This is a genomic window from Ekhidna sp. (assembly GCF_039960695.1).
Lineage (GTDB): Bacteria > Bacteroidota > Bacteroidia > Cytophagales > Cyclobacteriaceae > Ekhidna.
Window position 1 is genome coordinate 1 of sequence record NZ_JBDVKP010000016.1, and the last position, 57,671, is coordinate 57,671.

Below are 57,671 nucleotides of genomic sequence, written 5' to 3' on the forward strand. Positions count from 1 at the left end.
TTTTGAGGGATGAGAACCCAGGTTCGAAACCGAAGTGCAACGTAGGTTCACGAGGGGTTTAGGGCATGGCGGTGCGTATAAGTAATCCCTCAGCGCCCACACTTCAAAACCCTGATTCATTTCTGAGTCAGGGTTTTTTATTTTGAATGCTAAGCAAATTCATTCAAGGACAAGACAGGTAGTTGAAATTGAGGCATCACATTTTGAGTTTTTGGAGAATAGTTTTTAAAAGCATGATCAATTATAATTCCTGTTGAGAAGCGTTTTGAAAAATACAGATCTTGCTAATCTTATCTACTCGATGATTGATCTAATGTCTAATGATTTTAATCTTTTGTACACATAGTATATGCTGATTTATTAATAAGTAATTAGCTTAATTGATTAGGCTGGTTTTACCTATTAAATCAGTGGTTATTCAAAATGATATTTGGATAATATTAGAATAACCAAAAATCAAGACCACCATGAAAATCTTCAAATTTGTTTTTTTCACTTCAATAATGAGCCTCTCTCTGGGCCTGAATGCGCAAATCGCTATGGCTGATAATCAATTAAAGCCTGTACGTGCCGAGCTTAACACTGCGAAGAAGTCTGTCAACAATGACACCCCGCCAAAAGTGATTAAGGAAGGTGAAACCGTATTTGTAGATGAAAATGCCAAAATTTATGTCAATAAGAATCTGCCTATTTATCTGAAGTTCTCAACTACCCCAAATGGAAAAACGCATGACTTGAAGAGTCTAAGTCACCCTGAAGATACAGAGCCATTGTATTTGGATACCGAGGGTCCAAATTATATTAGGACAAAGTGGGCGATAGATCCAGAAACTAAGAAATACGCATATCCACTAAGGGAGATTCAAATGGAACTATATGCCGATAGCAAAGCTCCTATTGTTCGACCAGTATTTAATTCAGGATCAACATTCAAAAAAGACAAAATCATTTATTATGGGCATGATCTCGAAATTGAATTCACTGAATGGGATGAGCAGTCTGGAGTGAAAAACAGTTTTTGGAGTTTAAATAATAATGAATGGCGTACCGGTGAGTTAACCTTCAAAAATGAAGACTCGAATGAGTATACATTCTCTTATTATGCAGTAGATAATGTTAATAATTATACAGAAACTGAGTCAGTATCTTTTGTGTTTGATAAAACTCCACCGAAAACCAAGCTGCTGAAAACTAAAGAAGGTTCATATGTATTTGGTCCAAACACCCCAGTTCAGTTTGAAGTTGTGGAAGAACATTCAGGCCTTAAATCAACCTACTTCAGGTTAACGGATGTAGATTTTGAAATTGTAAGAACTGGGCAGGTAATGCCATCAACACTGGAAGATGGAGAATATGGACTCGTGTTTTATAGCGTGGACAATGTGATGAACGGCGAGGAGTCAGGAGAAGAAAGAATTTACTTAGATAAGATCGCCCCTGAGACATCATTAACAGCAACCTCATCATTCGCAAAAGGCGATAGATTGTATGTGTCGTCAGGTTCAAAAATCAGTTTAGAAGCATCTGATAATAAAGCTGGAGTAAGAGAAATCACTTTCAGCACTCGAGGTATTAATAATGAAGTTTACAGCAAGCCATTTTCTTTAGAAAAGTATCATGGTACATCATCTATAAGTTATTCTGCATCAGATATTGTTAGTAATACTGAAATAAAAAAGTACCAAGAAATATTTGTTGATAGTCTTCGACCTGCCACTCAGATAGAATTTATAGGAGAATATTTTGAGGTAGCCAATCGATTCTATATTAATGAATCTACCGAGCTAAAATTATCTTCGTCTGACCTGAACTCAGGAGTAGCCTATACAGAGTATGCAGCTATTGGGAATGAATTTGAAAAGTATAGCAAGGCATTTAAGCTTACAAAAGAAGGATATAATGGAATAATGTATCGTTCGGTGGATAATGTGGACAATTCAGAATATTCTAAAAGTATAGATCTCTATTTAGATAAGCAGGGCCCAGAAATTGTATTCAATTTTAGTAATCAGCCGATTGGTGAAGAAGATGGGATTAAAGTTTATCCAATAGGTACACGATTATTTCTTGGAGCCACGGATGATCAATCGGGCACCAACAGCATTGCTTATCAGGTGAATAATCAGAAAGCGGTACATTACAGTAGCCCAAAAACAATCGATATAAGTGAGAAGAAGGCTTTTAAAAGCGGGCAGATCTTTGAAGTAAAAATTACAACAACGGATTTGGTTGATAATGTGACGACAGAGTCAATCAAGTTTAAGATTGAAGAATAAAACACTAGCTAACCTAAGTGTACCCTGATTCAGAAATGAGTCAGGGTTTTTTTATTAGTCAATCAAGTTTAAAAAGAATCCCGTTCAGGAAACATGATAGCAGTAATAATAGAAGCATAAATAATTAACCGTCAATAAATAAGCGACTTATATCTTCTCAAGTAAAAAAACCACATAGTACTGACTAATTAAATGACCTAATTCAAAAGCCAATTTTATACTAATACATAGGGGGTTGGATAAAATTCATCTTTGCATCACTAATTCAAAAAAGCAAAATATGGACACATCCACTCGAATTCTTAGTTTTATTTTCTTATTTGTTAGTCTTGCTACGTCAGCTCAATTAGCTTTTGAAGGCAGCTCTGAGTCTGTCAAAAGCGATAAAGTAGTAAAGGATATCACCGCACCGAGAACAGATTTACTTCGAACAGAGGCAGGAGAGTTTATTTACGGGCCAGCTACGCGCATTAAATTCAAAATAATTGAAGAGGAATCTGGAATCGCCACTACCAATTTTAAAATTGCTGATCTGCCTTATATGAAATCAGATGGCCGACAAATGGTACCTCATCAACTTTCGGATGGGGTGTATCGCATGGAATACTATAGTGTTGATAAAGAGGGGAATCAGGAACAGATTAGAGTTGATAAAATTTATATAGATAAAATAGGCCCCAAAGTAAGCGCTGGATTTAATTCTTCTCCGAGTTCTTTTGAAAATGGATTGCCAATTTTTTCAAGCGATATTCAGCTGGTAGTGGAAGCAGTTGATGAACAAGTAAAAGTTCAGAAACTCACATATAAGATCAACAACGGGCCAATTGTAAAAAGCAACAATGCTGAATTTATTGATTTAACAGAAGAGCTCAGAAAAATCAATAGTGAGCTGATCAAAATTGAAATCTATGCTTACGATACATTTTACAATCTTTCTAAGGAAGTTGTAGAATTTAAGATTATGAAATAGTCAAATTTTTCAAGCCCTGATGTTCTCATTGGGGCTATATGTTTTCTTAATACTAGCTAACTCACCAGATATTCCTTAGCCACCTCTTCATCATCGAATGGTCGCATCGCTCCACCTAATAATCGATTGTATCCAGAGAGTAAGACTTTTTTAGCGCCAGTTATACCAACAACTGCTCCTTTCACGGGTACATCTTTAGTTTCTTTACCAAGCTCCCTAATATAAGCAGTAAATTTTCTGGTGGCAGGTGTGTTAGTAATATTGACCAATCTTAAATGATGTCCTGGGCTTGAAATGAGATATTCCCTAAGGGAAGTAGCAGTTTCAAGCATTTCTGCTTCTGATTGTCCCCTATAGTCCACATAGACGATTTCCTTTCCTTTGTGAGTAATCTTTTGAATTTTCGGCATGCTGTAAGGTTATGTGTGAATCACGAAAATAATCAGTTTGTAAAAAAAAATCTGAATGTCTTCATTAAGACTTGAGCTGATCAAAGGATATTTTTTCTCAGCCATGAAATAGTTCATCGCGTATAGCTTCCAAAAACTTTTTTAAAACTATGAGAAAGATTGGTGTTTTACTGTCAGTAGTTGGATTTATTGTGGCATGTTCAGATGGATCAGAAATAACGAAAAATGAAATATACAGTATTGATGGAATTGCTTTAGATGGCTATGACCCAGTAGCCTATTTTATCCAAGGCGAAGCAAAAAAAGGTATTGATGCTGAATCAGTGGAACATCAAGAGTTAGTTTATTATTTCTCCAGCACCAAAAACAGACTTCTCTTTAAAGAAAACCCATCCAAATTCCTTCCGGAGTATGGTGGGTGGTGCGCTTATGCCGTGGCAGAAACATCTTCTAAAATGGAGCCTGATCCAACGCAATGGCAAATACAGAATGGTGAGTTAATTCTTTTTACTTCAAACTGGATGACAAAACTAACAGGTAGTTTAAAAGATGAGTGGAACGCAAGCCCTGAGGATTTTCAATTAAGAGCGGACTCTAATTGGGTCGAAATGAATTAATAGCCACCTTTTATTAATTAATCTTCTCATTGCCGTAAAATTCCGCTTGTTTTAAAATGGTGATTAATGAAGAATCTCTTCATTATGTTTTTTTACGTTGATCAAATTCTTTATCGTAAAAGTGATAATTCATTCTCAGTACATGAATTTAGCGGGATTCTAATACTCCTTCCTTAAGTCAATTCATGCTATAATAAGTTATTTTCGCAAGATGATGTGGAAGATAATCATCCCAATAAAAGTTAGAAAGCATTAAAAAAAGATGAGTAAAAAATATGATGTATGTGCCATTGGCAACGCTTTGGTAGATTATGAAATTGAAGTAAAAAATCAGTTTTTTGCTGACAACGGGGTTGAAAAAGGCCTTATGACGTTGGTTGATGAAGAAAGGCAAGAAGCACTTTTAGCAGAAGTAAAGGGCAATGTGAGAAAAAAGCAAGGGGGAGGATCCGCAGCAAATACCATTTTCGGATTGGCAGAATTTGGAGGTAAAGGTTTTTACACTTGCAAAGTAGCTGCTGACGAGGATGGAGAGTTGTACACGAAGGACCTTGAAACTGTAGGGATAGATACCAATCTCGATTCAAATAATCTATATCATGGGACTACTGGAAAATGTCTGGTAATGGTCACTCCGGATGCAGAACGAACCATGAATACTTTTTTGGGTATCACTACAGACTTTTCTATACACGAACTCAGTGAAGAAGCAATAAAAAATTCTAATTACTTATTTATGGAGGGATTCCTCGTTTCTTCACCAACAGGGCTAGAAGCAATGAAGGAAGCTAAGCGTATTGCAAAAGAAAATGGCGTGAAAGTAAGCCTTACGTTCTCAGACCCATCTATGGTCAAATACTTCAATAGCCAGATGAAAGAGATAGTGGGTGATGGTGTTGATTTACTTTTTTGCAATATTGAAGAGGCAGAATTATTCGCAGGAGTAGAAGGCATGGAAGCAGCAAAAGAGGCGATCAGCAAAGTGGCTAAAGAATTTGTCATTACAAAAGGCAAAGACGGAGCACTTGTATTTGATGGAACAGCTTACCACGAAATTGAGCCGTTCCCTACAAAGGCGATAGATGCTACAGGTGCTGGAGATATGTTTGCAGGTGCTTTCTTGTACGGCATCAATCATGGACAGACACACGCCGAAGCTGGTAGATTAGCGAGTGCTGCAAGTTCAGCTGTCGTGTCTAGATACGGACCAAGATTAAACCAAGACCATATTAATGAGGTTTTGTCAATACTTGAAAAGTAAAATACTTTTTAGTATTATATATTGAATTGTTAAACCCTAATATAAAATGCGAAATACCTTAACCTTAATCTGCATATTCGCACTGCTCGGAGCAAATGCCCAAGAGAAGCGAATTGATTTTGTAGAGTACGATCTGGACAATGGATTGCACGTAATCCTACATCAAGACAACTCTACTCCTATTGTGAATGTTTCTGTTCTCTACCATGTAGGCTCAAAAAATGAACCTGATGGAAGAACGGGTTTTGCTCACTTTTTTGAGCACCTTATGTTTGAAGGGTCTCCAAATATTGAGAGAGGTTCTTTCTTTAAGATTATCCAAAACGCCGGAGGTCAATTAAATGCGAACACTTCTTTTGATAGAACATTCTATTACGAGACACTTCCATCGCACCAATTAGAGCTGGGTCTCTACATGGAGTCTGAAAGAATGCTTCATGCAAAAATTGACTCTACAGGTGTCGCTACTCAAAAAGAAGTAGTGAAAGAAGAGAAGAGAACTCGAATCGATAATCAACCTTATATGTCATTCCAGGCAAAAATTTTCGGAAAAGCATATGAAGGCACACCATATTCATGGACACCAATTGGATCGTTCGAAGATATTGATGCAGCTACTGATCAAGACTTCAAAGACTTTTTTGATACATTCTATGTGCCTAATAACGCTACACTTTCGATAGCTGGCGATATCCAAATCGAGGAAACTAAGAAGTTGATTGATAAATATTTTGCTGAGATCCCAAAGGGAACAAAAAACATTCCAAGACCAGAAATAAAAGCTCCGGATCTGGGAGGTGAAGTAAGAGAGGAAGTATTTGACAATGTGCAGTTACCAGGTGTGTTTCAGGCCTATCGAATGGCAGAGCAAGGTTCTGACGATTACTACGCCATGCAAATGCTAACTACCCTTCTTTCCGGTGGCCAGAGCTCACGATTTCAAAAAGAAATTGTGGACAACCAAGAACTTGCTGCTTTTGTCGGATCATTCCCATTTGCGCTTGAAGATGGAGGACTATTCATATCACTTGGATTGGTGAATGTTGGTAAAACCCCGGAAGAACTTGAAGAAGCAATGATGACAGAGATTGAGCGGGTGAAAACTGAAGATATCAGTGATAGAGAATTCCAGAAGCTGAAAAATCAAATTGAAAACAATTTTGTGAGCTCCAATAGTACCGTAAGAGGTATTGCTGAAAGTTTAGCAGACTACCATGTGTACTATGGAGATGCAAATTTGATCAACAGCGAAATTGATCGTTATATGGCGGTGACAAAAGAAGATATCAAGCGAGTAGCTAAGAAATATTTGACGCCAGACAATAGAGTGACACTTTATTACCTACCAAAATCAGCGCAACAAAAGCCTGAGGATGAAAAACTAGACGATCAATAAACCTAATAAAAGCAAGAAATTATGAAACTTAAGAATATACTAACCCTCATTCTGACCTTCGGAATAGTAGGTGCTTTTGCACAGGTAGATCGGAGTAAATTACCGGAACCTGCTACGCCAAGACCAATAAACATTGGAGATTACGAATCATTCGAACTGAAAAATGGCCTTAAAGTTTTTATCATTGAAAATCATAAGCTTCCAAGAGTGAGTTTTAACCTTTTGGTGGATAGAGAGGCGATCCTTGAAGCTGATAAAGCTGGATATTTGGGTATGGTCGGTCAATTGATGCAACGTGGCACAGAGACAAGAACCAAAGAACAAATAGACGAAGAGGTCGACTTTATAGGCGCTTCATTATTCGCGGGATCTACAAATGTATTTGCATCAGGTCTTTCAAAATACAGTGAAAAGATTCTGGAATTAATGACCGATGTTGCTTTCAATCCTACTTTTCCAGAAGAAGAACTTGAGAAAATTAGAAAGCAAACACTTTCAGGATTAGCACAAGCCAAAGACAACCCAGGAGCGATTGCAGGAAATCTAAATCAAGCATTGGTTTACGGTGCAAATCATCCATATGGAGAGATCCAAACGGAGGAAACCACTAATAACATTTTAATAGATGATCTTAAGAGCTATCACGCAACATACTTCAAACCAAATATTTCTTATCTGGCAATTGTAGGTGACGTAGATGTGAAGAAGATGAAAAAGATGGTGAAAACTTACTTCGGAAGCTGGGAAGCTGGTGAGGTTCCAACACCAACGTATGATACTCCTAAATCACCCGAAAAAACAAAGGTCGGAATCGTAAACAGAGCAAGTTCTGTACAATCAGTGGTGAACATTACGTACCCTGCCATTCTTCCGGTTGGATCAGATGACGAAATCAAGGTGCGAGTTATGAATCAGATATTGGGAGGGTCTTTCTCAGGTAAATTAAATATGAACTTAAGAGAGGACAAAGGTTATACCTATGGAAGCCGATCATCTCTTTCTTCTGACGAACTGGTTTCCAGATTCAATGCGAATGCAGATGTGAGAAACGAAGTTACCGATAGCGCCATCGTTCAGATGATCTACGAATTGAATCAAATGCGAAATGGGGAGATCACGGAAGAAGAACTGGAGTTGGCGAAAAACTCAATTGCAGGAAGTTTCTCACAGTCACTAGAACGACCGCAAACAGTAGCAAATTTTGCATTAAACACAGCTATATATAACCTGTCAGCAGATTATTACAATACATACTTGCAGAAAGTACAGGCCGTTACCATAGATGATGTAAAAGCAATAGCTCAGAAATACCTGAAACCAGACAATGCATACATAAATGTAGTAGGAAAAGCGAGTGAAGTAGCTGAAAGCCTCAAGCAATTTGGAGAGTTGACTTACTACGATACTTACGGCAATGAGGTAGATCCTTCACTTTCAAAATTACCTGAAGGGTTGACGGCAGAAGACGTAATTGAGAAGTATCTGAAAGCCATCGGCGGCAAAGAGAAAATCGAAGCACTTAATTCTGTGCAAATGAAAATGGAAGCATCAATGATGGGTAATACAATAAATATTGAAGCGACCAAAATGGCGCCAAACAAATCCATTCAAGTAGTGAAAATGGGTGGAAATGTAGTTCAGAAGCAGGTGTTTGATGGTGAGAAAGGAGCAAGTTCAGGAATGCGTGGAAGTCAGAAGGTAGAAGGTGATGCTGCCAAAGACATGGCAGTTTCTTCAGCAATTATTGAAGAAGTAGCAATGATGGAAATAGGCATTAGCATCAAACTTTCTGCTGTAGAAAATATAGATGGAAGTGATGCTTATGGAGTTGAAGTTTCCATGCCTTCTGGCAAGAAATCCACTAGATATTATGATTCCGAAAGTGGGCTCCTTGTTAGAACGACTAATGTGGTAGAGGGCCCTACAGGTGCAATGACCCTATCGACTGATTACAATAATTATGAGGAATTCGAAGGTATTAAGTTCCCCACACTTATTATCCAGCCAATGGGATCCCAGAAAATGAATATAAATGTGACTGAGGTTATCGTGAATGGAGATGTGGATGCTAGCAAATTCTTAGTAGAATAAACACTTTCTGAATTGAGGGGCTGTGAATAATTTGCAGCCCCTTTTTTTCAACCACAGATTGAACCCACTCCAGAGCAGTGAGCACTAAAAAAGCAATCTACGTGTGAATAATACAAGCAGTCATCGGTTAGTGTAGCGATATAAACTACTCCATCTATTTCGATTATATATGTTGCAGTTTCTTGAATACGTCCCTTTTCAAAATTCATTTCATATGATTCAAAAGAATCAAATATTTCATTTCCAATATTATGAATTTCAGTCTCAATGTCGGTATTCAAATATTCGCTTGATTGGTTAAAAATTCTTTCTCCAAATAAGGCAAATTTTTGTTCTGGTGTCAATTCCGGCTCAACATCTTCTTGCTGATTACAGCCGATCCCAATAAGGATAATTCCTATAATGAGTAAATAATTCGATATTCTTATCATAATGATATTGTTAGATATTTGTTATCTAATCTATTAATTTTTACTGTTAGTTATACAGCGGCATTATTTTGAATTAACGATCTAATCGTTTTTGTTGTAATTGTTTGTTAGAAGTAAGGATTTATCTATCTTTGCCCTCCGTTTTTAAGAGCGAAAGAGATATATTATGAAAAGGACGTTTCAACCTTCAGTAAGAAAGAAAAAAAACAAGCACGGATTCAGAAAAAGAATGGAGAGTGTGAATGGACAATCTGTGATTGCTAGAAGAAGAGCAAAAGGTCGTAAAAGACTTACTGTTTCTGACGAAATCCATAAGAAGTAAAGCCACGGCCTATGGGCCTTTCTAAATACAGTTTCTCCAAACAAGAGAAACTTACAGGTAAGAAAAAAATTGAGGGACTATTTAAAAACGGTTCCTCTTTTTATTTAGGCGATTTTCAAATACGCCATCAACAGACCGATGAGTTCGGATCTTATCAAATTCTTATATCTGTTCCTAAGCGAAACTTTAAGCGAGCAGTTGACCGAAACCTGCTCAAGAGAAGAATTCGTGAAGCGTACCGATTAAATAAAGAACTATTGCCCAATCAAGCCAACTCCAATAGTCTTTACATAGGTTTCGTTTATCTTTCAAAACAGATTTTAACCTTTCAGGACATTCAGGCTCAACTAATCAAGTGTCTTGAACGTTTGGGTACTATCAAGAACTGATGTAGGGTTTAACCCAGAATGATATGAGTAGAAAAGTAAAAATTATCCTTTCTCTAGCAATAACACTATTTGTATTTACGGCAGCTGTAAAGCCACCAACTGATAGATATTTCGAGATTCTCAAGAACCTGGACATTTTCGCCACGCTATTCAAAGAGGTAAATACACATTATGTAGATGAGATCAACCCAACCACGCTGATGAAGTCAGGGATTGATGAGATGTTAGAGACTCTCGATCCATATACCAATTATATCGCCGCTGATGACATTGAGACCTACCGAATGATGACCACCGGAGAATACTCAGGAATTGGGGCTGTTGTCGAGCGCAAGAACGGTGTAAGTACAGTAATGATGCCATATGAAGGATTTGCGGCGTATGATGCCGGTCTTAGAGCTGGTGATGAAATTCATGCAATTAATGGAATTTCGCTTGCAGGGAAATCCCAAGAGGAAGTAAGATATCTTATGAAAGGTCAGTCCAATTCAGAAATCAAGTTGACAGTAAAACGCTTTGGACAGAGCGAGATGTTTGATGTGAAAGTAAAAAGAGAAAAAATTGCCGTCGACAGTGTGCCTTATGCAGGCATGGTTACCGATAACATAGGCTACGTCAGATTGACAAGCTTTACGCAAAATGTAGGTCGATCCATAGGTATCAAAGTGTTGGATCTTATGGAGCAGGGAGCTGATAAAATCATTTTAGATCTCAGAGGAAATCCGGGGGGACTTCTTCATGAAGCGGTTAATGTTTCAAACGTGTTTATAGAGAAAGGAAGGAAAATTGTCACTCAGAAGGGCAAAGTGCGAGCCAATGACTGGACCTACAACTCACTGAATGATCCAGTAGATGCCGATATTCCAGTTGTTGTTTTGACGGATAATGGAAGTGCTTCGGCATCTGAAATTGTATCGGGAGTGATGCAAGATTACGATCGAGGTGTATTGATTGGTAGAAAAACGTTTGGTAAAGGGTTAGTGCAAATTGAGCGGCCACTTTCCTATGACGCAGTTGTGAAAATTACCACAGCAAAATATTATACTCCCACAGGAAGATGTATTCAAGCGATTGACTATAGCAATAGAAATGAAGATGGAAGCGTAGGTAAAATTCCGGACTCACTTAAGAATGAGTTCTATACATTAAATGGAAGGCAGGTTTTTGATGGCGGCGGAATTGATCCAGACATAGAGGTTGAAAAATTGGAGTTTGCGCCGGTCACAAAGAGCTTGCTTCGAAATGATCACATCTTCTACTACGCCACTGAGTATTTCTATAAAAATGAAGAACTCAATCCAAAATCTCCCAATGAAATCAGACTTAGCGACTCAGAGTATAGTGAATTCGTAAAATGGCTTTCAAACAGAGAATTTGATTATGTGACCAGAGTAGAAAGAGAAACGAAAGATTTAATCAAAATCGCGAAAGAGGAAAAGAAGTATAGCAAACTGAAATCTTATTTTGATGATTTGGAAAAAGCTTCCAGACACAATAAAAATGAGGATTTGATTACTTTCAAAGAGGAAATAAAAATGTTGCTCGAGCAAGAAATTGCAGGGAGATATTTTTACGAAAAAGGAATCATAGAATCTACTTTTGGAAAAGATCCAGATGTGCAGGCAGCAGTATCTATATTGAACGATCCAGTACGTTACCAGACCATCCTTAAACCAAATTAATTGGCCCTAATACTGAGTATAGAGACATCAACCAAGGTGTGTTCGGTAGCAGTACATCGTGATGGTGAGTTGCTAGCCAGCCAGGTACATCAGGTCGAGAGATCACATTCGTCGTTGCTCCCAGGAATTGGCATAGAAGTTTGTAAAGAAGTGAATATAACCTTTACTGATCTTGATGCAGTGGCAGTTTCTTCTGGTCCAGGCTCATACACAGGCTTGCGAATTGGCGTATCCACAGCAAAGGGCATCTGCTATTCATTGAATAAAAAGCTCATCTCCATTCCATCACTGGATGTAATGACAGAATCTGTCCGAGCCAAGTTTTTAGGAGATCATCTTTTATGTCCCATGATGGATGCAAGAAGAATGGAGGTCTATACTCAAATTGAGAATCAGAACGGGGATATAGTATGGGAACTAGCACCTAAAGTTCTGAACGAAAATACTTTTTCTGAATTTGAAAGCCCCCTGTACTTATTCGGTGATGGTATGCCAAAGTTTCGAGAAATTGTCGAGCAGAAAAATTTAATTTTCATCGATGATATTTTTCCTAATGCAAAAAACATGGGAAGAATAGCAGAAGAAAAATTTAACAAAGAAGAAATTGAAGATGTGGCTTACTTTGAGCCCAATTATCTGAAAGAGTGGCGAACTACTACACCGAAAAAACAGTTGACGTAGACGATGGACGAGATAGTAAATAGAGTAGCAAATAGCCCTCTGGTTTCGCTGGATTTAGAAGACTACCTCCACCAAGGTGAGTATATGATCTTCGATTTAAAAGAAACGCTATACGAGGGTTTGATTCTAAAAGAAAAAGATTTCCGCACTTTTCTTAAAGAGAATGATTGGTCTATCTATAAAGATAAAAACGTGGGACTTATCTGTACTTCGGATGCAATAGTGCCAACTTGGGCATACATGCTACTCGTTACTAAAGTCAAAGAATATGCAAATCTTGTGACTTTTGGAGACCAAGAAGCCATTGAAAAATCACTAATAGACGCAGCGATTGAAAAATGTCTTGAAGAAAATGAGTTGAAAGATAAAAAAGTTGTTATCAAAGGATGTGGCAATGTTAAGAGCATTGAATATGCTTATACAACTTTGACTGAGAAATTGTTTTCACTGGTAAGCAGTCTCATGTACGGAGAACCTTGCAGTACAGTGCCGATCTTTAAGCGTAGAAAATAACTTAACTGCGGATAGAAATATTTATGAATATGAAACTGCCGAAGAGATCACCGATCACTAGCGGGGCACATCAAGCAAACCTTGAGCTAGAAAAAGAATTTACTCAATAGAGAATAAATACAAAAAAAAGGCCTGATCTCTCAGGCCTCTCTTTTTGGGTTAGTCAAGGTTTAACTTTTCTTCTTACCAGATCTCTTACTACCGGATCCTGCAATAGAGCTCCGCATGTCAGTATCTGCTTCGATGTTCTGGAATTTGTAGTAATCCATAATTCCGAGATTTCCACTTCGGAAAGCTTCTGCAATTGCCTTAGGTACCTCAGCTTCCGCAAGAATTACTTTAGCTCGGGCTTCTTGAGCTTTTGCAAGCATTTCTTGCTCCTCTGCTACTGCCATCGCTCTTCGTTCCTCCGCTTTAGCTTCGGCAACTTTTAAGTCAGCAGATGCTTGATCTGTTTGTAGTTTAGCACCAATATTAGCTCCTACATCTACATCGGCAATATCAATTGAAAGTATTTCAAAAGCAGTACCTGCATCCAGTCCTCTTTGTAGCACAAGCTTTGAGATTTTATCAGGATTTTCCAGCACTTCTTTGTGTGTAGAGGCGGAACCAACAGATGTTACGATTCCTTCACCTACTCTAGCCAAAATAGTCTCCTCACCAGCACCTCCAACCAGCTGCTTGATGTTCGCTCGAATAGTTACTCTCGCTTTTGCGACTAATTGAATACCATCGGCAGCTACTGCAGCAACTGAAGGTGTATTGATAACTTTTGGATTAACCGAAACCTGAACAGCTTCAAATACATCTCTCCCCGCAAGGTCTATTGCAGTTGCCTGCTTAAATGTTAGGTCTATATTAGCCTTGTCAGCCGAAATGAGTGCGCGAATAACCTGCGGAACATTACCGCCAGCCAGAAAGTGAGCTTCTAATTCCTGTGTCTTTAATTGCCTTTTGGTACCACCTTCATCGTCCTGAGTCATTAGACCAGCTTTGGTTGCTGTGATCAATGAGTTTACCACAATTGATGGTGGTACCTTTCGAATTCTCATGAAGACCAACTCCAAAAGTCCAACACGAACTCCAGAGAAAATCGCCGTAATCCAAAGGTTGACTGGAACAAAATAAAGAAAAATGAAAAAGAGGATTATTCCTCCAACAATAAATAAGACAAGCATTACACTGCCACCCATGATTTTAGTTTTTTACAGGTTGTACAAAAATTTTTGACGACTCTATTCTTATGACTTCAATTTCTGCATTTTCAATGACAAAACCACCATTAGATCGCACTTCTATTTCATGGTCATCAAACAACGCTTTGCCAACTGGTTTCAGCGAAGAAATAGTTACGCCTTTATCACCAACTTTTATATCTAGGTTGAAATCCTCATTGAATTTTCCTTTAATTGAGCCTTTTAGAGAAAATCGCTCCCACGACTTACCCTTAAATGCAAGAATCAATGCCACCACATTAAGAATCAATGCGCCAATTAGGATTAGTGAGCCGGTTGAAACACCATAATATTCATATCCTAAATAGACACCATATATAGTGAAAATGCAGCCTAAAATTCCTACAACAGTTGTTCCAGGGACAAATATGATCTCTGCAATGATGAGAAATGTGCCAAGCAAAATAAGCCCGATAATTGTGATCAAATCCATAAGAATTAATATGCCTTAGCAAAGAGCACTCGCCCTTTTGATGGCTTGCCTGTAAAGATACATTTTCCTTCTTCCATTTTCTGATCTAATGGAATACATCGAATGGTAGCTTTAGTCTCATCTTTTATTTTCTCCTCTGTCTCTTCGGTACCGTCCCAATGTGCATATACAAATCCTTGATCTACTAACTTCTTAAAGTCATCGTACGTATCAGCTTGCCTGGTATTTTCTTCACGGAAGTTTTTCGCTTTGTCATAAATATTAGATTGAATATCTTCTAATAACTGTGTTACATGACTTACCACTCCTTCTATTGGAAGGAAGGCTTTTTCTTTTGTGTCTCTTCTGGCAACTTCTACTGTTCCTTTTTCAAGATCTTTTGGCCCAATAGCAAGTCGAACAGGGACACCTTTGAGCTCGTATTCCGCAAATTTCCATCCGGGCTTGTGAGTGTCTCTGGTATCAAATTTTACAGAAACACCTTTCGACTTTAATTCAGCTACAATTGGTGCCACCACCTTTTCAATTTGTGCTAGTTGCTCATCTTTGAAGAAAATGGGCACAATCACCACCTGAATAGGTGCCAACTTAGGAGGAAGCACTAAGCCATCATCATCTGAATGCGCCATAATAAGTGCTCCCATCAGCCGTGTACTCACGCCCCAAGAGGTTCCCCAGACCAGCTCTTCTTTACCTTCTTTTGTAGCAAACTTCACATCAAATGCTTTTGCAAAATTTTGTCCTAAAAAATGGGAGGTTCCGGCTTGCAGTGCTTTGCCGTCCTGCATCATTGCTTCGATGCAATAGGTGTCTACCGCACCGGCAAAACGCTCACTTTCAGTTTTCACACCTTTAATAACAGGCATGGCCATGAATTCCTCTGCAAACGTCGCATATACGTTCAACATTTGACTTGTTTCGTCAATGGCTTCTTGTTTGGTTGCATGAGCTGTATGACCTTCCTGCCATAGAAACTCAGCGGTACGCAAAAACAATCGAGTGCGCATCTCCCAGCGCATTACATTGGCCCACTGATTGACCAAAATCGGTAGATCGCGATAAGACTGAATCCAATTTTTATATGAATCCCATATCACAGTTTCTGATGTTGGTCTGATGATTAATTCCTCTTCTAATTTTGCCTCCGGATCAACGATCACGCCCTTCCCATCTTCATCATTTTTTAATCGATAATGAGTAACTACGGCGCACTCTTTTGCAAAGCCTTCGATGTGGTCTGCTTCCTTACTTAAAAAGGATTTAGGGATCAATAATGGGAAATATGCATTTTCATGACCAGTGTCCTTGAACATTTGATCCAATGTCTGCTGCATCTTTTCCCAAATGGCAAATCCGTACGGTTTTATAACCATACAGCCTCTAACAGGTGAATTTTCAGCCAAACCAGCTTTTTTCACTAATTCATTATACCACAGTGAATAATCTTCCGAACGAGATGGAATAGCTTTAGCCATAGGTCTTTTCTTCTTTTGGTATGGAGTTTGCTTTTATTGCTATAAAATTTCTAAGGTTCGCAAATATAGCGGAGGTACTGAACAGACTGACCTTAGAGATCGTTTAAATAAAAAAAGGAGGTTCGTCATGAAACATTATTTTAAAATTTTTCTGGTTATGATCTTAGGAACTTCTGCGATAGTAGCTATCGGGCAGGAGAACGATGATCTATACTTCACCAAAAAAGATCGTGTGAAGCAAAAGAAAAAGTTTACAGAAGTGGCGGATCAATACGATCAGCAACCTGAGCAAATTCAAGACAATGAAGAGCTGAGTTTTCTGGGGAGACAGTTTAAAGAAAGCAATGCGGTCTCGGATGAAGGCTTTGTAAGCGAAGAATCACTAGATTATTATCAGCCGGAAAAAACACAGGAAGATTATCAGATAGCTAATGATTATGCTACTGATAGCCAATACCAAAATTCAAATTTTAGCAATGCGCAAGAAACGTTCTATGATGATGGAGTTCCTCAACAAGTGATTGTAAACAACTACTACAACGACAACTGGAATACCTGGAATCGATGGAATCGTCCAAGAATGAGATTTGGATTTGGATGGAATAGTTGGGGAGGAAATTTCTGGTCAGTTTCGTACGGAAACGCGTGGGGCAATCCTTGGTACGATCCATTTTGGGACCCTTGGTATAATGGCTGGGCTTACAATCCTTGGGGTTGGGGTGGAGGATTCTATGGATCATATTGGTGCCCTCCAGCCTACAGAGGTTATTACGGCAGACCAGTTTATGTAGTAGATAATAATAGTCGCAGAGGGAGAGATGTTGTCAGAGGTTCAAGAAACTCAAGAGGTTCGGTATCTACAAGAAGCAACCGTTCATCATCTGGAAGAAGAGCGTCTGTAACAAGCGAATCCAGCGGGCGAGCTGACTATAGCAGGCAGCAAGCAGATTATCTAAATCGCTCAAGAAGCAGTAGATATAGTTCAGGAAATTCGAGAGGATCGAGCTCGATAAGTTCGAGATCATCCAATGCAGAAAATTCTTCAAGGTATAGTTCGGGCGCAAGAACCAATACTAATACCAACTTTAATAGATCTAGCAATAGCACTAATAATAATAGAAGTTATAGTCCACCAGCATCCAGAAGTAGTAGAAGCTCTTCAGCAAGACCGTCAAGACCTTCTAGAAGCTCTGGTTCTACAGGACGATCGTCTAGCAGTTCGTCTAGTCGATCATCAGGTTCGAGATCATCGTCCGGAAGATCAAGCTCAAGCAGAAGAGGTGGTAATTAAGATTTAACTCAATTGATCAATGATAAAAAAGCTAATTGCAATTTCGTTTTTCTTATTTAGCTATTCAGTTGTATCCAATGCACAATATTTTGAAGATGCACACCGCTTTAGCAGAAGTAATTACGGGCTTGGTAGCACTGCCAGAATGCAAGCGATTGGAGGAGCACAGATTGCACTTGGTGGAGACATTAGCTCAGCGATTTCGAATCCTGCAGGTTTAGGGTTTTTCAATAAAGGTGTATTTGTATTTACTCCTTCAATGGATTTTATCAATGCCGACACAGAATTTGGAATCTTAAGAGATGGAGTTGCTGAATTTCAAAACTCAGAGGAAACATTTAGAAACAATTTCAACTTTGCCAATATCGGCACGGTAATCAACTTTACAAAAGGGCGATTTACCGATGACAAATTCAAGGGTGGATCACTAGCCATTACTTTGAACCGAAGCAATACATATCACCTGAGTCGAAAGTATGAAGGTGAAAACGGTTTCAATTCCATCGTGGACAACATTTTAGCAGATGCAGGTACACTGGATGTTAATCAATTGAATGAGCTGGGCTATGCAGCCTTTGATCAATTTTTGATCACCCCTGTCACCGGAGGTTATGATGCCTTTGTTGGCGGTTTTCCGATACAATATGAATCTATTAAGGAGCGTGGCTCTCACTATCAGATGAACATTGCCTGGGGAGGAAATTATGACGACAAGCTCTACTTTGGAGGTGGAATGGGTCTTCAATTCATTAACTACAAGCAGGAACGATCATACGAAGAGTTTGATTTCCTTCAAGGAAACAATGATCTGGATTCTCTGAATGCCATCTTTATCGATGATCAGATTGAGGTTCGTGGCAGAGGAATCAACTTTAATTTTGGCACGATCTTCCGCCCGGTAGAATTTTTAACGATTGGAGCCAGCTATACTTCTCCTTCGTTTATGTCTTTGGATGAAGAAAGCTTTGTTGATCTGGAAGCCGATTGGGATGCGGGAACAACCTTTACAGAAACGGTAGATGGGGAAACAGTCACTTATGACCTTGCCAATATTGATCCATACCAGAGTGATTTGTTTGTCAACAATTATAAGCTTCGAACTCCATCAAAAGTGGGTGTAGGTATAGCGGCCTTTATTGGTAAAAGTGGATTCATTACAGGCGATGTAGAATATATAGACTACGGTAGTGCTAATCTTAATTCAGATGATTTTTCAACTTCGGCAGATAACGATATAATTGATGATTTGTATGAATCTGTGGTCAACATTCGTGTAGGAGGAGAGTATCGATTTGATAACTTCAGATTGAGAGCTGGATACGCATTTTTACCAGATCCGATAAAAGATTACAACTTACAGGATCGGACAGATGTGACTTTCGGATTTGGATATAGAACCTTGGACTACTTCCTGGATTTTGCAGTTGTTTCGAGCAAAACCCAACGCGAGGCCACTCCATATTTCAGCGAATTAAATCAACCATTTAGTAGAACTGACATCAGAAGAACCACAGTTTCAGTGACTTTAGGTCTGAATTTTTAATCAGAAAAGCTTAAGAATTTCTTTGTATTCCCGGATGGTATGATCAGCTTGATCGTACCATTCTTTCCTTTTATGAAGAAGATCTGTCAGTGTATATGATTGCATCAGGGGACGGGAGGTATCCAGTTTCAATCGCTCTTCAATTTTTTTTATAGGTGTGTCAACATAAATCGTTACACCTACTTTCTGCATGATGCTCATATTATGAAAAAAGCAAGGTGTACCTCCACCAGTAGCCATGACGAAAGAATCATGCTCAGCAATTACTTTTTCAAGATGCAGTTTCTCTAATTGACGAAAATGAGCCTCTCCTTTTTCTTTGAAAATTTCAGCAATTGAAAGTTTGTTTATCTTTTCAATATCCTGATCGAGATCAATAAATTGAAGATCCAAATGAACCGCCAGATCAAGTCCCATGGTTGTTTTACCCGCACCAGGTAGTCCAATCAAAAAAAACTTCTGTCTCACTGTCGGTTAAGAATTTCGATGATGTCATCTGTCAATGGAGTATCGTTATAATGCCATTTGGCTATCACTACTCCATCTTTCAAAAGGACAACTCCAGGATTGGACCTCACCATTGTCTTTAGAACAGTGGCATCAGCAAAGTAATACAGGGCACCTAGCTGATTTGCATGACGAAATACTTCAAACTTTTCAGAGCCAGATGAAGTCAGAATCCATGTATCAAATCTCGGATTGTCATAAGTGAGATTTCTTAATCTATCCATTTCATCCACAGAAGTTTTTTCAACCTGATGAATGATAATTACTAGTTTCGTTCCGGATAAAAGTTCATCAGTATAATCACTGTCTCCCTGCCAGACATTGAGGTCAGTGATTTTTGCTGCAGCTTCAGGATTGGTGAGCTTTGCTTCTACATACTCATATCCCTCCTCCGATGGATAGGTTTCAAACTCAAATGTCTCGCCATCCTTTTCCATGATATACACATATTTCAAAGGCTCAGAGTTTTGCATAAGCGACGGCAAGTGATTGCCTACCTTATAAGCTCTAAAATCAATAAAAGGTAAGTGCTGTATCGCATAGATTGCGATGAAGACAAAAAAGAATGTGCTTCCAACGATCTTAATTTCGCTCATCTTCATACTCAGCATTGTCTTATAGCTGTCTCTTTTCCAAAAGACCACTCCAATGAGTACAAGCAAGATGATGTCTTTATAAAACGACTGCCATGGCGTGAGCTTTATGGCATCTCCAAAACATCCACAGTCGGTCACTTTATTGAAGTAAGCCGAATAGAAAGTTAAGAATGTGAAAAACACGATCATAGCTAAGAGAATCCAGGATGTGAGTTTCATGCGGTATCCAATGATCAAGGCAATTCCCAGTACAACTTCCAGTACACTTAGCACAACACTCAGAAAAAGCGCTGCTGGAACAAAAAATTCAAAGAATGGGGCAATGTCAGAGGCAAACACCTGAAAATACTCTTCAAGCTTAATGGCTGTTCCTACTGGATCATTTACCTTGATTATACCTGAAAAGATGAATAAGGTTCCGACTGCATATCGAGCAAATTCTTTTACGATTTTCATAATTCCTTCATTTTGATCAGACAGAATACAGAATAATTGATCATGTCCTGATAGTTAGCATCGATACCTTCTGAGATCAATGTTTTACCTGAATTGTCTTCAATTTGCTTCACTCGCATGAGTTTCATCAGAATAATATCCGTCATAGAACTGACGCGCATTTCTCTCCAAGCCTCTCCATAGTCATGGTTCTTTGCAGAAAGCAGATTCATAGTATCGTCAGCTACCTGATCATATTTTGGTTCCAGTTCTTCAAATGGAATTTCCATCTCTTCGGTTCCATTGAGCTTCATTTGGATGATAGCAATGATGCAGTAGTTGATAATTCCGATAAACTCGTTGCTGATGTCCTCACCCACCTTGTTTTCTCCTTTTTCCTGAATGGAACGAATGCGCTGGGCTTTGATAAATATCTGATCCGTGATTGAAGGCAACCGCAAGATTCTCCAGGCGGTCCCATAATCCTTCGTTTTTTTAGCAAAAATTTCTTTGCACTCAGAAATGATCTCTTTGTATTGCTGCTCAGTTTCCTGTCTCATGTAATTTTACTTGCAAGGTGAGAGTTAATATTCCAATGTTATCTGGCATTTTACAAAACCAAGCAAAACTAATCCATTGAGTAGCAAACATACCATCAATATCAGAGGAGAAATTGTCGATTTATCATCACCAAAGGTGATGGGTATTATAAATGTGACGCCAGACTCGTTTTTTAGCGGAAGCAGAAAAGAGGTGACTGATGATATTCTTGAAACAGCAGAAATGATGCTCAGTGAAGGAGCCACTTTTTTAGATATTGGTGGGTATTCTTCCCGGCCTGGAGCAGAAGATATTTCTATAGAAGATGAAATTGCTCGAGTAGTCAATCCGATTGAAGCGATTAAAAAACAATTTCCGGAGTCTTTCATATCCATAGACACCTTTAGGTCAGAAGTAGCTAAGAGAGCAGTGGATGCGGGAGCAGCAATTGTCAACGATATTTCTGCAGGTCATTTAGATGAAAACATGTTGCCATGTGTTGCCGAAATGGGTGTTCCGTACATCGCCATGCATATGCGAGGAACGCCCCAAACAATGAAGTCAAAGGTTGATTATGAAGATATTTTGCTCGAAATGATGAAATATTTCTCAACTACCCTTGATCATTGCAACCACTTGGGCATTAAGGACGTCCTAATAGACCCGGGGTTTGGATTTGCAAAAACTGCTGAACAGAGTTTTGATCTGCTAAACAGGCTGGATCATTTTCACCATCTCAATCGGCCTCTACTCGTAGGTGTCTCGCGCAAGTCTATGATCTACCGAACACTTAATTTGACCGCTGAGGAAGCTTTGAATGGTACATCGGTGTTAAATACCGTAGCTTTGTTTAAGGGTGCCGCCATTCTTCGTGTACATGATGTAAAGGAGGCTGTGGAAGCTGTAAAACTTATAAGTCAACTGAATTGATTTTAGCATTTCAAATAGGGTTTTTAGATATTAGCTGGAAGGATGCATTAGATATTCTTTTGGTGACTATCCTATTGAGTCAGGTGTACAAACTGATGAAGGGAAGTGTGGCCATAAAAGTCTTTGTTGGCTTCCTTGCTATCTACCTGATTTACCTGGTTGTAAGCGCACTTCAAATGGAACTCTTGAGTACCATTCTTGGCCAGTTTATGGGTGTTGGAGTTTTGGCTGTGATCATCCTTTTTCAGCAGGAAATCAGAAAGTTTTTATTGCTGGTAGGACGTACCAATATTTTTGAAGAAGGGAAATTCTTTAAGAATGTCAGGTTTTGGTCACAAAACGGAAATGCAAAGCGCGCGAATATCACACCGATTGTTGAAGCAGTTAAGTCTTTGGCCGGTTCCAATACCGGAGCTTTGATCGTCCTTTCTGAAGACTCGCCATTAAAATTTTACGCTGAGTCTGGAGATGCAATGGATTCATTGCTTTCAAAGAGATTGCTGTTAGCCATTTTCAACAAATACAGCCCATTGCATGATGGAGCTGTTATAGTTCATAAGGATCGAATAGTCGCAGCAAGATGTATTCTCCCAGTTACAGAAAGAGATGTTCCTGCACAATACGGTTTGAGACACAGAGCTGGATTGGGAATGTCGGAGAATACAGAGACTTTCATTATCGTGGTTTCGGAGGAGACTGGTCAAATTTCAGCAATGCAAGATGGAGTTACTATGCACAACATATCAGCACAGGAACTCAGACGTCAAATCAACAAATACCTCAATGAACCAAAAGAGCTCAAGAAAGAGAAGAAAGAAAAAGAGGTTGAAGTAGAAGTTAAGGAAGAGGTGGCATAAAAAATCCCCACTCCAGAGCGGGGACCTTATTTTCTAGTTGATTATTTCAAAACTCCCAATTCCTTGCCCACCTCAGTAAATGCTTTGATTGCTTTATCAAGATGTTCTTGCTCATGTACCGCAGAAATTTGAACCCGAATTCTTGCCTCTCCCTTTGGCACAACCGGGAAATAAAAACCAATCACATAAATGCCTTTTTCGAGCAACTTAGCTGCCATTTCTTGTGAAAGTTTGGCATCATAAAGCATGATAGGTACGATCGGGTGCTCGCCTGGTTTGATGTCAAATCCGGCTGCAGTCATCTGCTCTCTGAAGTATTTAGTATTCCCCTCTAGCTTGTCTCTTAGCTCTGTAGTTTCACTGAGCATATCTATCACTGCAATAGAAGCGCCGGTGATCGAAGGAGCAAGTGTGTTAGAAAATAAGTAAGGTCTTGAGCGCTGACGTAGAATATCTACAATCTCCTTTTTCGCTGCAGTAAATCCTCCTGATGCTCCGCCAAGTGCTTTTCCTAAAGTTCCTGTAATAATATCCACACGATCCATGCAGTTTCGGTATTCATGCACTCCTCGACCGGTCTTTCCGATAAATCCGGTAGAATGGCACTCGTCGGTCATCACCAAAGCATCATATTTATCTGCCAGGTCACAAATCTTGTCTAGCTGAGCAATAGTGCCATCCATTGAAAATACACCATCAGTCACGATAATTTTGACTTTTGCTTCGGAAGCAGCTTTCAACTGTTCTTCCAAATCAGCCATGTCATTGTTTTTGTATCTGTATCGCTGCGCCTTACAGAGTCTTACGCCATCAATGATCGAAGCGTGATTCAAGGAATCAGAGATAATTGCATCCTCTGACCCGAGCAAAGGTTCAAACACCCCACCATTTGCATCAAAAGCCGCGGCGTACAGAATTGTATCTTCCATGCCGAGAAATTCCGAAATCTTTCGTTCTAGCTCCTTGTGAATATCCTGAGTGCCACAAATGAATCGAACCGATGACATGCCAAAACCATGAGAATCTATCGAATTTTTAGCAGCTTCGATCACTTTGGGATGTGATGAAAGTCCAAGGTAATTGTTGGCACAAAAATTAATCACCTCGGATCCATCCTGAAGCTTAATGTCAGCTGATTGCGGCGAGGCTATGATACGCTCCTGCTTGTAAAGTCCAGCATCCTTAATTTCTGCAATTTCTTTCTCTAGTCTTGGCTTTAGTGATTTGTACATATCAGCTTGTTTTCGGTTTTAACGGTTTTACTTTCGGTCGCATAGCTTTAGGTGCAGCAGCTTTTTTCACCTCCACTTGCTCCTCCAGCTTATGCGCTCTGCGAATCTTATTAATCAAAAAGAGTTTCTGTTGTGTGAAGCTATCTGGGTGAACCTGATCGAATATCTTTTCAAATTCTGCATACTGAGCAGGCTCCGCAGTTTTATATTTCTTCGAATCAATTTTCTTACTTGACAGATATTCATCAAACTTCATCGCGGCAAATTTAATGGAAGCTAGTTTTCCAGCGCAGTGTAAATTTGCAATCCTTAAACCTGAATAAATAACCATTACCCCATGGATAAAATCCTTATAATAGGTGCCTGCGGACAGCTTGGTACTGAGCTTACACTGAAACTGAGAGAATTAAAGGGAACAGAAAATGTAATAGCCTCAGACTTGCTTGATGAGCCAGTTGAGTTATTAAGTGAAGGCCCTTACGAAAAGCTTAATATTCTGAATAAGGAGTCATTTCAAATCATTTTAGAAGAACATAGTATTACTCAGGTTTATCATTTAGCAGCTGTGTTATCAGCAAAAGGGGAACAGAATCCTCATTTTGCGTGGCAACTAAATATGGATAGTCTTCTTACGGTCCTTGAGGCTGGAAAAGATAAACTCGAAAAAATCTACTGGCCGAGTTCTATCGCAGTTTTTGGCCCAGACACGCCGAAAGAAAATACTCCTCAGAACACCGTGATGAGTCCAAATACTGTTTATGGTATTTCAAAATTAGCTGGTGAGAGATGGTGCGAGTATTACCATGAGAAGTATGGGGTAGATGTTAGAAGTTTAAGATATCCTGGATTGATAGGATATAAGGCGCTGCCTGGTGGAGGTACCACAGACTATGCCGTTGATATTTTTCACAAGGCAATAGCTGGAGAGACGTATGAGTGCTTCTTGTCAGAAAATAGCATGCTTCCTATGATGTATATGGATGATGCTGTAAAAGCGACAATTGACCTTATGGAAACTGAATCGGAAAATGTAAAGGTGAGAAGTTCTTATAATCTGGCTGCAATGAGTTTCACTCCCAAGGAAATAGCCGAAGAGATTAAAATGTATTACCCAGATTTTGAAATCACTTACAATTCAGATTTTCGTCAAAAGATAGCTGATAGCTGGCCAGGAAGCATTGATGATAGCCCTGCTAGAAACAATTGGGGATGGCAACATTCGTATGGATTAAAAGAACTAGTGGAGGTCATGATTACAAATTTGAAAGAGACAATTGTTTTTGATTAAGGCAATTTTCCACTTTCTTTCCACCTGAAAAACCAAGCAACCATGGAATCATATGAAAATCTGGCACTCGATTTAGCCGATGGTATTCTTACAATAACCATCAACAGAGAGAGTAAAATGAATGCACTAAATCGAGCCACAATGCTTGAAATTAGAGATGCATTTCAATACGTTCAGGACAATCCTAAAGACATCAGAGGCGTGATTTTGACTGGTGCGGGTGAGAAAGCGTTTGTCGCTGGAGCAGACATCAGTGAGTTTACTGGTTTGAGTGAAATGCACGCCAGAAAATTTGCAGAGGAAGGTCAGGAGATTTTTCAATCCGTTGAAAATTGCCACACACCGGTTATTGCTGTAGTAAATGGATTTGCATTAGGCGGAGGTTGTGAGTTGGCCATGTCCGCACACATGCGAGTTGCGGTAAGCACGGCTAAGTTTGGACAACCTGAAGTAAATCTAGGTTTGATTCCAGGGTATGGAGGTACGCAACGGCTTACCCAGCTGATAGGAAAAGGACGAGCATTTGAATTTCTAATGAGCGCCGATATGATTTCAGCAGATAAAGCAGAGCAATTGGGATTGGCTAATTATGTAGAAGCTGATAAAGCTGCGGCACAAGCAAAAGCTGTAGACCTCTTACAGAAAATTGCCTCCAAAGCACCGATAGCGATTGGTCTTGTAATCGATTCTGTAAATGCATATTATGAAACAGGCGTCAATGGATATCAAACAGAGGCAAATGCTTTTGCGGGATGTTTTGGTACTGAGGATTTCAAAGAAGGAGTTGCTGCATTTTTAGAAAAAAGAAAAGCTGACTTTAAAGGCGAATAATCCTTGTCGATTCTTAGAAAACTCGCCAGCCAGACAGCAGTTTATGGTTTAAGCAGTGTGCTTGGACGAATGTTAAATTACCTGCTGGTTCCACTTTACACCTCTGTATTTCTTCCTTCAGAATATGGCATAGTTACTGAACTCTACGCTTATGTTGCGTTTCTTAACATTCTTTATATATACGGATTAGAAACAGCTTATTTTAGATTCTCCTCCAAGGAAAACGGAGACCAGTATTTCAATCTTGCGCTCACAAGTATATTATTTTCCTCTCTTCTTTTTTCCGGGACAATCTGGCTTTTTTCTGATGTGATTGCTGACCTATTGCAATATCCTGACAAAGCTCACTACATTGAATGGCTTGCAGCTATTCTTGCGATAGATGCAATTGTAGCTATTCCGTTTGCGAGATTAAGACAAGTAGGAAAAGCCAATCATTTTGCCATCTTCAAACTTTCTAACATTGGAGTAAATATTTTACTCAACCTGTTCTTTATTCTGTGGTGTCCAGTGATACTGGATGCTAACCCTGATAGTTTTATTGTAGATATCTATGATCCACAACTTGGAGTTGGATATGTGTTTTTATCAAATCTCATCGCAAACGGGCTATACTTAGTATTTTTTATTCCGGACTGGTTTAAACTGAAACTCAATTTCAATAATGCTGAATGGAGGCGAATGATGAAGTATGCCTGGCCTGTATTAATTATTGGATTTGCTGGTGTCACTAATGAAATGCTAAGTAGGGCAATATTGAAGTACAGACTACCGGAAGGCTTTTATGAGGGGTATTCGAATCTTGAAATTCTTGGAATCTTCGGAGCATGCTACAAGCTCTCTGTCTTTATGACGCTTGCGGTTCAGGCATTCAGATATGCCTTCGAACCATTCTTTTTTACTCAGGCTAAAGAAAAAAATTCACCTCAGCTTTTCAGTAAGGTAATGACTTGGTTTGTACTATTTACGGCATTCAGCTGGCTAATACTATGCTTATTTATGCCTTATTATGCACCTATTTTCTTAAGACAGGAAAGTTACCTCATGGCACTAGATGCTGTACCCTGGTTGCTTGGTGGTGGATTGTTTTTAGGAGTTTTTTACAATCTGTCGCTATGGTACAAATTGACCGATAAAACACTTTACGGAGCTTATATAAGTTTAATTGGAGCCAGTAGCACTTTCATTCTCAACTGGCTACTTATACCGCAAATGGGTTATATGGGGTCAGCCATTGCAACATTTGCATCCTACTTGCTTATGGTTGTGATTTCTTATGTGTGGGGAGCAAAGCATTACCCCATTCCATATCAGCTACATAAGGTCATGAGTTATATAAGTTTTGCAGGTTTGGGCATATTAATCAATGAACTATCGCAACAATCAGTACTGAAGGCCGTTTTGATCGTCTTAATCTTCCTAACTTTGCCGCTTATTTTAGAAAGAAGATCATTCCAAAAATTCAAAGCTAAATAGCTAACTTTCAATACTTTTTCAATGAATTTAATCATTCCGATGGCCGGAAAGGGTAAGCGACTCAGGCCACATACCTTGACTATTCCAAAGCCTTTAATTCCGATTGCGGGTAAACCCATTGTCCAACGGCTGGTTGAAGATATTGCTGATGTGACTCCAGAAAAGATTGAAAAGATCGGATTTGTCATTGGAGATTTTGATGATGAGATTAAAAATGAGCTAAGGGAAATCGCTAAGAAAGTGGGTGCTGAAGCACATTTTTATGTTCAGGCAACGGCGGAAGGGACAGCCCACGCAATAGCTTGCGCCAATGAAATACTGGATGGAAAAGTGACAGTTGCATTCTCCGATACATTATTTAGAGCTGATTTTAAACTGAACCCAGAGGATGATGGAATTATTTGGACCAAACAAATAGAGGACCCAAGCGCTTTTGGTGTTGTTAAGACAAATGAAGAAGGAGTAATCACTGATTTTGTGGAGAAACCAAAGGATTTCGTTTCCGATCAGGCAATTATAGGGATCTATTACTTCAAAAAGGGGGAAGATCTCAGATCTGAAATAGACTATTTGATTTCGAACGATATCCGTGGCGGTGGAGAATTTCAATTGACAATGGCGTTGGAAAACCTGAAAAATAAAGGCACCAATTTCACGATTGGCACAGTAAATGAATGGTTGGATTGTGGAAATAAAGCGATTACTGTTCAGTCAAATTCAAGATATCTCGGATTTTTGAAAGGAGAAAACCTTATTGCAAAAAGTGCAAAAATCGAAAATTGTAAAATTATTGAACCGGTATTTATAGGGGAGGAGACGGAAATTTCGAACTCTACTATTGGACCTAATGTTTCAATTGGAAAAAACTGTAAGATTAGTAACTCTAAGCTCAGTGAATCACTCATCCAAAATAACACGTCACTTGTTGACGTTGATTTAACCAACTCAATGATTGGAAACTTCGTTAATTTGGATGGTCAGCCCAAATCAGTGAGTATAGGTGATTACAGCGAATGGTAAGATTGATGCGAATAGTTTTATTTTCAGTACTTCTCCTAACATCCCTTTTATCTTTATCTCAAAGGAAAAAGAAGGATGTGATTATTCCTTTAACACAAGAGGATTCACTTAAGCTCGAGGGGGTTTTGGTCGAAGCTGAAAAGCAATTGATTCTGGAAAATTATGCCAAAGCTTTAGAGAACTTTAATGTTGCACTCGGTATGAATACCGAAAGTGCAGCTACTAATTTTAAAATTGCTGAAGTTCTGGCAAAAAGCAATGAAGGTCAAAAGGCGTTACCATATGGACTTAAAGCCATAGAGCTCGATCCCAGGAATAAGTACTACCGCCTCGGTCTCGCACGCATCTATCAATCGATAGGATTTTATATGGATGCTGCAAAAACATATGAAGGACTTCTTGAATTCTTTCCTTCCGAAGAAAATGCCCTTTACGAGCTGGCAGAGTTGTATCAGCTTACTGGCCGCAGAGATGAAATGTTTCGAATCTTTAATCAAATCGAAGCTCAACTTGGAGTCAAGGAGGAAATCACACGCGAAAAGCAGCGCATCTATATGAAAGAAGGTAAGCTTGATGATGTCATTGCGGAATATGACAAACTCATAGATGCCTATCCAAACGAATCTTCATACAAAGCTGAACTCATTAATTTCCTGATTCAAAATAAGCGACTCAACCGAGCCGAAGAAGCAATAACAGATTACGAGGCAACAGAATCATTCTCATCCAGAATAACCATGATGAAAAGCGAATTAGCTTGGATGAAAGGAGATCGTGAAAGTTCTATTAAGCTACTGAGTAAAGCATTTGAGACCAATTCCATTGATTTTAATGCCAAGTTTCAAATTATCTCCAACTATTTGGTTATGAGTCCAGATGCGGAGATAAGGGGCAAACTCACCCAAATTGCTATTCAATTGGCTGATCAGTATCAAGATGAATTCAAGGCGCAAGCCTTCGTAGGTGACATGCTCTATCAAGATGGGAAAAGTCAGGATGCTGTAAACTATTACCTCAGAGCAGTAAGATTAAATGCCTCAAACTATTCGGTATGGCAAAATATTTTGAATGTTGAAGCAGATTTAAACCAATATGATAGTGTAGTGATTCATGCGGAAAGAGCACTTGAATATTTCCCCAATCAAGCCCTTCTCTACTATTTTGCCGGTACGGGGCATTTGATCAACAATGACTACAGAAAGGCGGTTCGAATGTTAGATCAGGGTAGAAAATATACAGTTGATCCAAACCTTCTAACAGTGTTTTATGGGCAGCTAGGAGATGCCTACAATGGACTTCAAGAAAATGAAAAATCGTATCAGGCGTATGACAAAGCGCTTGAAAATGGGCCAAATAATGATCACGTCCTGAACAATTACAGCTATTACCTTTCTCTTGAGAACAAGAATTTGGATAAAGCACTTGAGATGTCTACCCGATTGGTAGAGCAGCACCCGAATAATCCTACATATTTAGATACTCATGGTTGGGTTCTTTATACCACCGGAAAATATAAAGAGTCACGAAATTTTCTTGAAAAGGCAGCCACATTGGATGAAGATGGCACAGTGATTGAACACTACGGAGATGTACTCTTCCAGTTGGGAGAGGTTGAGGAAGCTATAAAGCAATGGGAAAGAGCTCGTGACTTAGGAAGTGCTTCCGAATTAATAGGTAAGAAAATTTCAGATAGAAAGCTGTATGAATAAGTTCATAATAGTGTGCCTTGTGGGAATGATTGGCCTTGGATCATGCAATAGGAAGTCAGGCGCCATTTTTGGTAAAAAGAAGGATAAACTTGAAGTTGTAGACCCAGTATTTGACTACATGTCAGCAAAAGCGAAATTCACCTTCGATGATGGAGAAAAGAGTGTCTCTGCCACAGCAAATTTTAGAATCAAAAAAGACAGCCTCATCTGGATTTCTATTACACCAGGTTTAGGAATCGAAGTAGCTCGAGTATTAATAAATACAGAAAACGTCTTTGTATTGGATAAACTGAATAAGCACTATTACGAATATTCATTCCAAGATCTTTCAATTGAGTATGACTTTGATTTCAACTTTCAGATGATTCAATCCGTAATTTTAGGGAACCTGGTAGAGCCTTATCAAAAGCAGCGTGTTGAAAAGATGGACAGTTATTTTACTTACACAGCTTCAAAAGGTGTATATCTTTATCAAAACTATATAGGCGCCTCAACTATGAAGCTGGAAAAGGTTCAAGTTTACGATGAAGACACAAGAAACACGATTTCAGTAAATTACAGTGATTTTATCTTAGTGAACAGTCAGATATTTCCAAATGAGATTTCGGCAGTTATTGACTATGAAGCTAACAATAAACCGAATACAGAGGTTGAAATTTCCTACAGTAAGATGGTCATTGAAGACGGACCTATTAGCTTTCCTTACTCCGTACCCAATAAGTATGAGAAGAAGTAATCTTCACTTCGTAGCATTCTTTTTTATGCTAGCATTCTTAAGTTTTGACACATTTGGTCAAAAAACAAAAAGTCAATTAGAGCAGGAAAAGAAAGAGAACCTTCGAAAAATCGCCGAGGCAGAACGGATCTTAAATGAAACTGCAGATGAGAAAAAAGCTACACTAGGGCAGCTTCAGGCATTAAATCAGCAAATCAACGCACGTGAGTCTTTAATACGATCGATTGGTTCGGAAATCAGAATCCTTGATAATGAAATTACGGATTTGCGTATCGTAGTTTCGTCATTACAAGGTGATCTAAAATTCTTGAAAGAAGAATATGCTGCTCAGATTTACTCATCTTATAAAGCAAATAGAGGCAATAGCCGACTCATGTTCTTGTTCTCAGCGAGAAACTTTAATCAACTCATACAACGCTTAAAATACCTTGAACAATACGCCAAAGCCCGGAGATTACAAGCCGAACAAATTGAAGTGGTGACCAAGGAACTCAATGATCAAAGAAGCAAAGTAGAGGCTAAGCGCGCCGAACAACAGCGATTGTTAAATCAACAGGTACGTGAAAGTAGAAAACTGGCAAACTCTAAAAAGAAACAGTCTATTTTAGTTGCCCAATTGACTAAAAAGGAACGTCAACTCCGGAAGGAGGTAGAAGACAGGAAGGCAGCCAATGCTAGATTAAACACCCTTATTGCTAGCATTATTGAGGATGAAGCAAAGAAAACATCTACTGCATCAACCGCAGAAGCCGCCAGTGCTGCTGAGTTGACACGATTGTTCGAATCAAAAAAAAATAGCCTCACATGGCCGGTTGGATCAGGTTTTATTGCATCAAAGTTTGGAAAGCAACCGCATCCTGTTTTAAAGCGAATTACAGTTGTGAATGATGGTGTTGGAATACAAACAGAGAAAGATTCACAAGTAAAAGCAGTATTTGATGGTGAAGTCACACTAATTGGCACAATCCCTGGCAAGAATAACGTTGTGGTAATTAGGCACGGTTCATACCTCACTGTCTATGCACAGCTCAAAAATATCAATGTTAAGAAAGGTCAAAAAGTAAGGGCAAATGACATTATTGGAGAAGTCTATACAGATCGTGACGGAATATCTGAATTAGAATTTCAGGTATATAAAGGGACCACAAAGCTCAATCCGGAAAATTGGCTGGCAATGAAGTGAAATAAAATGTCACCTTATTGCTCAATGCTCCGTTTCTAAATACTTATCTTTGTAATCTAAAATTTAAAAAGCAATGCATACATCATTATTATTTGCAATGCCAGGGTGGACTGAGATGATCATTATCGCTCTTTTCATTATCATTTTTTTCGGAGCGAAAAAAATACCTGAAATCGCGAGAGGCATGGGGAAAGGCATCAGAGAGTTTAAGGATGCGACCAAGGAAATCAAGAACGAAATAAACGAAGGTTCCAGCGAGGAAAAAAAGGCTTAAAACCTTGAAAAACTTTCAATTACTCTCTGAAATAAGATCAGAGATCGACGCTGGGAAACTCACCGTTTCCACACTTACTCAGCACTACCTGAACAACATCAATGACAAAAACGGAAGGCTCAATGCCTTCCTTTCTGTTTATGGCGATGAAGCATTACAGCACGCCAGGGTTATTGATGATAAAATTCAGAAAAATTCGGCTGGAAAATTAGCCGGGCTGATTGTTGGTATAAAAGATGTTTTTGCATACGCAAATCATAGACTTCAATGCGCAAGTAATATTCTTGAAAATTTTGAATCACAGTTTACGGCAACTTGTGTTCAACGATTGATTGATGAAGATGCTATAATTATTGGCCATCAAAATTGTGATGAATTTGCGATGGGTTCATCCAATGAGAATTCCGCATTTGGCAGTTGCAAAAATCCTATAGATGAAACGCGAGTACCTGGTGGTTCTTCAGGCGGCTCTGCGGCAGCCGTGGCGGCAGATATGTGTCTCGTTTCCATTGGATCAGATACAGGTGGATCGGTCAGGCAACCAGCAGCTTTTTGTGGCGTAATTGGACTAAAGCCAACATATTCCCGGATTTCAAGATTTGGATTGGCCGCTTATGCAAGCTCATTCGACACTGTCGGAATTTTTTCGAAAAGCATTGAAGATGCAGCTCTGATTCTTGAAGTGATGGCTGGTGCTGATGAATGGGACAGTACAGTCTCACAAAAGTCGGTTCCTAAATTTTCATCCTTCCATTCAAATAAGAAGTATAGCGTCGCTTATTTACATGAGACGCTAGAACATTATGGACTCAATGAGGAGATCAAAAAAAAGACGCTTCAAACAATCAGCAATCTTAAAGAAATAGGACATAGAGTAGAAGGCGTTCGAATGTCATTTTTGGAATATGTATTGCCAACCTATTATGTGCTCACTGCTGCGGAAGCAAGCTCCAATTTATCTCGATATGATGGAGTAAGATATGGAAAACGAGCAGATGGTAGTGAGCTTAGCGAAATGTACACTAACAGTAGATCAGAAGGTTTTGGGGAAGAAGTGAGACGAAGAATAATGACCGGAACTTTCGTATTGAGCGCTAGCTATTATGATGCCTATTATACCAAGGCACAAAAAGTGCGAAAACTGATTCAGGAGGAAACTAATACACTGTTAGATCAGTACGATTTCATCATATCTCCAACCACTCCAACTACCGCATTTAAAATCGGAGAATTAAATGATGACCCCATTCAAATGTATCTGGAAGATCTATTCACAGTTCAGGCAAATGTTGCCGGAATACCAGCGATTTCTATACCAATGGGCACAGACAACACAGGCTTACCAATTGGCGTTCAACTAATGTCAAAAAGCTTTAATGAGCTGGAATTACTTGATATTTCAAATCAAATCATTACTTTCAAAGATCAAAATAGATAGAACATGACACGAAAATGGTTCCTGATAGGGATTATATTCATTTCATTAGTGGGGAAAGGTCAGGATTTTCAACTCACAGAAGTGATCCCTGACAACACATACGATGAGATTGCGGACCGGATGGGCTGCATTGAAAATGAGGTTCCTTTGATCTTTAATGAGCGCGTGATGGCATTTATTGACTATTTCGCCATCAAGGATCGAGAATATACACGAGACATTATTCTAAAAAAAGAGCTTTATTTTCCGCTCTTCTCAGAAACACTTGCTCGTCACAATATGCCAGATGAGCTCAAATATCTAGCAATAGTTGAATCGGGATTACGACCAAATGCCATTTCAAGAGCCAATGCTGTTGGGTTGTGGCAGTTCATCTCCTCAACTGGTAAGATGTACGGACTACATAGCAATTGGTATCTTGATGATCGAATGGATCCGGTAGAAGCTACTGACGCGGCTGCTCGACATTTGAAAGATCTCTATCGAATGTTTGACAGCTGGGAGCTGGCACTTGCAGCTTATAACTGTGGTCCAGGGAATGTGAGAAAAGCGATTCGTAGAAGTGGTTATAAAAGAGAGTTTTGGGATATCTATCGCTACTTACCTCGCGAAACAAGATCATACGTGCCACAATTTGTGGCAATCACCTACCTATTCAATCACCTTGAAGAGCATGGATTTGAAGAGCAACCTGAGATTTTCTATCCCGAGATGGATACAATCATGATCTCTCAATATTTTCATGTAGAAACGTTCTGCAATCAACTCGGACTTTGCTTGGATGATATACTGCTTTGGAACCCTCAAATTAAGCGCGGTGCCTTGCCCGAAGGGACTCGAAATTTCGCACTAAACATACCCATAGAGTGGAAAGAAGAAATTGTTGCCAATAGAACTCACCTGTATGACACAGCGTCAAAAGTGGGAAAGGAACATTTGGATTACCTGGCTAGAAACACTCCCGGAAGTACGTATGGAAGAGAAAGGCTCTATTATCGAGTAAGAAGTGGTGATGTGTTAGGTACCATTGCCAGACAATACGGAGTGCGTGTTTCTGATATAAGATCATGGAATAGATTGCGTGGAAATCTCATAAGAGTGGGGCAGCGTTTAAGTATTTGGGTGCTACCAACATACAATTCAAACACCAAAAATTTATACACTGCTTCTGCCTCAGAGACAAAACCAAAACCTGTTCCTAGTCCTCCATCTTCAATCTCCGGAGGAAAGACGTACACAGTGAAATATGGCGATTCTTTGTGGAGTATTAGTAAAAACAACAACACAAGTATTGAAAAACTGAAGCAAGCGAATAAGTTGACTTCAAACACGATTAAACCAGGGCAATCACTTGTTATTCCAAACTGAATCAATCGTCATATTACCCAAAGTTTCTAAGTTTGGATCAAGGGAATAGTTTTTGCTAGATCATGATCAAATAAAATCAGATTTTATGTACAGAATTATACTTCTATTTATTGTTATCGCATTCGGATGTAGTGAGGCGTCAAAAGAAAGCAGAAGAAAGGATTTGTTGCCAACTGCTCGTGGAGAGGCCGATGAGATTATCCTCGTTGTAGACTCTACACAATGGGTTGACTCTTTAGGTGTTGGTGCCGAACTTAGAAAGACCTTCATGTCTCCAATGCTAGGCCTCCCTCAAGATGAATCGCTTTTCAATGTAAGTAAGGTGAATCCGAGAAGATTAAATTCTGTGCTCAAGTCGGCAAAAAACATGGTGTTTGTAATGACTTTGGATAGCAAAACATCTGATAGCAGGGTGTTGCAGCAATTTTTCACTGATCAATCGCTCAATCAGATCAAACGAGACACATCTATATTTATGCGGGCACAAAAAGATCTTTTTGCAAAGGGTCAGACCGTATTATTTCTTTTCTCCTCTACTGAAGAACTTCTGTCTCAAAAAATAAATTACAACAGATCGGCAATTCGTGAATATTTTGAGACGTCTGCACGAGAGATTATTAAAGGTCAACTTTTTAATAGCACCCAAAAACAACTCGCAGCTAGAATAGAGGAAAATCACAAGGTCTCAATAACCATTCCATTTGGTTGGGAGAAAGCGAGGGACTTAAAAAATTTCGTATGGTTGCGAAAGATGGATGCCCAGACCGAGCAAAGCATCTTCATATATTATGAGCCGTATAGAGATCGTAGGATTTTCAATGAAATTGCGGAATTAAGAGATAAAATCACAAAGCAAAATCTGTATGATGGGGAAAATCAAGATGTATACATCCAGCGTCAGGAAATTATTCCAGTTTTCACAGAGCGTGTAAACTTCAATGGACATTTTGCAGTAGAAGCACGTGGCCTTTGGAAAATTAGTGATAATTCAAGAGGAGGACCATTCCTTAGTTACACCATCGTAGATGAAGAAAGTGGAGTAATATATTATGTTGAGGGATATGTTGATTCACCTGGAACTAGAAAGAAGAAATTAGTACGAGAATTAGAAGCAATCCTTTCCACTTTCAAAACGGCAGATGATCTCAAGGCATCAAAAGATGCATCTTAATCCATTCGAATAATTGGTTATTCCTTTTTAGTTGGTCACCTTTGATGATTGGATAATCTATCCAAAATCAACATTAATCAATAGAGGATGAGTACAACCAAAATAAGGCCTAAGGAGGCATTAGAATATCATTCAAACAAGCCAGCAGGAAAGATTGAAGTAAACTCTACTAAATCGGTGAGTTCACAGCATGATTTGGCGCTTGCCTACTCTCCAGGAGTCGCAGAACCATGCAAGGAAATAGCTAATAATCCGGAAGATGTCTATAAGTATACTGCCAAGGGTAACCTGGTTGGCGTAATTTCTAATGGTACAGCAGTGCTTGGGTTGGGCAATATTGGTCCTGAAGCTTCAAAGCCAGTAATGGAAGGTAAGGGAGTTCTTTTTAAGAAATTTGCTGGAATTGATGTTTTCGACATTGAGATAAATGAAGAAGATCCGGATAAATTCATAGAAATAGTAAAATCACTTGAGCCCACATTTGGCGGAATCAATCTAGAGGATATTAAAGCTCCTGAAAGTTTTAAAATTGAGCAAACGTTGCGTGAAGAGATGAGCATTCCTATCATGCACGACGACCAGCACGGAACCGCCATAATTTCAAGCGCTGCATTACTCAATGCACTTGAAGTAGTAGGTAAAAAAATCGGTGATCTTAAGATCGTTGTGAGTGGTGCGGGTGCTGCAGCTATCGCTTGCACTAATCTTTATGTTTCTCTGGGAGCGAAAAAAGAGAACATCCTCATGGCAGATAGTAAAGGAATCCTTAATGAGAGCAGAAAAGGTCTGGATGAAATCAAATCTAAATATGCCACTAAGAAAAAGATAGATACCCTGGAAGAAGCCCTCAAAGGAGCAGACATGTTCCTTGGACTTTCCATAGCAGATGTAGTCACTCCAGCCATGCTGAAGTCCATGGCTGATAATCCAATCGTATTTGCACTTGCAAATCCTGATCCGGAGATTGCCTATGATTTGGCCGTAAGTACTAGAAAGGATGTGCTAATGGCGACCGGCCGTTCTGATCATCCCAATCAGGTAAATAATGTGCTTGGCTTTCCATACATTTTCAGAGGGGCTTTAGATGTACGGTCTACAGCAATCAATGAAGAGATGAAGCTAGCTGCAGTCAAGGCGATAGCAGAGCTTGCTAAGGAGCAAGTTCCGGATATAGTGTTAAAAGCATATGGTAAGTCAAGTATCAAATTCGGCAGTGAATACCTGATTCCAAAGCCAATGGATCCTCGCTTGATTACTACCATTTCCCCTGCTGTTGCTAAAGCAGCTATGGATTCAGGAGTGGCAAGAATTCAAATTCCAGATTGGAAAAAATATGAAGACGATCTATTGGAGCGAGTAGGAATTGATCAGCGCTTAATTTCTCGCTTCGTTTACAGAGCTCGGCAAAACCCTAAGAAAGTAGTTTTTGCAGAAGCAGATCATGTAAATATTCTCAAAGCAGCACAAATGACTCTTGACTCAGGTATTGGAACACCGATCCTGATGGGTAAGCAAAAGATCATCAAAGCACTGATCGAAGAGCACGAGCTAGAAGCCATAAAAGACTGTGATGTCATCGATCCATATGAGCACATGGACAAGGTGGAATCTTTCGCAAAAGAATATACACTTATACGTCAGCGAAAAGGGATGACCAAGCACCTTGCCAAAAAGGCAATGCTCAGCCGCACGTATTTTGGTATGATGATGGTAGAGAAAGGTGAAGCTGATGTGTTGATTTCTGGACTGTCCAATGATTATCCTAAAACAGTACTTCCAGCTTTGCAGATTGTTGGAATGGAAGAAGGGGTAAAGAGAGTTGCAGGGATGTATATTATGAATACCTCAAGGGGTAATTATTTCTTTGCTGACACCACAGTAAACATGAATCCTACAGCTGAAGAGTTGGTAGAAATCATAGGATTGACACATCGTGCGGTGAGGTTCTTCGATTATGAACCAAAAATTGCCGGACTTTCATTCTCCAACTTTGGATCGGCCAAAGGGGAGGTGCCGGAAAAAATGGCTAAAGCCGTAAAACTTGCTAAAGAAAGATGGCCAGAAATGATCATTGATGGTGAAATTCAAGCGAATGTGGCCTTAAATAAACATTTACTTGAGGAATTGTATCCATTCAGTGATTTAAAAGGACACAGTGTGAATACGCTAGTATTCCCTGATTTGCAATCAGGAAATATTGCCTATAAGACCCTAATGGAAATTGGTGGTGCAGAGGTAATTGGACCAATCCTTATGGGAATGAAAAAATCAGTGCAAGTGCTTCAGTTAGGTAGCTCGGTAAAAGAAATTTATAATATGGTTGCCATTGCCGTTGTAGATGCTGGAGTGGCTAAAAGAGAAGGCTTATGATAACCTACCTAAAAGGAAGGCTAGCCTTCAAAGATCCAACACACTTAGTAATTGATGTTGGAGGTGTAGGATACGAAGTGAAGATTAGCCTGATCACCTACTCGCAAGTGAAGGATAAGGAAGACACGCTCATTCAAACCTATCTTCATGTCAAAGAAGATTCGCATACACTCTTCGGCTTTTATGAACAAAGTGAGAAAAAACGATTTTTAGATTTGCTATCTATAAATGGTGTAGGACCTAGCACAGCATTGATGATTTTGTCATCTCTAGACGCGAAAGAGTTGCAGGCAGCGATCATTCAAGAAGACGTGAAAACCATTCAATCTGTGAAAGGGATTGGAGGAAAGACGGCACAGCGGATTATCCTGGAATTGAAGGATAAGATGAAAAAAGAAGGACTACTTGACAAATCGGTAGAAATTCAGCCTAGATTTGATAATACGCTGCGGTTTGAGGCGTTATCTGCTTTGACAACTTTAGGGATAAATAAGTCAGCAGCAGAAAAAACTGTCGACAAGATTTTGAAAGAATACGGAGAGGAGATTAAACTTGAAGAATTGATCAAACAAGCGCTGAAGCGGTCATAACCAAACCAAACTACTAAGAGCCCTTTTTTTGAAAGTAAATCTTCATATACGATTCCTCTTTTCGATTCTTATTTTGGGCTGTTGGTCTCAGGCGAATGCTGGGTACTTGCAAGAACAGGATACTGTCAAGAATGATACAGTCGGTCCCTACGAACCAAGCATTAAACCAACCTTTCAGCCTAGTTATAGGTTTGGCAATCCTTTTTCATTTCGAAGTTCCAGGTCACCACTCTTTTTAAGAGATCCTTCACAAGTGGACATGCAGGTGCAGTTCAATCCAGATACTACTTCAGATGAGGCCGGAGTGACATACTCTGTATATGAAAATATTGGAGCATTGGATTTTAGACCTGCGTCATTTATGACATTCAGTGAATTTAATAGCTACAATAATTCTCAACTTAATAGGGAATATTTCAAGGAACGTTCAGCTGGATTGGATGGCGAGAGCGCAGTGAGCGGTCGTAGTTTGATACCACGATTGTATATAAGCCCAGTATTTGATCGAATTTTTGGTGGAAGTTATGTTGATATTCAGCCAAATGGATTCGTTAACCTGGATTTTGGGGCACGATTTCAACGAATTGATAACCCGGCAATTCCTCTTCGTCAGCAAAAGAACGGCGCTTTCAACTTCAATCAGCAAATCAGTATGAACGTTGTGGGGAAAGTAGGAGAGAAACTAGAGATCACAGCCAATTTTGATAACAACAACACCTTCGACTTTCAAAATAATCTTAAGGTCGTCTATACCGGATATGAAGAGGAGATTATAAAGAAGATCGAGATTGGAAACGTAAGTATGCCAGTAACCAACTCTCTCATGAGTGGAGCACAGTCATTATTTGGCATCAAGACTGAACTACAATTTGGGAAGCTCTACGTAACCACAGTGCTTTCCCAGCAAAGAGGAAGAAACGAGACATTAACGATAGAAAGCGGCTTTCAGGGTCGCGAGTTTGAGGTGCAAGCATCTGATTATGAGGAAAACAGACATTTCTTTTTAGGGCATTTCTTTAGAGATAATTATGAGCAATGGTTGTCTACACTTCCTCAAATTACTTCTGGTGTGAATGTGACCCGTGCAGAAGTATATGTGCTTAATCGTAATAACGATACTCAGACCACAAGAAACATTGTTGGTTTCATGGACCTTGCAGAAGGTACAGTTATTTACCGACCAGCAGAGCCAAACATTGGGAGTGGACGTGGGGGTCCGACCAGAAATGGAGCCAACGATCTATTTTCTAATCTGGTTACACAATCTGCTGATGGAGTGGACAGTTACGTACAGTCAACCTTTCCTTCCTTCGAGAGTTCTACCGACTATGTAAAGGTCACGACTGCAAGGAAACTAGACGAGGCTGAATATACTATCAATCGCGAATTAGGATATATCACACTCACAAGGAGCTTAGCAAGTGACGAGATACTTGCTGTTGCCTATGAGTACACTTTTAACGGTGCAGCTTACAAGGTAGGTGAGCTTACTGAAGATTATCAAAGCCGATCTGATGATCAGGTTATTTATCTAAAAATGCTTCGTCCAAACAAGATCAATACAGTGGTGCCTACCTGGAACTTGATGATGAAAAACGTCTACAACCTAAATGCAGCTCAAATCAGCCAGGAGGGGTTTCAGTTGCGAATCATCTATCGTGACGACAATACGGGGCAGGACAATCCATCATTGCACGAAGGAAGGCAGATTAAAGACAAACCTCTCATTCAAATATTCAGCCTTGACCGTCTCAATCCTACGGGCGATCGCTCACCGGATGGAAATTTTGATTTTATAGAAGGGATAACGATCGACCCTCAAAATGGCAACGTTATATTTCCGGTATTAGAGCCTTTTGGCCAAACCCTGGAAGACCAGTTTGATGCGGATGAAGGACGCCTCGTAGATAAATATGTTTACGATGCCCTTTACGATGAACCAAAAGCAACTGCCGAACTGGATGCAACTCAAAATAAGTTTGTTATTTCAGGTAGGCTAACTGCCGGGTCTTCCAGCGAAATCACTTTACCCGGCATCAATATAGCAGAAGGTTCTGTGCTTGTTACCGCAGGTAATACTCCTTTGACTGAAGGTCTCGATTATACAGTCGATTATAATTTGGGACGTGTAAGAATCCTAAACGAAGGGATCCTTAGTTCGGGAAAAACGATTCAGATCTCGTACGAGAAAGCAGATCTTTTCAACTTCCAAACAAGAACCCTCACAGGTGCACGCTTCGATTATCGGTTCAATGATAATTTCAATATTGGAGCCACCATACTTCATCTTAACGAAAGACCTGGTGGAATATCCAGATATGCAGTAGGAAATGAACCAACTAGCAATACAAAGTATGGGTTTGATATTAATTATCAGAATGAATCTCGCTTCCTTACCAAAATGGTAGATAAGCTACCACTCGTGAGTACAAAGGCACCTTCTACAGTAACCTTCAATGCTGAATTTGCTCAGCTAATACCCGGGACCAGCAACATTGTAAATGGAGAAGGCACATCCTATATTGATGACTTTGAGAATGCAATCACGCCTATCAACATCATGGGATGGCAAGCGTGGAAGCTAGCAGCAACACCACGCGTATTTGCCGAAGCACAAAGTGGAAATTCAGGATTAAACTATAACTATCGGAAAGCAAAAATTGCATGGTATACTGTTGATAATAGCATTTTTTATAGAGCAGGCGGCAACAATCGTCCGTCCAATATTTCAGATACAGATCTTGAAAATCATTACGAGCGAGCGGTACTACCTCAAGAAATCTTTCGACAAAGAGATCAAACACTAGTCAATTTCAATGAGCCAATTTTTGATGTTGCATATTTCCCGGAAGAGCGCGGACAATACAATTACAATCCAGCTAGTTTCAATAATCTATTGCCAAATCCAGAGCAAAACTGGGGAGGTGTGACTCGAGCAATTACGAATGAGGTCAATTTCAATAAAACAAATATTGAGTACCTGGAATTTTGGTTGATGGATCCATTCGTTAATGGTGATAACGGAGTTGTAAAAGATGGCAGGGTCAATAACAATGCTAGCTTAGATACAAATGGCGGACAATTGTACTTTAACCTTGGAAGTGTGTCCGAAGATGTGGCCCCAGACGATATGCATGCATTTGAAAATGGATTGCCAGCAAATGGAGAAGTAGGACCTATAAGTACGTGGGGACAGATTACGCAAGACCAATACCTGACCAACTTTTTTGAAAATTCACCAGGTGCCAGAGAGAATCAAGATGTAGGTATAGACGGATTAAAAGATGACGAGGAATCGCTAATCCTTCAAGAAAATGGAATTACCCTTAATGTTCAAGATGACATCTCTGCCGATAACTTCAGGTATATCCTTGATGGTTTTTATGATCAAGCAGACGCAAAAATTGTCGAACGATACAAAAACTGGAATGGCATGGAACGCAATTCCCCGATTGCGGGTGGAGGAGGTAATTTCATTCCTGCTTCTACTACATTACCAGACAATGAAGATGTAAACCAGGACAATACGATTTCAGATTTAGAAGAATACTTCGAGTATCGCATTGATTTAGAACCTAAGAATCAATTAACAAATCCAGAAGGAGGAAATCTGGTTTTAAATGAATACATAGTAGATCAGATTGAAAGTGGCAATGGAGAATCTAACTGGTATTTATTCAGAATTCCAATTAAAAATGTAGGCACTCCAATAGGTAGCCCGACATTTGAAAACATCAAATACATACGTATGTATCTGACCGGATGGAATACACCAGTCGTGTTACGCTTTGCCCAAATGAGACTTGTAGGTAGTCAATGGCGAAAATTTGATCGAGCATTGAATGAGCCAGGCCTTGATGCGATACCCAACATAGAAACATCAGATTTCTCAGTTTCTGTTGTGAATATTGAAGAAAACAGTACAAGTACCACTGGAGGTGTGCGATATGTTTTACCTCCAGGCCTTGATAGAGATATTGATAATACGACTACTCAAAACCGGAGGATAAACGAACAGTCCCTTCAGGTATGCGTGGAAGATCTTGACGATAAAGATGCTCGAGCAGTGTATAAAAACGTTTCTTATGACCTCATCAATTATGGAAGAATGAAAATGTTCTTCCACGCAGAAGCATATGAAAATGACATGGTTCTTGACAATGAAGTCACGGCGTTTATGAGATTAGGAACTGATTTCGATGAAAACTATTATGAAGTGGAGGTTCCACTGATTGTAACACCCCGTGATGTTACAGGGAGTATTGAGGATGTGAGGAGGCAGGTTTGGCCGTTAGAAAATGAGATTGACATTTCAATTAAAGAATTACTCGGAATTAAGTCTGAACGAAATAGAGCTAACCTTGATGAGAATATTCCTTACTCTGTTCCGTCCAACGATAGCAAGTACACCTTTACCGTGAAAGGAAGACCAGACCTGAGTGCAGTGAAGGTGCTGATGATAGGAGTGAAAAACCCAGGCGATGAATCCAGTTCGGCTAAATCTGTATGTATTTGGGCAAATGAACTTCGCGTAACAGATTTTGATAGCAATGCGGGATGGGCGGCCAATGCACGACTTAGCACCAAGCTTGCTGATCTAGGAACAGTTTCGGCATCTACTCGCTATACTTCTATTGGTTTTGGAAACATACAACAGCGAATTTCTGAACGATCAAGAGCCGAAACAACCCAGTATGATCTTTCGGCCAATCTCAATTTGGAAAAATTCATGCGACCGGATAAGACAGGCCTTGTAGTGCCTATGTTTGTGAGTTACGAGAAGACCACCGTCACGCCACAGTTCGATCCACTTGACCCAGATGTTCCGTTAGAGGCGTCCCTTGAAGCAATTAATAGTCCCGCAGAACGTGAACGGTACAAAAGAATAGTGCAAGATCGCACTACCCGACGAAGTATCAACTTTACTAATGTTAGAAAAGAAAAAGTAAATACGGACTCACGCAGTAAGATTTACGACATTGAAAACTTTTCATTTAGCTACGCTTATAGCGATCGTGTGTCCAGCAACGTGAGTACTCAAACTTTACTTAATAAAACAGTGAGTGGAGGTGTCAACTATAATTTCACGCCAGCAGCATGGAGCATCACACCTTTTGGAGAATCTCAAAAACTGACTTCTCCATATCTGGCATTGATCAAAGACATCAATTTTTCCCCGGTGCCTAGCAACTTCTCCTTTTCAACCTCCTTGAGAAGAGATTTTCGACTCACCCAATATTACAACAACGAGCTCACTACAGAAGGAGTTGATCCGCTGTATGAGAAAACCTTCACATTTGCCCGTAATTATGGCTTGCGCTGGGACATCACAAAAAGTCTTGGATTAACATATAGTGCAACTGCAAATGCCGTTATTGACGAGCCGGAAGGCATCATTGAAGGAGATATTGACACCAAGTTTGAGCGCCGATATATCTGGGATCAGATTTTTACTCTAGGGCGTATGAAGAACTTTAGCCAGAATATTAGCTTGAGTTATTCGCTTCCCTTGGATAAGCTTCCTTTTACTGATTGGCTATCTGTCGATGCTGGATACACCGTTGGCTATGGATGGATTGCAGGAGCGATTAACCGTACTCAAAGTGATACAGTAAGCTTAGCTAACGATGATTTGTTCTTTGGAAACTTCATCAATAATCAGCGCACAACCACTTTTAGACCAAAAGTGGATATGAATAAATTGTATAATAAAGTCACCTTTCTGAAAAATGCTAATACCCCTCCCGGGAGGGGCGAATCCGTGAGTCCGGGAAGTCAGGCGCTTCGATTTCTGATGATGCTTAAATCAGTAAATGGAACATATACAATCAATGAAAGCACATCTCTTTCAGGCTTTAAACCGACAGCATTTTTATTTGGATTGGATAGCGGATTTAATGCACCAGGAATTGGATTTATACTTGGTAGTCAGGATGCAGGAATTAAGCAAAAAGCTGCCAATAATGGTTGGATTGTTAGGAATCCAAACCTCAATTCACCTTTTCAACAAACGTACGGGACTGATATAGATGTGCAAGCTGACCTTCAACCAGCGAAAGATTTAAGAATACAATTGACCTGGAGCAGGGGATTAAACAATCAATATCAAGAAATCTTTAGATTCGACGATGATCAAGAAGCGTTTCAAACACTTACTCCGTCCAGAAGTGGTAGCTATTCGATCTCGTTTCTATCCATCAAAACTGCTTTTCAAAAAGACGCAGCTGACAACTCGTCGGATGCCTTTTCACAGTTTGAGCAAAATCTAATTGATGTTCGGGAAAGACTCAATCGCGTAAATTCAAATGGAGATTATGACACGCTCTCTCAAGATGTGCTCATACCGGCTTTTATTGCCGCATATTCGGGCAAAGATGTGAATGGTTCAGATCTTACTCCATTTCCAAAAATGCCACTTCCAAATTGGCGCATAGATTACACAGGTTTAATAAACATTCCAGCTCTTTCGGAGCTTTTTTCATCGTTCACTATTTCTCATGGATACAACTCCACATATAGTGTGTCCAGCTTTACAAACTCATTAAACTATGGAGAAGATTTAATTGGTTTACAAAATGACATACTTGATTATCCACAAGCGCGGGATGATAGCACGGGAAGATTGGTTCCAGTTTATATCATCAATCAGGTGATGATATCGGAGCAATTTGTTCCATTAATTGGATTCAATGTGCGGACAAAGAATAATATATCAACACGTCTGGAATTCAGGAAGAGCAGAAGTCTCGCATTGAATATGTCTAATGCTCAGGTGACAGAGACCACCAACAATGATATCACACTAGATCTGGGCTATTCCAAAGTAGGCTTTAAGTTGCCTTGGAGATGGCAGGGCAGAACACTCACATTAGAAAATGATTTGACTATGCGAGTGGCAGCTTCGGTAAGAGATAGTAAAACTGTTCAGCGTAAAATCAATGATAAGAGTACGATAACGAACGGAAACTTAACCTGGCAAATACGCCCTACAATCACTTATAAAATTAATAATCAGCTTGATTTTACATTCTATATGGAAAGGAACGTCACCGATCCAAAAGTGCTTAGTTCATACAAGCGTGCAACTACAGCATTTGGCGTTCAATTAAGATTTGGTCTTGCACAGTAGTTCAGTTCGCTTGTAAGTCTTATTTTTGACGCCCGTTAGAAAACTAAGATCAAATAAACGCACATGAATATTCCATCAGAATTACAGTATACCAAAGATCACGAATGGGTGAAAATAGACGGTGATGTCGCAACCGTTGGTGTTACTGATTTCGCTCAGGGCGAATTAGGCGATATCGTTTACGTAGAAGTAGAAACAGAAGGGGAATCTCTGGATACTGGAGAAGTATTCGGAACTGTTGAAGCTGTAAAAACTGTTTCTGATCTATTTATGCCATTATCTGGCGAAGTGATTGAAGTCAATGAATCGCTAGAGTCCAATCCAGAGTTTGTAAACTCAGATCCGTATGGTGAAGGATGGATGATAAAAATCAAAATCTCAGATAAAGGGGATCACCTAATTTCTGCCGAAGATTATAAGGCAGAAGTAGGAGGATAGGAAATATTGGAATGTTTTTTGCTTAGTTTAAGTAAATACCCTCGTCCTTTTGGTATATAAAAATTGAAGGACATATATTTGATGTTCAACTTCACAAAAGAAGGAATATGGAACCTAAAAAAAATCCGAAAATAGACCTTTCCAGACAATCAGGACTTTTCCTGAACATTGGAATGGCAGCCAGTTTGTTGCTGATTATATTGGCATTCGAATGGAGGACTTATGATGACTCAGGCCTGATGGACCTTGGTAATATTGATGATGACTTTGAGGATATCATTGATATTCCACCTACCGAGCAGCCACCTCCCCCACCTCCGAAAGTTCAAATCCCAGAGATCATTGAGATCCCTGATGAGGAAGAAATCGAAGAAGAAATTGAAGTTGAATTGGACGTAGAAGTGACCGAGGAAACTGTGGTTGAAGAGATTGTATTCGAAGAAGCTCCTGAAGATGAGAATGTAGATGAGATTTTCACAATTGTAGAAGAGTCTGCGTCATTTCCTGGAGGTATCACAGCATTCTATGGGTACCTGAAGAAAGAACTTAAGTATCCAAGACAAGCCCAGCGAATGGGAATAGAAGGAAGAGTGTTCGTTCAGTTCGTTGTGGAGCGTGATGGAAGCTTGACTGACATTCACGTAGTTAAGGGTATTGGAGCTGGATGCGATGAAGAAGCAGTAAGAGTTTTGAAAGAATCTCCAAAATGGAAACCAGGTAAGCAACGTGGTAAGCCTGTTCGTCAGAAAATGATTCAGAATATTCTATTCAAGTTCGCCAACTAGGAATAGATTGAATAAAGTAAAAAGCCTCTTGAGAAATCAAGAGGCTTTTTTTTATCTCTTTGCTACCAAGATGCAGCATCTAATTCTTTCTTATGTTCGTCAAATCGCTTGCTTATGGAATTGTATTCAGAGGCCGGAAGCAGTTCGCTAAGCTTTTCCATCGCTTGATCAGCATATTCTATTAGATTCCAATCAAGAGAGACAAATGCATACTTGCTGAGCAAATCCACACTGTAAGGATTAATCTCAATAGCGTCTACCAAAAGTTCATATCCTCCAGAAGTTCCTCTTCGTTTCAATTCATCTACAACAGCAACTACTTGAGTTTCGTGAAAAGCATTCATTCGACCCAATGCAATTAATTCTACCTCGGATAGACCATCCAGTTTCGGGATGAGACGAATTTTTGGGTGAGGAATCTTGTAATTTTCCAGTTTGTCTAAGAAGACATTGGACTTTTCTGTCAATTCAGGGTTCCTTTTGAGCGCTTTCAAAAGTTCATCCGGCACTTTGCTTTTGGCACCCATTCTAGCCAAAACTTCCAAACGACTAAAAAGCGATTTTGTGAATTTTAAATCAAGTGCTTTATCGAAGAATTCTACTGATAATTTGTAAGCATCCTGATCTAAAGCAAGCTTACCCAAGGCGTCATAATACTCACCCTTATAATATTGATGTGTGTTGGCTTGCAAATAATCTAGCATCATAAAGGCATCATTAACTTCACCTTTATTGTAGAGATGAATTGCTAAAGCCTTTCTCAGTCGGTTATTAAATACACCATCAGTCGAGTTTTCAACTTCTTTCCTAATCAGACTTTCAATCGAATCATGATCAAATATGTAACTGCTGTTGAGTAGGTAAGTCTGCCGGTGTAGATAGCCTGCATTTTCAATTCCTGAATACGTAAATGATAGTGGTGTATTCAAAGTTTGAGTGGTAAGTATGTTACTTTTTACACCGAAGTTTCCATCCTCATAGTCTACCAGAATAGAGCTGGAATCAATCAATTCCATCTTTTTAAAAACATTCCATTTGTTAACAGTTGGAGCGTTGTTCCATTCATTAAGAGGATTTGCTTTCTGAAAATAGTTGAGTGCTTGGTCCAGATTCCTTTTTTGCATGTGTAAAAGGCCAAGATTATTTTCTACTTCTCCATTGACTTCATTTCGAAGAGATTCTTCGTAGACGGCTTGAACCTTATTCACATTTACTTCAGCATCCAAATTTCCGTAATTTATCAGAGCATACGGTGAAGGATATCGTTGAGAGCTACTGAAAAAATAAGTTTTAGCCGGATATTCTGCACCCTTTTTTAACTCTTTCCAGCCAAGAGAGTAGTTTGCATAATGTGTATTAAAACCAAGATAGCTGGCCTGTAAAATGTATTCATTAGCAAGAAGCGAGTTGCCTTCTGTTTTAGCCTTTTGAGCAAGGTAATTGTAATAACCAGCCTTAAGTAAATTATATGGTTCTTGCCCCGCCAAGAAATAGAATGCAAGCACAGCAAAGAATCCGCCTAGACGTGCACTTGCATATGGAAAGTTTCTTTCTTTATAGACTATTTTATGAATCTCCATCCCCTTAATCAATGGGTCAATAAAGTTGCCGATGACATATAAAAAGAATAGAGTGCCAAAGCCAATATGGAAATACAGAACGAAATAATGAAAAGCCTGATATACCGCATCATTTCCTCTAATCATATGATGTGTTAGAAAGATCAAACTAGTAATGCCTAAGCCGAGTACCAGCAAGTAAAGCGTGGATTTAGCAAGGTATTTAGATAGAAGATCAGACTTAGACTTTAAGCTCCATAAGCTTATCAGGCCAGAGATAGATAGTAGAATAAATGGATCAAAAAAGTGGAAACCATTTTCGTATAATCCCGACTTGTTGAGATAATATAGGATCAAATTTCCAAGATAAATCAGGGAAAGGATGAGAAAATGAACATGATTATTTTTTCCGCCTTTACCTGAGGTCACCACGTATAAAATGCTGAAGTTGATCTCCTCCGCAATAATAAATAGGAACAAGAGCGCACATACCGCAAATCCAAAAAGTGAGTGAGCAATGATGTGATCTGTAAATAGTACTCCATTTTTGACTCCAAAAAGAAGGAGAGTACTCAATATCAACAATGTCAATATACGGATGAGAAGCGGGGTTGACTTTTTATACTCATGGAAAATAACCAAGGGAATAATTAAAACAAGTGCAGGAATGAAAACGACCATTTTGGTCTGAAGACCAAACAAGCCAACTTCAAATAAATTGAGCCTGTTTAGGAAAAGGGCAAAGAGCGCAACTATAATAAAGAATGCATACCTCTTTAAGTAGGTGGCTGCCACAAGAGCAACACAGAGGCCTAGCCACATTAAGCTCAAGAAAGCCCGATCCTGAAATATATCCCTCTTTATTTCACTACCTGTGTATTGTTCACTTAAAAGATATTTTTCGCCTTTTATTTCGTGAGAAGTTAAATCTGTTTCTAATGTCCAGGCAGGAAATTCAATAATTTCACCCGTCGTTGTAACTTCCCAATCGATTGCATTATCATATCCGGATTGATAGGACCACAACATAGCTAGCATGCACGCTATGAACAATCCTGTTAGAGGTTTCAATAAAGTCTTATTCACAGTTAATTAATCACTTTAGGTACTCTGAAGTATTCAGAATCTTGTCTGGGTGCATTTTTCAATGCTTTTTCACGAGATAGCTGATTGCTAGCCATATCTTCTCGAAACGCATTTATTTCTGTCGACATTCCAATCAAAGGCGCAACACCTTCTGTATCTACCTCTTTTAACTTGTCTACCCAATCTACCATCTTTTGTAAATCCTCGACCATTTGCCTTTCATCCTTTTCATTAAATGAAAGCCGCGCCAGATGAGCGGTTTTCGTTACGATCTCTTTTGTGATTTTCATGAATGACAAAGTTAACCAGCAACAGCTGATTGATTTAATTCTGTTTGAATGACACGGAAAACCTCCTGTTTGAGTTTTTTCACATCCTCATCTTCTTTTCCAACAGGCCAAATGGGCCGATGATAGACAATTCGACATTTTTTCCTTCGGATATTGAGAAGGTCATCATCAGGAAGAATCCGAAAATTATCAGGCATAGAGACAGGGATGATCGGTAAATTATTTTCAGCAGCTATTTTAAACGCTCCATCTTTGAAGTCAACCATTTTTGGATAGCTCTCCAAACGAATACCACCCTCCGGGAAAAAACCGAGATTAAAACCATCTGCCACAGCTTCTCTTGCTTTGACCAGACTTCTTGCTCTACTTCGATAACTGGATCTATTTACAGTGATATGCAGCGTACGATACATATATCCAAAAAGGGGAATGCGAGCGAGCGAACTTTTCCCGACGAACTTGAATGGCATGGGGAACAAACCTAAAATGGGAATATCCAGATATGAAAAATGGTTTGAACAAAGAATATATTGTTGTTCTTTATCAAGTTCAAATTTCCATTCCTGAAGAATTGGAATAAAAGACATTTTCAAAAAACATTTTGCCCAAATACAATTGATTTTGAGTGCTACTTTATGCAAAGGCTTAAATGGTACCATTAAGAGTAATGGAACGATGAGAATAAGAAAGTAGAAAACCATTGAAAAAATGGCCCACAAAGAATAAAAACGCCTTAAAATCATATTGCCGGTTAGGTGTGCAATTAAGCCACTAAATTAGTCGCAAAATCCAGTCAGTAGAAAAAAATACGCTGCTGTGTAATATTTTCCTAGTTTCGTGCACTAATGTCCAAAAAACCGAAATCATTGTGAGCCTATTAAAAGTAGAAAACATAAGCAAGTCCTATAGCGAGCATCAAGCATTGTCAGATGTGAGCATGGATATCCCGGAAAAAACCATTTTTGGCCTACTTGGGCCTAATGGTGCAGGAAAAACAACACTCATTCGCATCATAAACCAAATCATTGAAGCAGACCAAGGCGCGATCCTATTTGATGGTTCGCCACTAAACCTCGACCATATTCGAAATATTGGTTACCTGCCTGAGGAAAGAGGATTATACAAAAAAATGAAAGTAGGAGAGCAGCTGGTTTACCTGGGACAGCTCAGAGGGCTTTCCATGAAAGAAGCTTCAAAGCGAGGCAAAGCATGGTGTCAGAAGCTTGAAATCATGGACTGGTGGGGGAAAAAGATCGAAGATCTTTCTAAAGGCATGGCTCAAAAGATTCAATTTATAGCCACGGTTATGCATGAGCCAAAATTAATAATCCTGGATGAACCTTTCTCCGGTTTTGATCCTGTGAATGCAAATTTGATCAAGGATGAGATTCTAGAGTTAAGAGAAAAGGGAGCTACAATCATTTTCTCTACTCACCGAATGGAATCCGTTGAGCAATTGTGCGATCATGTGGCAATGATCCATAAATCAGAAAAGATACTTGATGGCTCTAAAGTGGAAATCAAGGAGAAGTTTCGTGATGGCTCCTACATTGTTGAGTTCAAAGAAGGTGAGATAAAAACTGGAGCAGGATATGAAGTTATAAGCACTGAAGAGATAGGAAGAGGCCTGAAACGCTCACTTATACAGTATTCAGCAGAGGGCAACCCAAATGAACTTTTAAAGCAGTTGATCGGCCAGGTCGAAATTCATTCATTCGTGGAGAGAATCCCTAGTATGAATGACATATTTATTTCACTAGTAAAAGGAGAAAATCCTGAATTGGCAGAAGCCTAAATCACCAAAAGACTTAATCATATGAATAAGATATTTTTAGTAATACAGCGTGAATTCATGAGCAGAGTAAAGAAGAAATCCTTCTTGCTCGCCACGATATTAGTGCCATTGATATTTCCAGCAGTAATTGGCGGTATGGTTTATCTCGCCATTCAAAATGAAAAAAATAAAGAGACAGAAGTTGTTCAGGTATTGGATGAAAGCGGTCTTTTAAGTTTTGAGGATTCTGACAGATACTCATATAAATCTGTAGAAGGCTCGCTGGAATCAGCCAAAGATGAGTTTAGCAAATCAGAAGATTTTGCACTTATATACATTCCAGATTTTGATATTGATAAGCCGGAAGGAGTGGTGTTCTATGCAAAAACCAGTCCTGGCGTAAACCTTGTTGATCGATTTGAGAATAATATTGAAGCACAAATAAGAGACATCAAATTGACCAGATCAGGGCTAACAGAGGAACAGCTCGACCAGCTAAAAACATATGTAAGAATAGACTCATTTAATATCACTGAAACCGGTGATGAAAAGAAAAGTGATGCCGGATTTACTTTTGGAATAGGTTATGTAATGGGATTCCTTATTTACATTTTCTTGTTTGCTTATGGAGCGCAAGTGATGCAAGGTGTGATCGAAGAAAAAAATAGCAAGATTGTAGAGGTAATAGTTTCTACAGTTCGCCCATTCCATATGATGATAGGAAAAGTGGTAGGAGTTGCTTCAGTTGGTATATTCCAGTTTTTGATTTGGATGATTTTGATGAGTGTAATCTCTTTCGCTGGTATGTCGGCATTTGGTTTAAGTATTGATCCAATGGAGTCTTCACAAATGATGCAACAGGCGGATGAAGCTTCTGCTGTCCAGGCAAATGAGAAGGTACAGGAAATAATGACCATTATCAGAGATATTCCGATAACCCAAATAGTACTTCTGTTTGTTTTCTACTTCCTTGGCGGATATATGCTTTATGGAGCGCTTTTCGCAGCGGTTGGTTCTGCGGTAGATACACCGGCAGATGCTCAGCAATTTATGATGCCAATCATGATGCCAATCATTGTTGGTTTAATGGGGCTCTTTATGTTTGTATTTAATGATCCACACGGGTCAGTTAGCTTTTGGCTATCTGTCATTCCTTTTACCTCACCTATTGTAATGATGGGTAGGATCGGATTCGGCGTCCCTGCATGGGAGATTGCATTAAGTATGGTTACGCTCGTAGGAGGGTTTATTTTTACCCTTTGGTTGGCCGGAAGAATTTATCGAATTGGAATACTTATGCACGGCGCAAAAGTGAACTATAAAGTACTCGCAAAGTGGCTGATGCAAAAGAATTAAGATGATCGTGGTTATTTTTAACCAAACGATCATCCTTTGAAGAAAAAGTTTAAAGAAGCTACAGGCAATACACTAGCCCCACTGCGACCACATTTAAAGTGGATCGTGGTGGGGTTTGCTGTTTTAATAAGCTTTGGATCTATACTTTATACAAATAGCCTTGTAGCTCAAATTCGAGATCGGGAACAAAGACAAGTCGAAATATATGCCAGTTCGCTGGAGTTTTTGGCTAATGAAAGCGAAAACGTAAACTTCTTCCTCATTCTGGATGAGATCGTTGCAGCGAATCATTCCATTCCTGTGATTCTCACTGATGAAAATGAAAGACCTGAAGACTTCCGTAACTTGAGTAAAGCGGGTAGCATATTGGATCCTGCAGATAGAGAGCTGTTTCTTCGCGAAGAAATTGAAGTGATGAAGGAAGCTCATCCGCCCATAGAAGTTACCCTAAAAGACGATCAAGATATCATTTACGGGTATAAATACATCTTCTATAAGAACTCATTTTTACTAAGTCAATTAAAATATTATCCGTATGTTCAACTTTCCATCATTGCACTCTTCAGTATAATCACTTTTTTGATCCTTAATTATATGAGGCGTGTTGAACAAGATCACGTTTGGGTGGGGCTTGCAAAAGAAACCGCACACCAGCTAGGCACGCCTCTATCCTCATTGATGGCCTGGTCAGAGTATTTCAAAGGGATATATGAAGATCAGCAAGAAGCGCTTGTTGAGTTTGATAAAGATGTAGATCGTTTGAAGGTAATTACTGATCGCTTTTCAAGTATTGGAAGTGAACCTCAATTGACAATGCTCAATATTGCGGATACAGTTGATGAAATAGTTATTTACCTTCAAAAAAGACTGTCTACAAAAATCACAATGACCGTTTCCACTTTTCCTAATCGTGATATTGAAGCGAAAATTAATGAATCACTTTTTGCTTGGGTTATAGAAAATTTATGCAAAAACGCAGCAGATGCCATGGAAGGCAAGGGATCCATTCACATTAGCATTTTAAGGGCAAATGAAGGTCATATTGCCGTGGATGTACAGGATACAGGAAAAGGAATCCCTAAATCGAAAATTAAAAATGTCTTCCGTCCTGGATATACTTCTAAGAAGCGTGGTTGGGGACTTGGACTAACATTGGCAAAAAGGATAATTGAACAATATCACAGAGGAAAGATTTTTGTAAAACTGTCAGAAACCAATAAAGGGACAACTTTCCGGATTTACCTGAATGGATGAGGTTGAAAAACCCTTTTTCCTTATCTTTTTTTCCCTTAATTTCGCACCAAATTTCAAACAACCCCATTAATATAACCACAAGAAATAATGGCAAATAAAGGTAAGGTAACCCAGATTATTGGCCCGGTAGTAGACGTGAGCTTTAGTGCTGAAGGATCAAAACTTCCAAAAATCATGGGCGCACTAAAATTGACTCGTCCGGACGGTGTTGAGGTGATTTTGGAAGTTCAGCAACATTTAGGTGAAGAAGCTGTGAGAACCATCGCGATGGAAAGTACGGATGGCGTTAGCAGGGGTGCTGAAGTAACTGATTTGGGATCACCTATTAAAATGCCTACAGGCGAAGCGATCAAAGGGCGTCTTTTCAACGTTGTTGGAGAAGCTATCGATGGCATGGAGCAAGTAGACCATTCGAATGGTTTACCAATCCACAGAGATGCGCCTAAATTCGAAGACCTGTCCACAGCGACAGAAGTACTTTTTACAGGTATTAAAGTAATTGACTTGATCGAACCTTACGCAAAAGGAGGTAAGATCGGATTGTTTGGTGGTGCGGGTGTTGGTAAAACCGTATTGATTCAGGAATTGATCAACAACATTGCAAAAGGACACGGTGGTTTGTCTGTATTTGCTGGTGTGGGTGAAAGAACAAGGGAAGGAAATGATCTTCTTAGAGAGATGATCGAAGCTGGAATCATTGATTACGGTGAAGAATTCAAAGAATCCATGGAAGCAGGCGGATGGGACCTGTCCAAAGTAGATAAAGAAAAACTTAAAAATTCTAAGGCAACATTTGTCTTCGGTCAAATGAACGAACCTCCCGGAGCTCGTGCGCGTGTAGCGCTTTCAGGATTGACGGTTGCAGAGCACTATAGAGATGGTGATGGCGATGGAAAAGGAAAGGATATCCTTTTCTTTGTGGACAACATCTTCCGATTTACTCAGGCTGGTTCTGAAGTATCTGCACTCCTTGGTCGTATGCCATCAGCAGTAGGTTACCAACCTACACTTGCCACAGAGATGGGTCTGATGCAGGAACGGATTACATCCACAAAAAGAGGATCAATTACATCTGTACAGGCTGTCTACGTACCTGCTGATGACTTGACAGATCCAGCTCCAGCTACTACATTCTCTCATTTAGATGCTACCACAGTACTTTCAAGGAAGATTGCGGAATTAGGTATTTATCCTGCGGTGGATCCACTTGATTCTACTTCAAGAATCTTAAGTGCCGACATTCTGGGTGACGATCACTACGATTGTGCACAGCGCGTGAAAGAGATCCTTCAGAGATACAAAGAACTTCAGGACATTATTGCCATCCTTGGTATGGACGAACTGTCTGATGAAGATAAAGAAGTAGTGCACAGAGCAAGAAGGGTTCAACGATTCCTTTCTCAACCATTCCACGTTGCAGAGCAATTTACTGGTCTACAGGGAGTATTGGTAGATATTAAAGATACGATCAAAGGATTCAACATGATTATGGATGGTGAGCTTGATCACTTACCTGAATCAGCTTTTAACCTTGTAGGTACCATAGAGCAGGCAATTGAAAAAGGTGAGAAACTAATGGCAGAAGCCAACGCTTAATCTTAAAACTTATGTTTTTAGAAATAGTAACGCCAGACGAAAAAGTATTTGAGGGAGAAGTACTAAGTGCCTCATTTCCCGGCAGTGACGGGTCATTTCAGATATTGAATAATCACGCGCCAATGGTTTCTACACTAGGCAAAGGAGACATTCGTTACCAAGAGGAGAAAAAAGAAGAAGTTCATATTCTGGTAGAAGGAGGAGTTGTTGAGGTAATGAATAATAAAGTGAATGTACTCGTTGAGAAAATACACAGCGAATAATCATAAATCCACAAAACTTTTAGAAGCCATCTACTTGATTGTAGGTGGCTTTTTTGTTTAACAACCTTTAACTCATTTTAACGGCACTTCAGGTTTTGAGAAAGTAACTTGCTCAAGTTAAACTCGATAGCATTTAAGCTGTCTAAGGTTGTTATTGCTTACCAAAACATATGAAAGTGAAAAAAATAATTTGCCTGAGTTTAGTGTTACTTGGTTCCGTAGCGCTTGCTCAAAGTACTGAAGGTGTAATCACCTATGAGCGAGTGATTAAAATAGACACCGATCGATTTCCGGAGGAAATGCGGAGCATGATCCCGGCAGAAAGAAAATCAAATTTGCAACTGATCTTCAATAGTGAAGAAGCGATCTACAAGACTGTGAAGCAACAAGAAGATATTAATCAAGAAGTGACAGCCGGGAATGACCGAATGCGTTTCAGGATGCGAACGGATGAAAGCGAGTTCTATACCAACTTAAAGAAAAAAACCTCTTTGAATAAGCAAGACTTCTTCGGACGAGTTTTTCTCATCGAAGGGGAAGATAGTACGTTGGAATGGAAGGTGACCAGTGAAAT

50 protein-coding genes (1 of these 50 running past the window's edge) are annotated in these 57,671 nt (G+C 39.4%); 37 read left to right on the forward strand and 13 right to left on the reverse strand.

Going from position 1 to position 57,671, the window contains the following annotated elements; genetic code table 11:
• Positions 1–467: 467 nt before the first annotated feature.
• Positions 468–2,276, forward strand: a complete 1,809-nt coding sequence (locus tag ABJG98_RS09795) for a hypothetical protein (RefSeq protein ID WP_348279330.1) — start codon at positions 468–470, stop codon at positions 2,274–2,276.
• Between the two features lie 280 nt (positions 2,277–2,556).
• A complete protein-coding gene (locus ABJG98_RS09800) occupies positions 2,557–3,246 on the forward strand; it encodes a hypothetical protein (protein WP_348279331.1) in 690 nt (229 codons plus the stop codon).
• 56 nt (positions 3,247–3,302) lie between these two features.
• Here the strand turns inward: ABJG98_RS09800 and ABJG98_RS09805 are convergent, their stop codons facing one another.
• Positions 3,303–3,656 (reverse strand): hypothetical protein, encoded by a 354-nt coding sequence (locus ABJG98_RS09805; RefSeq protein WP_348279332.1) that lies wholly within the window; start codon positions 3,654–3,656, stop codon positions 3,303–3,305.
• Positions 3,657–3,805: 149 nt separating this feature from the next.
• Here ABJG98_RS09805 and ABJG98_RS09810 point away from each other — a divergent pair, with 149 nt between their 5' ends.
• The 4 genes from ABJG98_RS09810 to ABJG98_RS09825 all read left to right on the forward strand — a co-directional run bounded on the left by ABJG98_RS09810 (position 3,806) and on the right by ABJG98_RS09825 (position 9,021).
• Positions 3,806–4,273, forward strand: a complete 468-nt coding sequence (locus tag ABJG98_RS09810) for a YHS domain-containing (seleno)protein (protein WP_348279333.1) — start codon at positions 3,806–3,808, stop codon at positions 4,271–4,273.
• Positions 4,274–4,535: 262 nt separating this feature from the next.
• Positions 4,536–5,534 carry an adenosine kinase gene (locus ABJG98_RS09815; RefSeq protein ID WP_348279334.1) on the forward strand — a complete coding sequence of 333 codons (999 nt, stop codon included), beginning with the start codon at positions 4,536–4,538 and terminating at the stop codon, positions 5,532–5,534.
• A gap of 46 nt (positions 5,535–5,580) precedes the next feature.
• A complete protein-coding gene (locus ABJG98_RS09820; protein WP_348279335.1) occupies positions 5,581–6,930 on the forward strand; it encodes a pitrilysin family protein in 1,350 nt (449 codons plus the stop codon).
• 21 nt (positions 6,931–6,951) lie between these two features.
• Entirely contained in the window at positions 6,952–9,021 is a 2,070-nt protein-coding gene (locus ABJG98_RS09825; RefSeq protein WP_348279336.1) for a pitrilysin family protein, read from the forward strand.
• Between the two features lie 47 nt (positions 9,022–9,068).
• Here the strand turns inward: ABJG98_RS09825 and ABJG98_RS09830 are convergent, their stop codons facing one another.
• Positions 9,069–9,452, reverse strand: coding sequence for a hypothetical protein (locus ABJG98_RS09830; protein ID WP_348279337.1), 384 nt, complete (start codon positions 9,450–9,452; stop codon positions 9,069–9,071).
• 166 nt (positions 9,453–9,618) lie between these two features.
• On the opposite strand from ABJG98_RS09830, the gene rpmH reads away from it, so the two are divergent.
• Genes rpmH through ABJG98_RS09855 form a run of 5 tightly spaced genes read left to right on the forward strand, consistent with a single transcriptional unit; the run spans position 9,619 to position 13,039 of the window.
• Positions 9,619–9,774 (forward strand): 50S ribosomal protein L34, encoded by a 156-nt coding sequence (gene rpmH / locus ABJG98_RS09835; protein WP_348279338.1) that lies wholly within the window; start codon positions 9,619–9,621, stop codon positions 9,772–9,774.
• A gap of 11 nt (positions 9,775–9,785) precedes the next feature.
• Positions 9,786–10,163, forward strand: a complete 378-nt coding sequence (rnpA, locus tag ABJG98_RS09840) for a ribonuclease P protein component (protein WP_348279339.1) — start codon at positions 9,786–9,788, stop codon at positions 10,161–10,163.
• 23 nt (positions 10,164–10,186) lie between these two features.
• Entirely contained in the window at positions 10,187–11,845 is a 1,659-nt protein-coding gene (locus tag ABJG98_RS09845; RefSeq protein WP_348279340.1) for a S41 family peptidase, read from the forward strand.
• Complete coding sequence (tsaB, locus tag ABJG98_RS09850; protein WP_348279341.1) at positions 11,846–12,526, forward strand: tRNA (adenosine(37)-N6)-threonylcarbamoyltransferase complex dimerization subunit type 1 TsaB; 681 nt, start codon at positions 11,846–11,848, stop codon at positions 12,524–12,526.
• Between the two features lie 3 nt (positions 12,527–12,529).
• On the forward strand, positions 12,530–13,039 hold the full coding sequence (locus ABJG98_RS09855) for a DUF2480 family protein (RefSeq protein WP_348279342.1): 510 nt from the start codon (positions 12,530–12,532) through the stop codon (positions 13,037–13,039).
• Between the two features lie 170 nt (positions 13,040–13,209).
• Here ABJG98_RS09855 and floA read toward each other — a convergent pair whose 3' ends face one another.
• The 3 genes from floA to proS are packed head-to-tail and all read right to left on the reverse strand — an operon-like array spanning position 13,210 to position 16,182.
• On the reverse strand, positions 13,210–14,232 hold the full coding sequence (gene floA, locus ABJG98_RS09860) for a flotillin-like protein FloA (protein ID WP_348279343.1): 1,023 nt from the start codon (positions 14,230–14,232) through the stop codon (positions 13,210–13,212).
• A gap of 4 nt (positions 14,233–14,236) precedes the next feature.
• Positions 14,237–14,707 (reverse strand): NfeD family protein, encoded by a 471-nt coding sequence (locus ABJG98_RS09865; RefSeq protein WP_348279344.1) that lies wholly within the window; start codon positions 14,705–14,707, stop codon positions 14,237–14,239.
• Positions 14,708–14,712: 5 nt separating this feature from the next.
• Positions 14,713–16,182: a proline--tRNA ligase gene (gene proS, locus ABJG98_RS09870; RefSeq protein ID WP_348279345.1), complete on the reverse strand. Its 1,470-nt coding sequence runs from the start codon at positions 16,180–16,182 to the stop codon at positions 14,713–14,715.
• A 127-nt stretch (positions 16,183–16,309) separates the two neighbouring features.
• Here proS and ABJG98_RS09875 point away from each other — a divergent pair, with 127 nt between their 5' ends.
• Both ABJG98_RS09875 and ABJG98_RS09880 read left to right on the forward strand, forming a co-directional pair.
• Positions 16,310–17,473, forward strand: a complete 1,164-nt coding sequence (locus tag ABJG98_RS09875) for a hypothetical protein (RefSeq protein WP_348279346.1) — start codon at positions 16,310–16,312, stop codon at positions 17,471–17,473.
• A 19-nt stretch (positions 17,474–17,492) separates the two neighbouring features.
• Complete coding sequence (locus ABJG98_RS09880; protein ID WP_348279347.1) at positions 17,493–19,016, forward strand: outer membrane protein transport protein; 1,524 nt, start codon at positions 17,493–17,495, stop codon at positions 19,014–19,016.
• Here the strand turns inward: ABJG98_RS09880 and ABJG98_RS09885 are convergent, their stop codons facing one another.
• The 3 genes from ABJG98_RS09885 to ABJG98_RS09895 are packed head-to-tail and all read right to left on the reverse strand — an operon-like array spanning position 19,017 to position 21,114.
• On the reverse strand, positions 19,017–19,484 hold the full coding sequence (locus ABJG98_RS09885) for a shikimate kinase (protein ID WP_348279348.1): 468 nt from the start codon (positions 19,482–19,484) through the stop codon (positions 19,017–19,019).
• Positions 19,481–20,575, reverse strand: coding sequence for a BT_3928 family protein (locus tag ABJG98_RS09890; RefSeq protein WP_348279349.1), 1,095 nt, complete (start codon positions 20,573–20,575; stop codon positions 19,481–19,483). The genes ABJG98_RS09885 and ABJG98_RS09890 overlap by 4 nt, the downstream gene beginning before the upstream one ends.
• Positions 20,572–21,114, reverse strand: a complete 543-nt coding sequence (locus ABJG98_RS09895; RefSeq protein WP_348279350.1) for a DUF1599 domain-containing protein — start codon at positions 21,112–21,114, stop codon at positions 20,572–20,574. The genes ABJG98_RS09890 and ABJG98_RS09895 overlap by 4 nt, the downstream gene beginning before the upstream one ends.
• A 76-nt stretch (positions 21,115–21,190) precedes the next feature.
• On the opposite strand from ABJG98_RS09895, the gene folP reads away from it, so the two are divergent.
• A complete protein-coding gene (gene folP / locus ABJG98_RS09900; RefSeq protein WP_348279351.1) occupies positions 21,191–22,024 on the forward strand; it encodes a dihydropteroate synthase in 834 nt (277 codons plus the stop codon).
• Positions 22,021–22,881 (forward strand): diadenylate cyclase CdaA, encoded by an 861-nt coding sequence (gene cdaA / locus ABJG98_RS09905; RefSeq protein ID WP_348279352.1) that lies wholly within the window; start codon positions 22,021–22,023, stop codon positions 22,879–22,881. Before folP ends, cdaA begins: the two co-directional genes overlap by 4 nt.
• Positions 22,882–22,922: 41 nt before the next feature.
• On the opposite strand, the gene kbl is transcribed toward cdaA, so the two are convergent.
• Together kbl and ABJG98_RS09915 are read right to left on the reverse strand one after the other, a co-directional pair.
• Entirely contained in the window at positions 22,923–24,113 is a 1,191-nt protein-coding gene (kbl, locus tag ABJG98_RS09910) for a glycine C-acetyltransferase (RefSeq protein ID WP_348279353.1), read from the reverse strand.
• 1 nt (position 24,114) lies between these two features.
• On the reverse strand, positions 24,115–24,369 hold the full coding sequence (locus ABJG98_RS09915; RefSeq protein WP_348279354.1) for a hypothetical protein: 255 nt from the start codon (positions 24,367–24,369) through the stop codon (positions 24,115–24,117).
• A gap of 81 nt (positions 24,370–24,450) precedes the next feature.
• On the opposite strand from ABJG98_RS09915, the gene ABJG98_RS09920 reads away from it, so the two are divergent.
• From ABJG98_RS09920 to ABJG98_RS09995, 16 genes are all read left to right on the forward strand, one after another.
• Positions 24,451–25,401 carry an NAD-dependent epimerase/dehydratase family protein gene (locus tag ABJG98_RS09920; protein ID WP_348279355.1) on the forward strand — a complete coding sequence of 317 codons (951 nt, stop codon included), beginning with the start codon at positions 24,451–24,453 and terminating at the stop codon, positions 25,399–25,401.
• Between the two features lie 42 nt (positions 25,402–25,443).
• Complete coding sequence (locus tag ABJG98_RS09925; protein WP_348279356.1) at positions 25,444–26,232, forward strand: enoyl-CoA hydratase-related protein; 789 nt, start codon at positions 25,444–25,446, stop codon at positions 26,230–26,232.
• A gap of 3 nt (positions 26,233–26,235) precedes the next feature.
• A complete protein-coding gene (locus ABJG98_RS09930) occupies positions 26,236–27,708 on the forward strand; it encodes an oligosaccharide flippase family protein (RefSeq protein WP_348279357.1) in 1,473 nt (490 codons plus the stop codon).
• Between the two features lie 21 nt (positions 27,709–27,729).
• Positions 27,730–28,728 (forward strand): sugar phosphate nucleotidyltransferase, encoded by a 999-nt coding sequence (locus tag ABJG98_RS09935; RefSeq protein WP_348279358.1) that lies wholly within the window; start codon positions 27,730–27,732, stop codon positions 28,726–28,728.
• Between the two features lie 5 nt (positions 28,729–28,733).
• Entirely contained in the window at positions 28,734–30,437 is a 1,704-nt protein-coding gene (locus ABJG98_RS09940; RefSeq protein ID WP_348279359.1) for a CDC27 family protein, read from the forward strand.
• Entirely contained in the window at positions 30,430–31,173 is a 744-nt protein-coding gene (locus ABJG98_RS09945; RefSeq protein ID WP_348279360.1) for a DUF4292 domain-containing protein, read from the forward strand. The genes ABJG98_RS09940 and ABJG98_RS09945 overlap by 8 nt, the downstream gene beginning before the upstream one ends.
• Entirely contained in the window at positions 31,160–32,356 is a 1,197-nt protein-coding gene (locus tag ABJG98_RS09950; protein ID WP_348279361.1) for a peptidoglycan DD-metalloendopeptidase family protein, read from the forward strand. The genes ABJG98_RS09945 and ABJG98_RS09950 overlap by 14 nt, the downstream gene beginning before the upstream one ends.
• Positions 32,357–32,429: 73 nt before the next feature.
• A complete protein-coding gene (gene tatA / locus ABJG98_RS09955) occupies positions 32,430–32,630 on the forward strand; it encodes a twin-arginine translocase TatA/TatE family subunit (RefSeq protein ID WP_348279362.1) in 201 nt (66 codons plus the stop codon).
• Positions 32,631–32,634: 4 nt separating this feature from the next.
• A complete protein-coding gene (gene gatA, locus ABJG98_RS09960) occupies positions 32,635–34,068 on the forward strand; it encodes an Asp-tRNA(Asn)/Glu-tRNA(Gln) amidotransferase subunit GatA (RefSeq protein WP_348279363.1) in 1,434 nt (477 codons plus the stop codon).
• Positions 34,069–34,071: 3 nt separating this feature from the next.
• Positions 34,072–35,436: a LysM peptidoglycan-binding domain-containing protein gene (locus ABJG98_RS09965; RefSeq protein WP_348279364.1), complete on the forward strand. Its 1,365-nt coding sequence runs from the start codon at positions 34,072–34,074 to the stop codon at positions 35,434–35,436.
• A gap of 85 nt (positions 35,437–35,521) precedes the next feature.
• On the forward strand, positions 35,522–36,607 hold the full coding sequence (locus ABJG98_RS09970; protein ID WP_348279365.1) for a DUF4837 family protein: 1,086 nt from the start codon (positions 35,522–35,524) through the stop codon (positions 36,605–36,607).
• A gap of 87 nt (positions 36,608–36,694) precedes the next feature.
• Positions 36,695–38,977, forward strand: a complete 2,283-nt coding sequence (locus ABJG98_RS09975) for an NADP-dependent malic enzyme (RefSeq protein WP_348279366.1) — start codon at positions 36,695–36,697, stop codon at positions 38,975–38,977.
• On the forward strand, positions 38,974–39,567 hold the full coding sequence (ruvA, locus tag ABJG98_RS09980) for a Holliday junction branch migration protein RuvA (protein WP_348279367.1): 594 nt from the start codon (positions 38,974–38,976) through the stop codon (positions 39,565–39,567). The genes ABJG98_RS09975 and ruvA overlap by 4 nt, the downstream gene beginning before the upstream one ends.
• A gap of 28 nt (positions 39,568–39,595) precedes the next feature.
• Positions 39,596–46,696 (forward strand): cell surface protein SprA, encoded by a 7,101-nt coding sequence (gene sprA, locus ABJG98_RS09985; RefSeq protein WP_348279368.1) that lies wholly within the window; start codon positions 39,596–39,598, stop codon positions 46,694–46,696.
• Positions 46,697–46,759: 63 nt separating this feature from the next.
• Positions 46,760–47,134 (forward strand): glycine cleavage system protein GcvH, encoded by a 375-nt coding sequence (gene gcvH, locus ABJG98_RS09990; protein ID WP_348279369.1) that lies wholly within the window; start codon positions 46,760–46,762, stop codon positions 47,132–47,134.
• 107 nt (positions 47,135–47,241) lie between these two features.
• Positions 47,242–47,919: an energy transducer TonB gene (locus tag ABJG98_RS09995; RefSeq protein WP_348279370.1), complete on the forward strand. Its 678-nt coding sequence runs from the start codon at positions 47,242–47,244 to the stop codon at positions 47,917–47,919.
• 62 nt (positions 47,920–47,981) lie between these two features.
• Here ABJG98_RS09995 and ABJG98_RS10000 read toward each other — a convergent pair whose 3' ends face one another.
• Genes ABJG98_RS10000 through ABJG98_RS10010 form a run of 3 tightly spaced genes read right to left on the reverse strand, consistent with a single transcriptional unit; the run spans position 47,982 to position 51,441 of the window.
• The gene (locus tag ABJG98_RS10000; protein WP_348279371.1) at positions 47,982–50,564 is read right to left on the reverse strand and encodes a hypothetical protein; all 2,583 of its coding nucleotides are present in this window, start codon (positions 50,562–50,564) and stop codon (positions 47,982–47,984) included.
• A gap of 2 nt (positions 50,565–50,566) precedes the next feature.
• A complete protein-coding gene (gene gatC, locus ABJG98_RS10005) occupies positions 50,567–50,854 on the reverse strand; it encodes an Asp-tRNA(Asn)/Glu-tRNA(Gln) amidotransferase subunit GatC (RefSeq protein ID WP_348279372.1) in 288 nt (95 codons plus the stop codon).
• Between the two features lie 11 nt (positions 50,855–50,865).
• Positions 50,866–51,441 carry a lysophospholipid acyltransferase family protein gene (locus ABJG98_RS10010; RefSeq protein ID WP_348279373.1) on the reverse strand — a complete coding sequence of 192 codons (576 nt, stop codon included), beginning with the start codon at positions 51,439–51,441 and terminating at the stop codon, positions 50,866–50,868.
• 281 nt (positions 51,442–51,722) lie between these two features.
• Between ABJG98_RS10010 and ABJG98_RS10015 the strand changes: the two genes are divergently transcribed.
• The 6 genes from ABJG98_RS10015 to ABJG98_RS10040 all read left to right on the forward strand — a co-directional run.
• The gene (locus ABJG98_RS10015; RefSeq protein ID WP_348279374.1) at positions 51,723–52,649 is read left to right on the forward strand and encodes an ATP-binding cassette domain-containing protein; all 927 of its coding nucleotides are present in this window, start codon (positions 51,723–51,725) and stop codon (positions 52,647–52,649) included.
• Positions 52,650–52,670: 21 nt separating this feature from the next.
• On the forward strand, positions 52,671–53,984 hold the full coding sequence (locus ABJG98_RS10020) for an ABC transporter permease (protein ID WP_348279375.1): 1,314 nt from the start codon (positions 52,671–52,673) through the stop codon (positions 53,982–53,984).
• Positions 53,985–54,020: 36 nt separating this feature from the next.
• Positions 54,021–55,238: a HAMP domain-containing sensor histidine kinase gene (locus ABJG98_RS10025; RefSeq protein WP_348279376.1), complete on the forward strand. Its 1,218-nt coding sequence runs from the start codon at positions 54,021–54,023 to the stop codon at positions 55,236–55,238.
• Between the two features lie 87 nt (positions 55,239–55,325).
• Positions 55,326–56,834 carry a F0F1 ATP synthase subunit beta gene (gene atpD / locus ABJG98_RS10030; RefSeq protein ID WP_348279377.1) on the forward strand — a complete coding sequence of 503 codons (1,509 nt, stop codon included), beginning with the start codon at positions 55,326–55,328 and terminating at the stop codon, positions 56,832–56,834.
• 11 nt (positions 56,835–56,845) lie between these two features.
• On the forward strand, positions 56,846–57,097 hold the full coding sequence (atpC, locus tag ABJG98_RS10035) for an ATP synthase F1 subunit epsilon (protein ID WP_348279378.1): 252 nt from the start codon (positions 56,846–56,848) through the stop codon (positions 57,095–57,097).
• A gap of 176 nt (positions 57,098–57,273) precedes the next feature.
• Positions 57,274–57,671 carry the 5' portion of a GLPGLI family protein gene (locus ABJG98_RS10040; RefSeq protein ID WP_348279379.1) on the forward strand. The gene runs 346 nt beyond the window's last position, so the window shows 398 of its 744 coding nt (coding positions 1–398); it begins with the start codon at positions 57,274–57,276; the stop codon falls past the right edge of the window.

Excerpts from the sequence above, each read along its gene's own strand:
- atpD (WP_348279377.1), top strand. The coding sequence starts at position 55,326 with ATGGCAAATAAAGGTAAGGTAACCCAGATTATTGGCCCGGTAGTAGAC.
- ABJG98_RS09935 (WP_348279358.1), top strand. The coding sequence starts at position 27,730 with ATGAATTTAATCATTCCGATGGCCGGAAAGGGTAAGCGACTCAGGCCA.
- ABJG98_RS09815 (WP_348279334.1), top strand. The coding sequence starts at position 4,536 with ATGAGTAAAAAATATGATGTATGTGCCATTGGCAACGCTTTGGTAGAT.
- ABJG98_RS09820 (WP_348279335.1), top strand. The coding sequence starts at position 5,581 with ATGCGAAATACCTTAACCTTAATCTGCATATTCGCACTGCTCGGAGCA.
- ABJG98_RS09845 (WP_348279340.1), top strand. The coding sequence starts at position 10,187 with ATGAGTAGAAAAGTAAAAATTATCCTTTCTCTAGCAATAACACTATTT.
- ABJG98_RS09970 (WP_348279365.1), top strand. The coding sequence starts at position 35,522 with ATGTACAGAATTATACTTCTATTTATTGTTATCGCATTCGGATGTAGT.
- ABJG98_RS09925 (WP_348279356.1), top strand. The coding sequence starts at position 25,444 with ATGGAATCATATGAAAATCTGGCACTCGATTTAGCCGATGGTATTCTT.
- rpmH (WP_348279338.1), top strand. The coding sequence starts at position 9,619 with ATGAAAAGGACGTTTCAACCTTCAGTAAGAAAGAAAAAAAACAAGCAC.
- floA (WP_348279343.1), bottom strand. The coding sequence starts at position 14,232 with ATGGGTGGCAGTGTAATGCTTGTCTTATTTATTGTTGGAGGAATAATC.
- ABJG98_RS09875 (WP_348279346.1), top strand. The coding sequence starts at position 16,310 with ATGAAACATTATTTTAAAATTTTTCTGGTTATGATCTTAGGAACTTCT.
- ABJG98_RS09795 (WP_348279330.1), top strand. The coding sequence starts at position 468 with ATGAAAATCTTCAAATTTGTTTTTTTCACTTCAATAATGAGCCTCTCT.
- ABJG98_RS10020 (WP_348279375.1), top strand. The coding sequence starts at position 52,671 with ATGAATAAGATATTTTTAGTAATACAGCGTGAATTCATGAGCAGAGTA.
- proS (WP_348279345.1), bottom strand. The coding sequence starts at position 16,182 with ATGGCTAAAGCTATTCCATCTCGTTCGGAAGATTATTCACTGTGGTAT.
- ABJG98_RS09940 (WP_348279359.1), top strand. The coding sequence starts at position 28,734 with ATGCGAATAGTTTTATTTTCAGTACTTCTCCTAACATCCCTTTTATCT.
- ABJG98_RS10010 (WP_348279373.1), bottom strand. The coding sequence starts at position 51,441 with ATGTCTTTTATTCCAATTCTTCAGGAATGGAAATTTGAACTTGATAAA.
- gatC (WP_348279372.1), bottom strand. The coding sequence starts at position 50,854 with ATGAAAATCACAAAAGAGATCGTAACGAAAACCGCTCATCTGGCGCGG.
- ABJG98_RS09975 (WP_348279366.1), top strand. The coding sequence starts at position 36,695 with ATGAGTACAACCAAAATAAGGCCTAAGGAGGCATTAGAATATCATTCA.
- ABJG98_RS09880 (WP_348279347.1), top strand. The coding sequence starts at position 17,493 with ATGATAAAAAAGCTAATTGCAATTTCGTTTTTCTTATTTAGCTATTCA.
- ABJG98_RS09805 (WP_348279332.1), bottom strand. The coding sequence starts at position 3,656 with ATGCCGAAAATTCAAAAGATTACTCACAAAGGAAAGGAAATCGTCTAT.
- ABJG98_RS09825 (WP_348279336.1), top strand. The coding sequence starts at position 6,952 with ATGAAACTTAAGAATATACTAACCCTCATTCTGACCTTCGGAATAGTA.
- rnpA (WP_348279339.1), top strand. The coding sequence starts at position 9,786 with ATGGGCCTTTCTAAATACAGTTTCTCCAAACAAGAGAAACTTACAGGT.
- ruvA (WP_348279367.1), top strand. The coding sequence starts at position 38,974 with ATGATAACCTACCTAAAAGGAAGGCTAGCCTTCAAAGATCCAACACAC.
- ABJG98_RS09965 (WP_348279364.1), top strand. The coding sequence starts at position 34,072 with ATGACACGAAAATGGTTCCTGATAGGGATTATATTCATTTCATTAGTG.
- gcvH (WP_348279369.1), top strand. The coding sequence starts at position 46,760 with ATGAATATTCCATCAGAATTACAGTATACCAAAGATCACGAATGGGTG.
- ABJG98_RS09895 (WP_348279350.1), bottom strand. The coding sequence starts at position 21,114 with ATGAGACAGGAAACTGAGCAGCAATACAAAGAGATCATTTCTGAGTGC.
- ABJG98_RS09945 (WP_348279360.1), top strand. The coding sequence starts at position 30,430 with ATGAATAAGTTCATAATAGTGTGCCTTGTGGGAATGATTGGCCTTGGA.
- atpC (WP_348279378.1), top strand. The coding sequence starts at position 56,846 with ATGTTTTTAGAAATAGTAACGCCAGACGAAAAAGTATTTGAGGGAGAA.
- kbl (WP_348279353.1), bottom strand. The coding sequence starts at position 24,113 with ATGTACAAATCACTAAAGCCAAGACTAGAGAAAGAAATTGCAGAAATT.
- ABJG98_RS09830 (WP_348279337.1), bottom strand. The coding sequence starts at position 9,452 with ATGATAAGAATATCGAATTATTTACTCATTATAGGAATTATCCTTATT.
- ABJG98_RS09915 (WP_348279354.1), bottom strand. The coding sequence starts at position 24,369 with ATGAAGTTTGATGAATATCTGTCAAGTAAGAAAATTGATTCGAAGAAA.
- ABJG98_RS09855 (WP_348279342.1), top strand. The coding sequence starts at position 12,530 with ATGGACGAGATAGTAAATAGAGTAGCAAATAGCCCTCTGGTTTCGCTG.
- ABJG98_RS09800 (WP_348279331.1), top strand. The coding sequence starts at position 2,557 with ATGGACACATCCACTCGAATTCTTAGTTTTATTTTCTTATTTGTTAGT.
- ABJG98_RS09865 (WP_348279344.1), bottom strand. The coding sequence starts at position 14,707 with ATGGATTTGATCACAATTATCGGGCTTATTTTGCTTGGCACATTTCTC.
- ABJG98_RS09920 (WP_348279355.1), top strand. The coding sequence starts at position 24,451 with ATGGATAAAATCCTTATAATAGGTGCCTGCGGACAGCTTGGTACTGAG.
- ABJG98_RS09950 (WP_348279361.1), top strand. The coding sequence starts at position 31,160 with ATGAGAAGAAGTAATCTTCACTTCGTAGCATTCTTTTTTATGCTAGCA.
- ABJG98_RS09995 (WP_348279370.1), top strand. The coding sequence starts at position 47,242 with ATGGAACCTAAAAAAAATCCGAAAATAGACCTTTCCAGACAATCAGGA.
- ABJG98_RS09890 (WP_348279349.1), bottom strand. The coding sequence starts at position 20,575 with ATGAAAATCGTAAAAGAATTTGCTCGATATGCAGTCGGAACCTTATTC.
- ABJG98_RS09810 (WP_348279333.1), top strand. The coding sequence starts at position 3,806 with ATGAGAAAGATTGGTGTTTTACTGTCAGTAGTTGGATTTATTGTGGCA.
- tatA (WP_348279362.1), top strand. The coding sequence starts at position 32,430 with ATGCATACATCATTATTATTTGCAATGCCAGGGTGGACTGAGATGATC.